We start from the raw sequence: 57671 nt of genomic DNA on the forward strand, positions 1-57671 counted from the left end.
GCCGCGATCCACGGCGTGCCGTCGCATGCGCTGGTGGGCCGCAAGGTGGCGGAGCTGATGCCCGGCGCCGGCCAAAGCATCCGCCGCGGCCTCAAGTTGCTGGAGGCTGGCCAGGATGTGCCCGCGCAGGAAATCGAGCATCACGGCAAGTACTACCAGATGCTCGCCAACCCTGTGCACAACTTGATGGGGCAGGTGATCGGCATCACCGCTGCGCTCACCGACATCACCGATCGCAAACAGGCCGAGCAGAAGCTCGCCGACATCAACCGCCAGCTCGAGTATTACGCCAACAACGATCATCTCACCGGCTTGCCCAATCGGCGCCGCGTGGATGAAGTGCTGGCCGATGAAGTGCGGCGTGCGATGCGCAACCAGCATCCGCTGTCGGTGCTGATGATCGACGTGGATTACTTCAAGAAGTACAACGATCACTACGGTCATCTGCGCGGCGACGATTGCCTGCGCATCGTCGCGGCGGAATTGCATAAATCGCTGCATCGTTATGGTGACGTGGTCGGCCGTTACGGCGGCGAGGAATTCATCGCCGTCCTGCCTGGCACCGATGCGATCGGCGCGCTGAAAGTTTCCGGTGCGATTCTGCACGCCATCGGCGCACTCGAAATGCCGCACGCGCAAAGCCGCTACGGCAAGCTCACGCTGAGCATCGGTGCGGCCAACCTGGGCCATGTACCGCATGGCCATGGCGTGGAAGAAATCTGCGATACCTTGCTGCAAGCGGCCGATCGCGCGCTGTATGCCGCGAAGTTGTCCGGACGCAATACGGTGCATGGCATGTCGACGGGGGAGTTGGACACGTCGCCCGATTTTGCGGATTAAATCGTAGGTTGGGGTGCAAACCCCAACGGCGTCATCTCCCATGTGCGCCGTCATGTTGGGGTTTGCACCCCAACCTACGTCGAATAGCCGGGCTTTACGGCGCATAAGCCAATAGGAAGGCAGACTTTGCAGTTTACCTTCCTATTGGCTAGACTGCGCCCCCATGGACCCATCCACCCCCGACACCGCCCTTGCCATGACCATTGCCGGCGAGCTGCGCGTGCAGTTGGGTAAGCTGAAACGCCGCCTGCGCGAGGAAACCGGATCGCGCGGCCTCAGCTGGTCGCAAGTCGCCGTGCTCGGCCACCTGGAGCGCGAAGGTTCCAAAACCGTGACCGAACTTGCCGAACTCGAAGGCGTGCGCCAGCAATCCATGGGCGCCACCGTGGCTTCGCTGGAAACGGCCGGGCTGTTGAAGGGAGTACCGCATCCGACGGATGGCCGCCGCACCATGCTTTCGCTCACGCCCAAGGCGCGCGCCTGGATCAAGGCCAGCCGCGCCGCGCGCGAAGACTGGTTGTTCCACACCATCCAGATACGGCTTTCGCCGACCGAGCAGAAAAAGCTCGCAGGAGCGGTCGAGCTGTTGAAACGGCTCGTCGAGCCTTGATGATTTTTCCCGTGCGCACTGACGACAGGTTGATGCGTACGGCGGCTACCTCACCCAAGCATCACGGAGTGCTCGTCATGCCATCGCCTCACTATGTGGCTTACTTCTTCGGCGGCGCGTTCCTCGCCAATGCGCTGCCGCATATCGTCAGCGGCAGCATGGGGCGAGCTTTTCAATCGCCGTTTGCCAAGCCGCCGGGGCAGGGGCTTTCATCCTCCACCGTCAACGTGTTGTGGGGTTTCTTGAACGCGGTATTGGGTTATCTCCTGCTCTGCCAGGTGGGAGACTTCGACACGCGCAGCGCGCCGGACATCATCGCGGCCGGACTCGGGGCATTGTTGCTGTCGCTATTCCTTGCCCGCAGTTTCGGGCGCTTCAACGGCGGCAATGTGTGAGCATGTTCCGCTCCTTGCGCGGCTACAACTACCGCGTATGGGCGGCAGGTGCCCTGGTATCCAACGTAGGCACGTGGATGCAGCGCATCGGCCAGGACTGGCTGGTACTCACGCAACTCACGCACAACAACGCCTCGGCAGTCGGCGTGGTGATGGCGCTGCAGTTCGGGCCGCAGATTCTGTTTCTGCCGCTGACCGGTTATGCGGCGGATCACTTCAATCGGCGCAAGCTGTTATTCATCACCCAGGCTTTGCTCGGATTGCTGGCACTGGGGTTGGGCCTGCTTACCGTTACCGGCTTGATCAAGCTGTGGCAGGTGTATGCCTTCGCGTTCGCCTTGGGTTCGATCACCGCTTTTGACGCACCGGTGCGGCAGACCTTCGTGTCGGAGCTGGTGACGGAGGATGATCTCTCCAACGCCGTGGCACTCAACTCCACCTCGTTCAACGCAGGGCGCATGATTGGCCCGGCCGTTGCGGGTTTAGTGATTGCCGCCGTGGGCACCGGCTGGGTGTTTGTGGTGAATGCGGCTTCGTTTGTTGCGGTGCTGTGCTCGCTGGGTTTGCTGCGACCCGAAGCGTTGCACGTGAAAGCCTGGGCGCAACGCACGCGTGGCGGCCTTACCGAAGGCTTTCGTTATGTGTGGCATCGGCCGGATTTGCGCGCGATATTGCTGATGCTGTTTCTGTTCGGCACCTTCGGGCTCAACTTTGCGATCTTCATTTCCACCATGTCGGTGAAGGTGTTCCATGCCGGCGCAGGACGTTACGGCCTGCTCACGTCCAGCATGGCGGTTGGCACCGTGATGGGCGCTTTGCTGGCGGCGCGACGGGCAAGGCCGAGCGTGTTGCTGCTGATAGCGGCTGCGGCGCTATTCGGCACCGGATTGGTGCTGGCAGCGTTATCACCCAACGATGGCGTGTTCGCCGTGATGCTGCTGGTGATCGGCGTTTCCGCACAAACCTTCACCACCTCCACCAACAGCTTGGTGCAACTTGCTACCGAGCCTGCGATGCGTGGCCGTGTCGTGGCGATTCTGCTTGCCATTGCGTTGGGCGGCACCCCGCTGGGCGCGCCGGTGGTCGGCTGGGTGGCGGACACGTTTGGCCCGCGATGGTCGTTAGGCGTGGGTGCTGCGGCGGGATTTGCTGCGGTGCTGGTGGGGATGCGTTATCTCGTGAAGCATCATGCGCTGCGGGTGTGGATCGATGCGGGGCGTTTGCGCTTCAGCATGCAGCCATCGGTTCCTTCTTCCGCGAGGGGAGAGGGGTAGCTTCTGAAGCTTCGTTTCGCCGTGAAAAAAAGTCAGTCTTGCCTCAACGTCATTCCGGCGAAGGCCGGAATCCATGCTTCGTACTGGCGATGGATGATTCGCTTCGCTCACCCCTTCGGGGCCGTCCTTCGGACGTTCTCTGCGCTTCGTGCTCCGTCCGGCCTTCGCCGGAATGACAACTCGCTTTGAAACGGTATCAACGCGAGCTTCGGTTCTTGTGACGGAAAAGTGGTAGCCCTTACCGCCAAGTCACACTCACCGCATCATGGATATCCTGCTGCGGTACTGTAACGATGGTCGTTGCATCCGTGTCATCCCAACGCCATTGCGTCGTCGCCTTTCCATTCACGCTCACCGATTGCGGCCTGCTTCCCCCGTGGATGCGCACGTCATAAGAACGCATAGCTGATTGGCCTTTGTAAGTACCCTTAGCTGCCGCCACCGTCAGCTCATACGAACCATCCGCCTTGGTCGCATAACTCATCGGCGTCACCGCATAACGGCCCTCCGCATAATCAAGCGACACACCATCATCCTCGTACAGATCGAAATGACCCTTGCCTGATCCGTACACGTTGACGATCAACGTATCCAGCGGCTTCGCATCCGAATAATCACTCGGCTCCTGCTCCGGAATGATCGACCCCTCACGCACGAACACCGGCATCTGGTCGGCATCGTAATGCGCCGTGAAAGACTTGCCGCCGCCGTAATGCTTGCCGCTGAAGAAATCGACCCACTCGCCGGGTGGTAGATAAACGGTGCAACTGCCGCTGGCATCGAGCACCGGCGCTACCAGCATCTCATAGCCGAAGAAGTATTCATGGGAATGCTGATAAGCCTCCGGCAACTGCGGATATTGGAGATACAACGGACGCAGCAGCGGCAGCGACAACGTGTGTGCCTGCCATGTGTAGGTGTAGATGTAGGGAATCAGCTGCGTGCGCAAGGTGAAGTATTTGCGCATCAAGGCAATGCCTTTGTCGCCATACAGCCAAGGCATGCGTGCATTGCCCTCGCGCGGATTCGCATGCGCACTATGCATGCGCAGGATGGGACTGAAGGCGCCGAATTCGATCCAGCGCGCATAAAGATCAAAATCAATCTTCGCGCCGTGGAAGCCGCCGATATCGTGGCTGATGTACGGCACCAGTACATTGCCGCCGCGTGCCGTGAGGGCAACCTCATACGCCAGCACCGGCCACTCCGAATAGGTGTCGCCGGTGAAAAAGCCGGGATAACGCTCGCTGCCCCAATCGCCATAGCGGCCAAGGATGAAAGCACGCTGGCCGGTGAACTGCTGCGTGAAATCGTAGAATACTTTGTTGGTCCAGAGTTGCGGATTGAGCCCCGGCATAGGGGTGGCGCCACCGCCACCGTCCACCCACCACGAACTCACGCCCGCCTGCATCAGCGGTCCATGCAAGTCGCGCATGAATACGTTGGCTTGCTGTTGGTTGGAAAGATCGAAATAGATGCGTGGCGGCGGTGTCACATCCTTGATTGCAACCGGTCCGCGGAAAATGCCGCCACCTTGTTCGCCCGATACCACGCGCAAGGCGATCTCGTTGGCTTGGCCAGGACGAACATAAGGCCTGATGTCGGCATACGTAAGGCGTCGCGGCCACTGTACGTGGGTATGCTCCACTTCCTTGCCGTTGACGAAGATACGGTACGTTTGCGCCACCTCGCCCAGATACAGGTACAAAGCATCCGGCAATTTGGCCGGCAGCGGCACCGAGGTGCGATACCAACCGATGCCTTGGTAATCCGGATAGCCTTGTTTATTCCACGATTGATCCGTGTGGATCGACTTCCACGCATGGTCGTTATGATCGACGGCAAACCAGTGCTGGCTCAATCCTTGATCCTGCGGATCGGGCATGAACTTCCAGCCGGCGGAAACATCCAGATCGAACGAGGGCTTCGGTGGCAGCGGCTGCTTCAGATCCGTCAGCACTTCCGACGCACGGCTATCGTCATGGGAAAGAATGCTTTCCTCCGTGCCCGCATAGCCCGGATGATCGTTGAGGCTGAGCTTGATGCCGCGGTCATGCAGCCATGACAGGAACTGCGTGGGTTGCGAAATCAGCGGACTCCAGTCGTAGCCACCCTGCCAACCGTAGTTGTGCCACGCGAAATCCAGCACCAGCGTGTCGAAGGGAATATGGTTGTCGCGCAGGCGCGATAGTTCGTCTTCGAGATACTGCTGGTTGTAGTGCTCGAATGCCGGCGTGTGCGCTTCTGCCGTATCCGGAAAATATTCAAAGTTGAAATCGGTGACCCAGTTGCCCAGCACGTAGCGCGGGATCATCGGAATGCCGCCGCAAAGCTGCGCGTATGCCTGCAGCACGCCCTGGTAGTCGCGTTCGTAGGTAAACAGATACCAATCCTGGCCGTAAGCTTGGGGGCGCGGCGTGATCCACGCCGTTTTCTCGTCCCACAACGGCGTCTGGCTGTCGTCGATAAAGGCGTAGCCACTGCGGCTGAGCAGGCCCGGCTTGGCCGGCAGCAAGGGAATGTCGATGCCGGGAATGATGTCGTTGACCGGGCTCTGGGTGTCGTCTTGGGTCAAGTTGCTGCCGCTGACGTGATCGAGCGAATAGGTGAGGCCACCAAGATTCTGCGTGTCCACCTGACCGGGATGCCAGGTATGCGATGCGCCGCTGGAATTGGCCCAGCGCACCTCAAGGTTGTCGGCCTTGAAAGGGCCGGAGTTCAATCGATAGCGCAAGCTCATACTGCTGGTGTGCACCACCAGCCAACCGTTTTCTTTGGAAGATTGAGCACTCACTGCCGGCCAATCGCGTTTCTGCACCACGGCGGTCGGTTCGTCCGCAAAGCGGCCATTTGGCGCGTATTCCATGCGCACCAGCGAAGCGGTGAGGAATTCGAAACGCGCATTGCCGGCAACGATCGTGGTTGTGTTCTGCGTCCTTGCATAAGAAACGAGCGGGGTCGATACGAATCCAACCAGCGCCATAAGGAGCATGCTGCGGAACACTTTCATGCGAGAGTCTCTTGCCGGGTCAAGGAAAGACCCCGCACTTATACTCGCCGAGCCAAGTCAAGCACAGCCTCGACGGTGTAGGTTGGGGTGTAAACCCCAACGTCGCGATGCGTGAGCAGCTCAATGTTGGGGTTTGCACCCCAACCTACAAAAAGAACGGAGGCCACGCATGACCTCCGTTCCACTGCCTTTCTACGACGCGCTTATTGTCCGTATTGCGACATGAAGCCCGAACCGATCATGCTGCCCCAGCCCGTCACCAGGTCATAGCCCTTCACAGCCGAATAGCTGCCGGACTTGCCGCTGGTGATGTCATGGAACGTCGCCGCATAGATGGTGGGACTGTTTATGTTGTTGCTGTAGATGGTGGGCAGGAAGAAGCCCAGGTTCGAGGCGCTATGGCTGGCCAGTGACTCGTCCACCAGGGCGATATAGCCCGCCCACATCGGCGCCGCAAAGCTGGTGCCGCCGTACTCGTTATAAGTACAGCTGCCGTTGCCGCACGCCATGAAGGTGAAGTTGGCATTGGCCGACACATCCGGTCCGTTGCGGTATGTCTTCGAGCCCTTGTTGCTGGTGTTGATCGCGCCCGTCTGCCAGGAAGGAATGGCGATCTTGTCCGGCGAGATGCCGCCTCCGCTATCCACCCACGCTGTTTCGGATGCCCAGGGACCGGCCGCGCCGCTGGTGGTCAGGTCGGTGCCGCCGACACCAATCACATAGGCCGCATCCGCCGGCCATGCTTCATTGCGCGACGACCAGGTCGAGCTATCACCCGATGCAGCGAAGAAGCTCTGGCCTTGAGCCGCCATCTTTTGCCAATAGGGATTGAGCGTCGACGGATCGGCCGGTGTCCAGCCCCACGAGCAACCGATGGTTGCCGGCGGTGCATAGCCATCTGTCGTGACGGTCATGGCGCTGATGATGGCCGTATCGGTGGCACCGACATACATCAGCACATTGCTCAGACCAGGCGCCATGCCTTGGGCTTGCGTCACGTCGAGCGTCTGCTCGATATCGGAGCAGCTACCGCTGCAGCCGGTCGAGGAGCCGTCCGTCGAGAGCACACGCAAGTTGTTGGGATTGGTCTGCCCTGCCGTCGAGTAGTAAAGCGACACGTCGGAGGTATTGATGCCGTAGAACTCCCATAGGCCGACGCTCTCCCCCGTGCCGGTCAGCGTGGCGCCGTGATAATAGGCCGCGCGCATATCGCTGCCCAAGAACGACGCACTGGGACCCGAGCCGGTGGTTGCATGGCTCACCACCGCGTCCGGACTGATGCCATGCGCCGCTGCATATTCGCTCTTCTTGACGTAAAGCGGATGCGGCAGTGAGTAATTGTCCAGGCCCGAAACATGCCACAGCGGAATCGCCAGCGACGTGGTGGGCTCGCGATCCGGGCTGTAGAAAGTGCGATTCTCGGTGGGATGCCGATACGTGCGCATCTTCACGTTGAACGCCGATTCGACGGCTGAAACCGGACCGACCACCTGGATGTCCATGCGATCGCGGCTGCCGCCCGCCACCACCAATCCATGCTGCTTGAGATACGACACGACGGTGTCATAGTCGTTTTGGGTCGGACCGAAGCGTGCGGTGAATTCCGCCGGCGTGACGTAGTTGTGATAACTCAAGCTCATCGGATCGGTGACTTGCGCCACGAATGCATCCAGGCCCGCCTGATCGCGGACCGGAAGCACTACGTCGATGCTCATGAGCTTGCCGGCGGGAAGACTTCCCACTTGCTGTGCCGTATTGCTGGTCACCACATCACGCACATGATGCGTGTACACCTGCCCGGCATTCGCCGCCGCACTTGCACCGAATGCCATCGCAATGGCCAGTGAAAGTGCGCAGGTTTTGCGTGTCGAAAACATTCTGCTTGTCTTGCGTGTTCCAATCGAATCTTGTCTGGTCATGAACCTACTCCTCAAAGTTAAGTAGTCAGTGACATCGAAAGAAAGAATCGAGGAAAACTAGAAGACGTACTGTTCCCTGTACTCCCCTCCCCAGGGGTGCCGAATGGCCGGCGGAGGGTAGGGGGGAATTTGTCGTTTTCGGGTGAATGAAGCGGCGTTCTTTACATATCTATACGCAGAGAGCGGCGATCTGACATGAATTTGTGCCCCAGATCACATAGTGCGCGGCCCGCGCCACGGTCGGGCACCTGTGCAGAGTCTTGCGAACCATTGATAACGGCTGCGCAAGATTCTGCAGGGTGGCCTAAAAAGACAAAAAATTAGAAGCCAAAATGACTTCTTTATCGATCTGCTTGAGCTGCTTGAGGTGATTTCGCCAGGCGCAGAAGCCTGATGCTCGATACGCCCGATGCCGCTCCGAGCAAATCGGCAAGCTATCGGAAATGAGTTTTCAGAGATCGCCAAAAGCGATATTCAAAGTCCGCATCACCGCCCACTGAGTTTCGAGAAACATCGCGGCATTTTTTGAAATGGATGCAGACGAGCACTATGCCTGGTTGTGATCTATAGTTGACATATTGATAACTATAGTTAACAATGCCGCCATGATAGAAATCGTCAAGAGCGAGACATTCGACACTTGGCTGCAGAGTCTGAAGGATCGCCAAGCACGCGTACGGATTCAATCACGCATCGATCGCCTGGGGCTCGGCAATCCTGGTCAATATCGTAACCTGACACACGGCATCAGTGAGATGAAGATCGATTACGGCCCCGGCTATCGGGTGTATTACACGATGCGTGGCGCCTTGCTGGTCGTCCTGCTTTGCGGCGGTGACAAGAACAGCCAGCAGGCGGACATTGCCAACGCTATCCGCATCGCAAGCGCTTGGGAGAACTGATATGGCAACCAAGAGGGAAACGTTCAGCCGCTATGATTCGGCTGATTACCTGAAAAGCGAAGAAGATATTGCCGCTTATCTGGAAGCATGTTCCGATGAAAACGATCCGGCCCTGATGGCGGTAGCGCTCGGTGCGGTGGCGCGTGCGCGCAACATGAGCCAACTGGCTCGCGACACGGGTCTCACTCGCGAGGGGCTCTACAAGGCGCTGTCAGCTGATGGCAATCCAAGCCTCGCAACGACAATGAAGGTTGCCAATGCGTTGGGCTACCAGCTTCGGTTAGTGCCTGCTGGCCGGTGACCGTTACGTCACAACCGTCGAGTTCACCAAGAGAAGATGCCAAATTTCGGAGAGGTGAGGGCAGGTAACCCTCACCTCTCGTCTATCGATTTGCCTTACGGCGAATTTGCCAACGTCGTAATGAGTCCAGCTTTCGGACTACCCCAGCCTGTCACCAGGTCATAGCCTTTCACCGCCGAATAGCTGCCCGAGGTGCCGCTGGTAATGTCGTGGAAGTCGGTGGTGTACGTGGTGGTCAGCTTGCCGCCGGACTCATTCTCCGGATAAACCGTCGCATTGAAACTGCCGACGCGCTTCTTGCCATCCGCCACGCGTTGCTGATTGATCAGCGCGACAAAACCGGCCCACATCGGCGCGGCGAAACTGGTGCCACCGTAGTTGTTGGCCGTGCAGGTGGTTTGATCAGCGCAGACGTAGAAGGTGAAGTTGGCATTGGCTGATACGTCGGGGCCGTTGCGATACTTCGTCGATCCCTTGTTGCTGGTATTGATCACGCCCGCAATCTTCTGCCACGAAGGAATGGCGATGCTGTCCGGCGAAATGCCGCCACCGCCATCCACCCAGGCTGTTTCCGATTTCCACGGGCCGGCCGCCTTGGTGGTCGTGAGATCAGTGCCGCCGACCGAGATCACATAGGCATCATCGGCCGGCCATGCTTCATTGCTTGCGGACCAGGTTGAACTGTCGCCCGATGCGGCGAAGAACGTTTGACCTTGTGCAGCCATCTTCTCGAAGTACGGATCGAGCGTGGTGGGATCGGCCGGCGTCCAGCCCCACGAACAGCCGATGGTGGTCGGCAGTGGGCTGTGCGTGGTCATCTTGCTGATGATGGCGGTATCGGTGGAGCCGACGTACATCACCAGACTGGCCAGGCCTGGCGCCATGCCGAGTGCCTGCGTCATATCGAGCGTCTGCTCGGTGTCGTCGCAACCGGACGAGGCCACACAGGCAGTGCTGGTGCCGTCCGTCGACAGCAAGGTGACCGGCACTTTGTTCGTTTGCTTCACGTTCTTGTAGTACGTATTCAAATCGGCGAGGTCGGTGCCGTAGTACTCCAGCAAGCCAAGGTTCTGGCCTTTGCCGTTGAGCGCCGTACCGCCGTAATACGCCGCGCGCATATCGCTGCCGAGGAACGACGCCGAAGGACCTGAGCCCGTCGTGGCGTGCGATACCACCTGATCCGGGCTGATGCCGTGCGCTGCGGCGTAATCGCTTTTCTTCACGTACAGCGGCTTGGGAATGGAATAGTTGTCCAGGCCGGAGATATGCCACAGCGGGATCGCCAATGACGTGGTCGGCTCGCGATCCGGACTGTAGAACGTGCGGTTTTCCGTGGGATGCCTATAGGTACGCATCGTCACGTTGAACGCCGCTTCCACGGCGGAAACCGGGCCGATCACCTGGATATCCATGCCGTCGCGGCTGCCGCCGGTGACGGTAAAGCCGTAGCGCTGAAGATACTGCACCACCGTGTCGTAGTCGTTTTGCGTGGGACCGAATTGCGCGGTGAATTGCTGCGGCGTCAAATAATTTTGATAGTTCAGGCTGTTCGGATTGGTGACGTCAGCGACGAATGCATCAAGTCCCGCCTTGTCGCGCAAAGGCAACACCACATCCAGGCTCATCAGCTTGGCGGCAGGCAAGCTGCCAACTTGCTGTGCAAGATTGCTATGCACCGTCTCACGCACGTGATGCGTTTCAACGTCGCCGGCATGGGCAACCGCACTTGCGCCGAATGCGAGCGCGATGGCCACTGAAAGGCCGCATGTTTTGCGCGCCAGGCCATTTGAAAAACGTGTTCCCGTCGAATCTGTGCTGGTCATCGGAATCTACTCCCGTAGCAGTCAGTGACAGTGACGAATCGAGGAACAGCGATCGTGTTCCTCTCCCCAACGTGCCGAATGGCTGGGCGAGCGTAGGGCGGTAATTGTCGTTTTCAAGTGAAACGATGGGTGGGTGATGCGTGTAAACGTTTTGCATTGCGGTGCACGACGAAAAAGGCTGCATGCAACGTTGGAGATCACCGTTTGCGCGAAAATGCGTCGACTCCATTTCGGAGCGAGTCGTCATTCCGGCGAAGGCCTATTGCTGTCCGGGGAAAATTCGTCGCGCTCCAGACAGGTATCTGCAACTCAACCGAAGCCTCCATGTTTGCCAGCCCATTCGACGCTAGCGAGTCGTCGCCCCGGCGAACGCCGGGGCCCAGTGTCTTTGACGATCTGCAAGTCGCTGGGTCCCGGCTTTCGCCGGGACGACGAGCCTTTTAGCCAAGTCGCTAGAACAAGCAAAACTTTCCCCGGGCAGCAGTGGGTCTTCGCCAGAATGACGTCGAGACACGGCTAATGATTCACGAAAAGCGCCGAAGCAGCGCCATGCCCGGCGCACAAGCCGATTCAAGGCGCGCCCGCTCCTCGTCGGGCAAGCTCACCCACTTCGGTGGATTCTTCCGTACACGCCCCGCCGCCTGTATAAGCCACGCAGGATTGTCGAGGCCAGGATCCATAAAGCGAACGATGCGCTGAAGTTCGGCATGCGGCGCTTCAAGCATCGACTCGTAGCGCACATGCAGGACGCGTTCGGCGGGCAGCTTTTCCAGCAGGCTCAAGCCCACGGCGATCATCTCGGACCACGCACTGCCGATCGGCTCGATCGGCAGTGCGAAGTTTTGAAATACCTCGACATCGAAGCTCTCGGGTACCAGCCCACGCCACTCTGGCGGCAGGTCTTCAGGCACTTCGTACGCCGGCGCGAGATAGGGAGCGGAACCGAACTTCCGCTTGAACATGGCGCTGATCATGCCCATCCGCATCAGCGGAAAACGGCTTGCCGAAACGGCGAACTCACGACCGTCGCGAAAAACATGGATGAACTTCGCATCCGGAAAGAAGTGTGACAAGGGATGGACCAGGCCGAGCGAAGCGCCCGAGCGCTCGCACCAGAATCGTCTGCCAAGCCGGGTGCATAGCCATTGAAAGACGCGCAGATATTGGCGATGGACCCGGTCTTGCGGCAATGACTGCACGAACATGCCCAGCTCGTCGTGCAACGCATCGGGATGGTCGGTGAGCGGTGGCAAGGTCATCGCCAGCAGCGGTGGAATGCCTGTATCCCGAAAACGCAGCGCGGAGGCGACGGGATAGCGAAACTCATCGATAACCAGGCCGCGCTCCATCAGGCGAAGCCAGGCCGTATGGCGTGGACGCGGCTCGCTCAGCACCGACCAGAAAGTCGGACCGTCAACGGGATCTTTCTGGAAGCCAAGCGGATGCAGCGCGTTGAACAGCTCGGAGAGACTCAGAATATCCGGATGCAGCGACAGCAGATCAGACAACATCGTTGAGCCGGAGCGGCCCGTGCTGACGATGAAGAGAGGCGTTTGAGGCGATGCTGTCACGATCACTACTCGCAAGACGCCCATCGCAGGCTGGGTTGGCGCAGCGTAACCCAACGGATTCCAGGGGTGCCATATTTTTGGGTTACGCTGCCTGCCTGCCGGAATGCAGGCTCAACGTGGATAAAGGCAATGACACATGTCGAATGAGGATGGCGCCAGGATCATTCACAGGAGAACGCTGGAATCCGCGGCCATGGTGGCAAACGTCAAACGGGCGATGGCGATCACCGCCGCACTTAATCGTTTGACATTCAACGATGCAGACGAAATCCGCGCCCTGTTCAGCGAACTCATCGGTAAAAAGGTAGACGAGAGCTTTTCGCTGATACCACCGTTCTATACGGCTGGCGGTGATGAAATCCGCGTCGGACGCAATGTCTTCGTCAATCAGAACTGCACGTTCTATGACCTTGGCGGCCTCGACATCGGGGACGATGTGATGATCGGGCCGAACGTGAGCATCATCACGGCCGGCCATCCGCTTGAACCGTCACGGCGCCACGCTCTTACCATCGGAAAACCCATCGTGATTGAGAGAAACGTCTGGATCGCGGCTGGCGCAACGATTATCGGTGGTGTGACGGTCGGCGAAAATTCGGTGGTGGCCGCGGGTTCGGTCGTCACCAAGGATGTTCCGCCGAATACCCTTGTCGGAGGAAATTCGGCGCGTGTTATTCGTTCGATTGGCGATGACTGAAGGGTGCGAACGGTGTAGGTTGGGGTGCAAACCCCAACATCTGGTGCGTACTTGTATCCCGACGTTGGGGTTTGCACCCCAACCTACTGTATGAGCGGCGATGTCGCAGCATCGAGCTCCACGCCTTGCACCTCGGCCTGACCGGCCAGCACACGCACGTATTGGCTGAGCGCACGCGCTTCGGCATCGCCGTGCAAATCGTCGGCAACGCGATCGTGCACGTGCTCGAAAGGCAACGACTTGCCAGGAACGCGCTGGTCGACGGCGACGATGTGGAAACCGAAGCGTGTCTTGACGAGTTGCGGCAATACCCCAAGCGCCGTGCCTTCGAACAGCGCCTGTTCGAATTCCGGTACGGTGGCGCCGCGTTGCAATTGCCCCAGCTCGCCGCCGAGCTCGCCGGAAGGGCAATTCGAATGGCGGCGTGCGCGTTCGGCAAATAACGCCGGCTGCGCGCGCAGTTCCGTCAACATGGCTTCTGCCATGGCGCGCACGGCAGCAACCGGCGCGCCTTGGGTGATCTGAAAAAGAATATGCCTGGCAAAGACCAGTTCATCGCTTTGGTAGCGCTGGGCATGCTGTGCGTAATAGCGCCTGCATGCGGCTTCGTCGACATCGGGTATGCGCACTTCTTCGGCCAGTACGCGCTCGATCGCTTCGTTGACGGCAGCAGGTTCCGCTTCGTGATCCAGCCAGCCCAATGCCACCGCGCGCTGGCGCAACAATTCGTGCACGGCGGCCATTTGCGGTGTGGGCCAGTCCTGATCGGTCACGGCTACGCCATTGACGAGGATGGTCATGTGCGTACCGTGCGCTTGCGCGTACGTACCAATTGATAGGGCCGGAACAGATAAGCCAGCGCGCCTGCGCCACTCCAGATGTGCACCATGCGCGTAAACGGCGAGATCAGGAAGATGGTGAAGCCGAGCAGGATGTGCAGGCGATAGACCCATGAAACCTGCAGCAGCAAGGCAGCCACACCGCTCTGGAAAGTGACGATGCCCTTGACGTACGCCGTAAGCAGCTCGAACTTCGCGCCGTCCATATGCTGGGCCGAAAGCGGCACGGTGATAAGGCCGAGCAGCAGTTGCAGCCACAGCATGATGACGACGGCGATATCCCATTTGCGGCTATTGCGGCGGATACGTGGATCGGCGAGGCGGCGATAGATCAGGATGCTCAATCCGATGATGGCCACCACGCCGGCGGTGCCGCCGCCCACCATCGCCAGCAACTGATGCTGCGCGGGGTCCAAGGCCCAGTCGATAGCCCAGTGCGGCGTCAGGAAGCCCAGAAAGTGTCCGATCACGACCACCAGGATGCCGTAGTGAAAGAGATTCGAGCCGAACTTCAACTGCCCTGCGCGCAGCATTTGCGAGGAGTCGCTCTTCCAGGTGTACGGCTCGCGGTCGAAACGTATCAGGCTGCCCAGCAGCAAGACCGACAGGCAGATATACGGGTAGATACCGAACAGGAACAGTTGCAGGTGGGTGGCGGCGTTCATGTCAGCCTCGTTTCACGAAATCAGCTGGACGGCAGGGCGGTGCCCTGTCGTTGGCGAAGGCGGGGCGCTCCTCCCACGTGAGGTCCAGATCTTCCGGCGCAGGAACGGGAGCATGCGGATCAAGTCCTTCCGCACGGGCGAGTTCCAGCAATGCCCGGAACACGGCGGCATAGCGGCTGCGGCGGTGGAGCAGGCGGTTGCCGATCGCTCTCAGAATATGCGCGCAATCGCGGAGGGTCTCACGCACCTCGGCTGCATCGCGGCAACTCAGGTATTCCAGCAGCATGGGAAGGTGGTCGGGCAACTCGTTGCCGCTGGGCTCGAGCCCGGCTTCGAGATAACGCTGGCGAAGATCGAGCATCGCCGGGCCGCGATCGCGCCCATCGCCGTGCACGTGCTCGAACAGATTCAGTGACGTACTGCGTCCGCGATCGAACAGGTCCACGAAGCGCGCCTCGATGTCGAGTGCATCGCCGCGTGCGAGTTGATCGATCAAGGCGAGAAGTTCTCCACGCGTTGCCGTTTCCATATCGCGTGCTTCGCGGATAACCGTGCCGATTTCCGGCAGCGCAGCGCGCAACGCCGCATCCGGATAAGAGAGCAGCGCAGCAAGCGCGCGAAGCAAGATGACGTGATCGGTTCGCATATCAGTGATCGTCGAGCAGGCGGATGGGAATGATCTTGCGGCGGCCCATGCGTCCGCCGAACAGGCTGGATTGGGTGTCGACGCCATCGCAGCCGTTGCCGAAGCTGAACCCGCAACCGCCGCGCAGCGCATACGCGTTTTCCGCCTCCTCGCGATGGGCGGTGGGAATCACGAAGCGATCCTCGTAGTTGGCGATCGCCAGATAACGGTGCATGGCCTCGATCGTCGTCACGTCCAGCTCGTTGTCTTTAAGCAGCGATGGATCGGGCTCGTCACCCAGTTGCAGGGCGCGGAACCAAGCCCGCATCGCGAGCATGCGCTTGAGCGCACGGGTCACCGGCACTTCGTTGCCGGCGGTGAGCAGATTGGCGAGGTAGCGCACCGGGATGCGCAGCGACTCCACATCGGGCAGGCCGCCTTTGCTTTCGATGGCGCCCGCGTTGGCGTGCGATTGAATCGGTGAGAGCGGTGGCACGTACCACACCATCGGCAGCGTGCGATATTCCGGATGCAGCGGAAACGCGATCTTCCACTCCACGGCCATCTTGTAGACCGGCGACTGCTTCGCCGCTTCCAGCCATGCCTCCGGCACGCCATCGGCCAACGCCTGGCGTTGCACCTGTGGATCATTGGGATCAAGGAACAGATCAAGCTGCGACTGATAAAGGTCATGCGGATTTTCGACGGCTGCCGCCTGCTCGATGCCGTCCGCATCGTAAAGCAGCACACCGAGGTAACGGATGCGGCCCACACAGGTTTCCGAGCACACGGTGGGCATGCCGGCTTCGATGCGCGGATAGCAGAAGGTGCATTTCTCCGCCTTGCCGCTGGTCCAGTTGTAATAGATTTTCTTGTACGGACAGCCGGAGACGCACATGCGCCAACCGCGGCACTTGTCCTGGTCGATCAGTACGATGCCGTCTTCCTCGCGCTTGTAGATCGAGCCGGACGGGCACGACGCCACGCAGGCCGGATTGAGGCAGTGCTCGCACAGGCGCGGCAGATACATCATGAAGGTGTTTTCGAACTGGCCGTAGATGTCTTTCTGCACCGCTTCGAAGTTGTAGTCGGCGCTGCGCTTGTCGAATTCGCCGCCTAGGATTTCCTCCCAGTTCGGACCCCATTCGACCTTGTCCATGGTGCGCCCGCTGACCAGTGAGATCGGCCGGGCGACGGGCGCGGTGGGCAGCTCCGGCGCGGTTTGCAGGTTCTCGTAGTCGAACGTAAAGGGCTCGTAGTAATCATCGATATCCGGCAAATGCGGATTGGCGAAGATTTTGGCCAGCACCGCCAGCCGGCCGCCTTGCTTGGGCTGCAGGCGGCCATTGGGCTTGCGCACCCAACCGCCGTGCCAACGTTCCTGGTTTTCCCAATCCTTCGGATAGCCGACGCCTGGTTTCGTCTCGACGTTGTTGAACCAGGCGTATTCCATGCCTTTGCGCGAGGTCCAGACGTTCTTGCAGGTGACCGAGCAAGTGTGGCAGCCGATGCACTTGTCCAGATTCAACACCATGGCGATTTGCGCGCGAATCTTCATATCGTTTCCCTCAGGCCGACGCACTCTGCTGCGGCGCTTCGCGCTGCACGCGATCCATCCAATCCACGTTCGCCATCTTGCGCACGATCACGAACTCGTCGCGGTTCGAGCCGACGGTGCCGTAATAGTTGAAGCCCCAGCTGAGCTGCGCATAGCCGCCGATCATGTGCGTGGGCTTGAGCACCGTGCGCGTCACCGAGTTATGGATGCCGCCACGCATGCCGGTGATCTCCGAACCTGGCACGTTCACGATCTTCTCCTGCGCGTGGTACATCATCACCATGCCTTCCTGCACGCGCTGGCTCACCACGGCGCGCGCCGTGATCGCGCCATTGATGTTGAACAGTTCGATCCAATCGTTGTCCACGATGCCGCCACGCTTCGCGTCCGCCTCGGACAGCCACACGATCGGGCCGCCGCGCGACAACGTGAGCATGATCAGGTTGTCGGTATAGGTGGAATGGATACCCCACTTCTGGTGCGGCGTGATGAAGTTGAGCGTCAGCTCGGTGTGCCCGTTGTCGCGCTTGCCATGCAGCGCGGCGACTGAACGCGTGTCGATCGGTGGGCGATACAACGCAAAGCCCTCGCCGAAATCGCGCAGCCATGCATGATCCTGATAGAACTGCTGGCGACCGCTAAGCGTGCGCCATGGGATCAGTTCGTTGACGTTGGTCCAGCCGGCGGTATAGCTGACGCGTTCGCTCTCGATACCCGACCACGTCGGCGAACTGATGATTTTGCGCGGCTGCGCCTGGATGTCGCGGAAGCGGATTTTCTCGTCCTCGCGTGCTTCGGCGAGGTGGTGATGGTCGCGGCCGGTGATGCGCGATAGCGCCTCCCACGCCTTGACCGCCACCTGGCCGTTCGTTTCCGGCGCGAGGTAAAGAATCGTTTCTGCCGCATCGATATCGCTGACGATGCGCGGCCGGCCTTTGGTCGGGCCATCTTCAACGAGATAGTTCAGTTCACCGAGGCCGCGCACTTCCTCTTGCGTGTTCCAGCCGATGCCCTTGCCGCCATTGCCGAGCTTGTCCATCAACGGACCCAGTGAGGTAAAGCGCGCGTAGGTGGCCGGGTAGTCACGCTCGACAACGCTGATATTCGGCGCCGTCACACCAGGGACGAACGCACACTCACCCTTCTTCCAATCACGCACCTCGAACGGCTGCGCCAACTCGCCGGCCGTGTCGTGCATGATCGGCGTCAGCACCACATCGCGTTCCACGCCCAGATGGCCTTGTGCAAGCTCGGAGAAACGCTTCGCCACGGCCTTGAAGATTTCCCAGTCGCTCCTCGACTCCCATACCGGATCGACCGCAGCCGACAGCGGATGGATAAAGGGGTGCATGTCGGAGGTATTGAGATCGTTCTTCTCATACCACGACGCGGTCGGCAGCACGATGTCGGAATACAGGCATGACGTGGACATACGAAAGTCCAGCGTCACCACCAGATCCAGCTTGCCCTCCGGCGCCTGCGTGTGCCACGCCACTTCTTCGGGCTTGTGGCCACCATCTTCGCCGAGGTCCTTGCCTTGCAGGCCATGGCGCGTACCCAGGAAATGACGCAGGAAATACTCGTGCCCCTTGCCGGACGAACCGAACAGGTTGGAGCGCCAGATAAACAGATTGCGCGGAAAATTGACGGGATCGTCCGGATCTTCACAGGCCATGCGCAACTTGCCGGTTTGCAATGCATCCGCCACGTAATCGCGTGGATTCATGCCGGATTGATCCGCCTCGCGGGCGATATTCAGAGGGTTGCACGCCAACTGCGGCGCGGACGGCAGCCAGCCCATGCGTTCCGCGCGCACGTTGCAATCGATCAGGCTATGTCCGTATTTGCCGCGTGGTGTCAGCGGCGAGAGCAGCTCGTCGACATCGAGCTTTTCGTAACGCCATTGATCCGAATGCGCATAGAAGAACGATGTGCCGTTCATCTGCCGCGGCGGCCGTGCCCAGTCCAGCCCGAATGCCAGTGCCGTCCAGCCGGTCTGCGGACGCAATTTCTCCTGCCCGACGTAATGCGCCCAACCGCCGCCCGATACGCCGATCGTGCCGCACAGCATCAGCATGTTGATGATGCTGCGGTAATTCATGTCCTGGTGGAACCAGTGGTTCATCCCTGCGCCGATGATGACCATCGAACGTCCGCGCGTTTTCGCGGCGTTCTCGGCGAAGGCGCGTGCCACGGCGATCGCGTGTTCTGCCGATACGCCGGTAATCGTCTGTTGCCATGCAGGCGTATAGGGAACGTTGTCGTCGTAGCGCTTCGCGCACGCGCCACCCAAGCCACGATCGAGTCCATAGTGGGCGCACAACAAGTCGAACACGGAAGCGACGATGCATTCGCCATCGCGCGTCGCGACGCGCCGTATGGGAACGCGGCGCAACAACACATCGCTCGCTTGCGCGTTATTCGGAAAGTGCGCGTGCTCAGTGCCGCCGAAATACGGAAAAGCCACTTCCAGCGTGTCGTCACACTGATCGATCTGGCTCAAGACCAGTTCGATCGACGTGCCATCGGATGCTTTCTGCTCGAGATTCCACTTGCCGTGGTCAGGACTATCCTGCCCCGGCCAACGGAACCCGATGGCGCCTTGCGGAATCACCAACTTGCCGCTCGCATCGAACCCCACGGTTTTCCACTCGGCATGCTCGGGACTGCCGAGTGCATCGTCGAAATCACTGGCGCGCAGATAGCGGTCGGGAACCCAGCGCTCGCCATCGCGACGTAGCGCGACCAGCAGCGGCAGATCCGTATAGCGCCGGCAATAGTTCTGAAAGTACTCGCACTGGCGGTCGAGAAAGAACTCGCGCAACACCACGTGCCCCATCGCCATCGCCAGGGCGGCATCCGTGCCCTGTTTGGGATGCAGCCACAGGTCGGAAAGCTTCGACACTTCCGCGTAGTCCGGCGTGATCGCTACCACGCGCGTGCCGTTGTAGCGTGCTTCGACAAAGAAGTGCGCATCGGGCGTGCGCGTCTGCGGCACATTCGAGCCCCAGGCGATGATGTAGCCCGCGTTGTACCAATCCGCCGATTCCGGCACGTCGGTTTGTTCGCCCCAGGTCTGCGGGCTCGACGGCGGCAGGTCGCAGTACCAGTCGTAGAACGACAGCAGGGTGCCGCCGATCAGGCTCAGATAACGCGCGCCCGCAGCGTACGAGACCATCGACATGGCGGGGATCGGCGAGAAGCCCACCACGCGATCCGGCCCGTGCTGTTTGATGGTGTGCACATTGGCGGCCGCGATGATGTCCAGCACCTCATCCCACGTCGTGCGCACGAAGCCGCCAAGGCCGCGCACCGGTTTGTAATCCGTGCCGTGCGGATCGGCCATCAACGCGGCCCACGCGTCCACCGGCGCCATCGTCTTGCGCGCTTCGCGCCAGCGCCGCAACAGGCGTCCGCGCACCATCGGGTACTTCAGGCGATTGGCGCTATACAGGTACCAGGAATACGACGCGCCGCGCGAACAGCCGCGCGGCTCATGGTTCGGCATGCCGGCACGCGTGCGCGGATAATCCGTCTGCTGCGTTTCCCAGGTCACCACGCCGCCTTTCACGTAGATCTTCCAACTGCACGAGCCCGTGCAATTCACGCCGTGCGTGGAGCGGACGATCTTGTCGTGCTGCCAGCGGTTGCGATAACCGTCCTCCCACTGGCGATTCTCTGCGCGTACCTCGCCGAGACCATTCGCAAACGGCTCGCGACGCTGCGAGAAATAGCGCAGGCGGTCGAGGAAATGACTCATGACTTTCTCCTGGTGACGCTGCTCAGGATGGCGACGTGGTGTTCTGCCCGCGGATATCGATGCGCCGCACTTCCGTGAAATAAATAAGGATCAGCGACACCCACACGACGCCGTACAAGAGCATGAAGGCGCTGGAACGAATACCGAGCAGATCCAGCAGGCCACCCCACAGGATCGGCAGCAGAAAACCGCCGAGACCGCCGGCAAGGCCGACGATGCCGGTCACGATGCCCAGCGTTTCCGAAAAATCGTCGCCCAGGTACTTGAAGGTGGAGGCCATGCCGAACGCGAGTGCGACACCCAGCACGAACAGCAAGGGCGTAAACGCCCATAGATTCAGCCCGATATGCAAGCTCGACGGCCCGTGGATGGTCTGTACGACCAACTGCGTTTGCGGATACGACAACAGGAACAGCGCGATCCACGCCAGCCACAGCACCCACCACGTCAAGGCATGTGCACCGAACCGATCGGATAGCGCACCACCCACGGCACGCAGCACACCTGCCGGCAACGAGAAGCAGGCGGCCAGGGCCGCAGCCGTGGCGATACCCAAGCCGTATTCGCCGCCGAAATACTGCGGCATCCACACCGACAAGCCGGTGAAGCCACCGAACGTGAGCGAGTAGTACTGGCAGTACTTCCATACGCGCGGATCGCGCAGCACCTGCAGTTGCTGCTTCAAGCTTGGTGGTTGTTTTCCGCCGACGCCCGGATCGGGTGCCGATAGCAACCAGAAGATCGCTGCCGTGGCGAGCAGCGCCACCGCGTAGATGCGCGGCACCGCACGCCAGCCCAGCGAATCCACGATGGCCGGCGCCACGAACATGTTGAGCGCCGCGCCGCTGGTGCCGGCACCGAAAAAGCCCATGGCAAAGCCACGGCGGTTGGCCGGAAAGAAACGCGCAACGTAAGGCGTGCCTACCGCGAACGACGCACCCACGGCGCCAAGGCACAGGCCGATGGCGAGGAATTGCCACAACACCGTGGCATAGGTGACCAGCCACACCGGTATCGCCGCCACGAGCAGAAGTAGGGTCATGACGCTGCGTCCGCCGAAGCGGTCAGTCCAGATACCCAAGGGAAGCCGCAACAATGCGCCGCTGAGGATGGGCGTTGCCGTCAACAGACCGAATTCCGTGGCATTGAGGTTGAGTTCCTGGCGTATCGGGATGCCGATCACCCCGAACGCCATCCACACGGCGAAGCAGACGACAAACGCAAACGTACTGACGAACAACACCCTGTATGCGACGCCCATGCTCCCGTTTCCTTGTCCAGGCAGGAATCCGTACTTCGACTGGCGTGTGTTTACCGCTCCCCGCACATCGAACTCGCAAACCGCTTCGTCAAAGGTAACGGAGCGCCGGAGCTGCGATCTTGATCCTTATCAAGTTACCGCCGAATAAAACCTCGGCGGGCCATACCATCGTCTTGCACAAGTTAAGGATGAGTGACGAACCTGTGAACGAGCGGTCGGCCAGAAAACGAAACAGGCGGTGTGCTTTTCGCATGGTCGTGCATCATGGTGACGGTCCGGATTAAGCGTGATGCAGCGCTAAGAACGCGTCGTCACCAATCCAAGCTCTTGGGCTGCGGGTGCCCACAGCATCCAATCGGCCAGCACGCGCTCCTTCGGCATGTCGCGGGTTGCCACGCGTTGTGATGCCTGGTGCACATCGCATCCCTGGCGTAGTGCATCCAGCATGCTGTATTGCCAATCGGCCAGCGGATGAGCCGATACGCGGTAATGCATGCGGCTGATGGCAACGAGGCTGTTCTCTGGCTGCGGGCAAGCTGCTATGTCGTCACTGGTCACCATCACCTGCCAGAACGGAATCAGGGGAAGCTTCAAATCCAGCAGCCGTACGCAGGGAGGAATTTCCCAATGCGTCGCACTCACCGATGTCCATGGTGATGCCGTCAGCGCTTGATGCTGCACACGTTCCGGTCCGTGATCGCGCATGGCTTCCAGCCAGGCTCGCTCGAAACGCGCCAATTCGGCAGGAAGCAGCCATGTGCCGTCGGTCGCGTCGGTTTGCGGTGGACGATGTTGGGAGAGGAAGGCGGGAAACCCTTCGCCGAGATCGTAGAGCGTGGGAGAGTGCGAAGGGCACTCCCACAGGTAGGCGCGCGCAAAGAAGCCGAATACTTCCTCGCCCATCACGCGTCGAAGCATGGGATAGTCGGTGGCCAGGCAATCGTAGAGCCGCAGCAAATAGCCATCGGCATAGACGCCCAATCGCCGCATCGGATCGGCAATGCGGCTGGCGTGAATCATGCCAGCCACCGTGAGCCCGTTGGTTTGGCGCGCCAGCATGGCACCGCGCTCGGCGCCACCAGGGGTGGTCATGACGGTGAGCAGCCAATGTTGAACGTCATGGAGCGACGGCATGTTCTTCCTTCAGTTGAAACGCGATCGGCGTGGAGTAGCCGGAAGACATGGCTGTGGCATTTGCATCGATCGCTGGCGCGACGATGTCGCCGTGCAGCGCTTGGCGAGCCTTGTCCAGTTCGGCCAGCAGTTCCGGATAGCTGGGAATGTTGGCATCCCATTCGAGCAAAGTGGACACCGCGCCGTTGCTGGACGCATCGGCACCGCAGCGCTGTTGTGCCAACACATAGAGTTGCCAGACACGCGCGGGTACCGGTTGGTCATGCGTATCGATCAGCAGATCGCCGGTATCGCTGGGTCCGGCAAGATGGATCTGCACGATGTGCTCGGGCGGCAACTGCCGAATATAGTGTTCGGGGTCGAAGCCATGGTTGTGGCTGGACACGTAGACGTTGTTGACGTCGAGCAACAGGCCGCAACCGGTTTCCCGTGCGAGGCGCGCGAGGAAATCGCATTCGGCCATGGGTGAGCAGGCGAATTGCAGATAGCTGCTCGGGTTTTCCAATACCAAGGGCCGCTGCAGCAGTTCCTGCACGGCTTCCACCCGCTGCCGTACGTGCTGGTAAGTGGGTTCGTCCAGGGGCAGCGGCAACAGATCGTGCGCGTTGATGCCTGCCACGCCCGTCCAGCACAAGTGGTCGGAGATCCAGACGGGCTCGATGTCCTCAGCAAGTTGCTTGAGCTTGGCCAGGTACGTGCGGTCCAACGGATCAGCACTGCCGATCGACATGGAAACACCATGCATCACGACAGGAACCTGTGCACGAATGCGGTCCAATGCATGGCGCGCGTAACCGTGATGACCGATGAAGTTCTCGCTGATGATTTCGAACCAGTCGACGCCGGGACCGTGGCGCAGGATGTGATCGAGATGCGCATTTCTCAGGCCAACGCCGAATCCGAGATTGGGCAGGCCGAGCCGGGGAGCGGTCATGATGTACCTTCGATGCGGGAAGGATGGTTGGATCTCGCCCTCGATGACGAGAGCGAGATCCACGTTCCTTGTTCTCAAGTAGAAGGAGGCAAGGCGATGCGCAGGTCGGTCGCCTTGGGCGGCGTGCCGACCGGTTTGCCGCGCTGGCTCATCACTTTCTGATAAGCCTCCCAGGCCTTCTGGTACACGGAGTCACCCAAGGCAAACGTCATCGTGCCGATTTGCTTGGACTGATGACGCGGACCGACGAAGTCGTACAGCACCATCGTGCCGCCTTCGGGATACAGCTGCGAGGCGGAGATGGGAACCGCACAGCCACCAAACGTGGCGCACTTGTTGTCACTGGGTGAACTGTAATTGCCCGTGGATGGTGGCGGTCCGCCGCACAGATTGCCTTCCGCGACGTCGTTGTGGCTCTTGCGTCCGCGCAGCATGTAGGGTGCATGGCCTTCCGGCACGCTGGCCGTCATGCCACAACCGCCGCTGTGACCGCATGATCCGCCGCCGCTGTCGAGTTGCGCGAAGCCGCAACCGCCTTGTGCTTTGCAAGTGTTGGAACCGCGGCAGGTGTGATAGACCTCGATGGCGGCGCAACTGCCGTCGCTGCCTTCCCACGCCATGCCCTGGCATGCGTGATAGAGCTTGTTGGGATTGACGTCACCGATGCCCAGCGCGAGGTTGGGTGCTCTCCCGAACACCGCCCAGCAAAGCGACACGCGGTCGCCGGAACCAGCCATCGACGGATAAGGGAACGTGGTGCTGGCATTTTGCCAATAGTCGTTGAGCACCGTCGTGACACCTTTGATGGCACCCACGGCCACCTTGCTCAATACGGCATGTTCGGCCGGGCCTTGTGCTTTCAGCCGGTTCAGCGCGTCGGCAATGTCCTGCGGTGGTGGAATGGGAGACGTTGCGGGTGCACTGTATTCGTTGGTAGTCAGCATCGCCGCGGTCCAATGATTCTTTCGGTCGGCGTGCCACTTCTCCCAGGTCATGATCTTGTCCAGCTTGCCGTGCAGCGACTCGAATCGCTCGAAGTGAGTCTCGGGCGCGTAGCGTGCGCGAGCTTCGGCATCGGCCGAAGGGGCTGGCCCACCGTTGGCGTTGTAGGATAGGTAATCCACCTCCAGCGCGGACCTGTCTTCGCGATATTTCTCCTTCACGTCGGTCAGCGGTGCGGGGGAGAACCGGTAACGCAGCAGCGATTCACCGATGGAGATCAGGCTGCCTTCGCCCTGGTCGGTAATCGCCGACATCATGGTGATGGCCTTGTCGAAGGCGGCCCTGGGGTTGGCCAGGTCCTGCGCATTGAGCTTGGTTTCGAAGCCGGGGAATTCGCGCCTGGGGTGTCCTTTTTCCGTGACGTTGAAGAGATCCTGCTGCACGCAATCGGCCGTGAACAATTTCTCCCACAGCGTTTGGCCGTCCTCGTAACGCAGACGCAGGTATTTGGCGTAGCACTCGTACATATCACCGATGGAACCGAACATCGGCAGCGGCTTGCCCGGGTCCCAGTCCGGGAACGGCACCTGCGGAAAATAGTTGTGCTTCGGATTGAGCACCATGCCTTCGCGAGCATCTTTCGTGGATTGCTCGATGGCGCAGAAGAGATCGAGGGTGTTTTTGTCGAGCGAACCGAGCGCGACCTTGGTGTCGTGATAGCGCTTGGTGTCCGTGAGGTCCACGATGTAAGGGATGGTTGTTTTCTCCGGACCGTAGCAATGCCAGCCATGATCCTTCGTCTGCAAGGCGGGGCTGGTGAACGTCGGTGCCAGGCCGATGGCGGTGCTGATATTGGCGGCCATCTCCAGATGCAGCATTTCCTGGATGAAGACGCTGAAGATCAGATTGAAGGTCTTGCGCTCCTCGGTGTCCGGATTGGCGGTGGGCGCCATGCCCGGCCAACAGCGTCCCTTGTAGTAGTCGATGTTCTTGGCGTTGATTTCGTGCGTGCCGTAGATGGAATACATCGCTGTCATGTAAAGCGGTATCGTGAACAGCTCGACGTCGATGGCGGCTTGTGCGATGCCCCATACCGCGGCCTTGTCCGTTTCGAAATACTTGAGGCTTCGCTCGACGCAAATGCCGAGCTCACTTTCCAATCGCGTTGCCGTTGCCGTGTCATTCATGGGCTTTCTCTCCTTGCTGGCTATGGATAGGAAGGAACGGAAAACAGCGCGACGAACCCTCGTTGGTGGAGGTCATGATCGAGTCGGAATCTTTGCATGCACCTTCAGGCCTCCGGATAGCCGGAAGCTTGGATGCATAAGAAGCCAAACGTTGATACCTGGGCCCCAGAAGCTTTTGAGGGCGCGTCCCTGTAGTAAAAAAGCACCCGCAGCGAACAAGTGAAAAACTTCACTTGCTGCTTCATCTCCAGTGGATCTACCCGGTGATCGAATGGCTTGGCGGGCAGTGCTGCGCCTGGCCGCCTTACATGTGGCAGAGGAATTGCCACGATGGTGTTTGCCTTCCCTAGCCATTCCAAGTCCCCCAACCCGGATCACGCGAGCATACGCCGTGATCAAGTGTTGATTATGTGAATGGCTGTCCGTTGTGTAACGGGATCGCGGCTCAAGATATTTTTGCGAAGCGTAAAAATTTGCTGCCTAACGGCATCCAACCGGTGCGTGACAGCGTTCATTGCTGCGGTGCGTCCGAATAAGCGGGCTCGGTGCGTCGCCATCGCCTCGCCCGGGCGGTACTCCTGGACAGTGAGGAAAGTACTGAAGGTCTACCACTGCTGTCCGTGGGAAAATCGTTCCATTCACCGTAACGCTTGATAGATCGTCGTCCCGGCGAAAGCCGGGACCTAGCGACTTGCATGTCGCCCAAGACACTGGGCCCCGGCTTTCGCCGGGGCGACGATTTTCGGCGACGTTGAATGTACGGAAAAAATTTTCGCCGTCGGGCCACGTGTATTACGCGAGCCTTTGGGTGACAAGGTCCACGACGGCCTGGGTATTTTCTCGATGAGGAACGTGGCCGCAGGCTTCCATCACCTTCAATGTCATGCGCCCTGCCGTGAAACGATCGATGCGCTCTGGCTGGCGAAGCGAGCTGTACTCGTCTTGGTCGCCGTAGATCGCCAGGATGGGACAGCGAATGTGGCGCAGTTCGGTATCAAGGTTCCAGTCTGTGAAGTCGGAGGCGAGCCAGGTGTCCATCCAGGCGCTGAGCACCCAGGCTGCCTTGTCGCCATGGTATTTCTTCAAGCGTTCCAGCTGGCCCGGTTGCTGGAAGAGTCGTTTCGCCTGGCGAATACCATCGAGCGTATGAGGCTCGACGAACACCTGGGCCGATTCCACGATCAAGCCATCGCAAAAGTCTGCGTCACTTGCCGCGCAGACGATGGCCATGCCGCCACCGACGCTGTGACCGAAGGCGATGAAATGTTTTATCTGCAGTTGCTCGCGTACGGCGCGAAAGCTGGCACGTGCCTCATCGTGCACGAAGCGGTTGGTCAAACTCCCCGGGTGCGGATCGGATCGGCCAAAGCCAAGACGGTCATAGGCCACCACATCCCTTCCGGTCGCAAGTGCGAGACGCTCTGGGACATCGCGCCATAGCGCTACGCATCCGAGCGAGTCATGAAAGAGCACAATGGATGCATGGTCGTGTGATCGACTTGTCGCCGGTGACCAGCGCCTGGCGTAGAGCCGACCGAGTTCGGTGTTGATCCAACTATCTTGAGTCAAAGTGGAAAGCATGCGGATACATCAGGGAAGAAGATGGCGAAGCACGCCTGCCGCAACGACACCGATGATGACCGTGGCAAGCATGGGCAGGCGTATCGCGGCGACTAGCGTGATGAGCAGCGCGAGGATATCGGCCAGTGAGTTGGAAACGAAACGTGGTGCAATCACGGCGATGAGCACGCACCCCGGTGCTGCTTCCAGCACGGTGATGGCGCGTGTGCCCAGTGTGCGGTGACGCAGCACGAGATAGCCGGCGATCCGTGTCAGATACGTCATGGATGCCATCAGCACGATGGCCAGAACGGTTGCAGGATGGATCATGGCTGGTCTGCCCAAACGTACGCGGCAAGCAGCCCCGATGCTGCGCCGGCCGCCACGTACCATGCTCCAGGTATCCATACATGCGTTGCTGCGGCCATGATCAAGCTCACCAGCCATGGGCGTGCAGCGCGTGCACTTTTCCACATGCCGCGCAGCAAGACGAGAAACACCGCGGGAAAAGCCATATCGAAACCGTAGGCATCGATATTTCCGATCATCGGGCCGACGATCGCGCCGATGGTGGTGAACGTTATCCAGGTCAGGTAAAGCCCGGCCGACAGTCCCAGGTAGTAGCGCAAGCTGAAAGATGGCGATGTGCTCGCGCGCTGCCGAGCATCGGCCAGGCCCATGGCCCAACTTTCGTCGCACATGAAAAACAGTGCAGGCAATGCTTTGCGCAGCGGCAGGTGTCGAATGAAACGCGCCAGCGTTGCACCCATCAGAAGGTGGCGGCTGTTGACGAGAAATGCGATCGCGACGATCAGCCCGATATGCGGCGGTGAGGTCCACAACCTGATGGCCGCAAACTCCGAACCACCGCCGAAATTGAGTCCCGTCATCAGCGGCACCTCGATGGGGCTGAGCCCTTTCTGGGCAGCTTGCGCGCCAAGCACGAGTGCAAAAGGGACAAAGCCGAGCATGACCGGCAGTGCAGCGACGAAGCCGCGCCGAGCTTCGTGGTGGTCGTGCGCGGGAGCGGCAAGCGTTGGGGACTGAAAGGCGCGCATATCGAATCTCAGTTGGGAGGTGAAAGCATAGGTTTCCCGTCGTGGGATCGGGTTGCGTTTATGCTCGAGATGGGAGGATATTTGGTACATAAATCTCCAATTTATGTAAATCGAGCAATCCCATGCCAATCAAACTGGACAAGATCGATCGCCGCATCCTGGCGGTGCTGCAGCAGGACGGACGCATTCAGAACGTGGAGCTGGCCAGCCGCGTCGGGCTTTCGCCATCGCCTTGCCTGAGGCGTGTTCGATTGCTGGAAGAAGAAGGCGTGATCGAGCAATACGTAGCGCTGCTCAACCCGGCCAAGATAGGTGCCGGTTTTACGGTCTTTGCACGTGTATGGCTGACGGGACAGGACGAAGACACCGTCAATCATTTCATCGATGCAATCAAAGAGCTGCCGCAAGTCATGGAATGCCAATTGATGGCGGGCGATTGCGATTTTCTTCTGCGCATCGCCGTCGCCGATCTTGATGCTTACCGTCGATTCCAGATCGAACATTTGAATCGCATCAAAGGGATTCAGAGCGTCAAGACGGAAATCCCCATGCAGAAGATCAAGCTGACGTCGCAGTTACCTTTGGGCTAACGGTGTAAACAGTGTGAAGGCACTGCGTAACAGCGGATAGCACTGATGGTAATAACGACCACAAACCAAGGAAGGGGAATGCAGCGAAATATCTTGCCGCGAGTGCGCCACCCCGAGCCCCTGCGGCTTCTTACCGAAGACTGCACCGCCAACGTCTCGCCGAGATTGGCGTCTCCAATTATTCGCTTGTTGGATGGGTTGCTCTCAGGACAAGAGTGCGACGATTTGATTGCGCTAGCGGTGCCACGCCTGCAACGTCATTTTTTTGATGCTCTTAGGGATAGCCTGAAAAAAAATCCATCACAGCCTTTTCAGCCTGCGCTGCGTCCGGTATCCAAAGGAGCAATTGGATGAAGCCATACAAAAATCTATTTTATCTCTCCCTAAGTTGAGTGAGGCCGGAATTCTTGAGTCAGCAAATTAACGGTATTCTTTTGAGCGAAGTGGTCGACAAAAACGAGCCGTGAGCGATGGTATGACATCCAGATTTTGGTGGCAGGTTATTTTCACTATTTTTGTTTTTTTTCGACTCGCCGTTGTGCATGCGGCGGATACGACAAGTGTTTACGTTCACTACAGGTCCCCAAATCTCGTCTATATTGATGTAAAAGCGCCAGCTGGCACTGAAGTAATAAAGTTCTCGCCTGTAAATGGCGTGACACGTGATGCTATTTGGAAAGTGACTAGTGGCGGCATGTTAGATGGAGACACATTGAATCTCCAGGGTGGTTCGTCTGCGGTCCTTGTGATGGACGTTGCTCGACGGCCCCAAGTTCAGGACAGACATTATGCGCCGTTCTTTAACGCCTCAAATGATGGTGCGATTGTTTTAAATAGCCTTTTCACAACCTTGTCGAAAACCAACGTCGCGTATGAAAAGTTGGCATCCACGAGTTGCAGCTCATTGGATATTCGACCGAATTGGGCAGTTTCAGCTGATGGGTCAGGTTACGCAGTTCTTGGCAATTTAAAGTGTTTGAAAATTCGCGCCGGAGTAATCGTCTATGATCCAACGGCTTCGCATGAATTAATTAAGAAAATACATTCCTCGGCAGACCAGATAGTCAGCTACTACAACACAATGCTGAGAACGCAAAAACGTATTAACGTCCTTGCATACGTAACGAATGACAGTGGCGAATATTTTCATGGTGATGATTTGGGTGATGGATTAGTTGTTGGATTCTCAAAGAGCCTAAGCCTCGACACATGGAATACTTATAGTGAATTTGGCCTTACTCAATTTATCGCCCACGAAATCTTTCATCAATGGAATGCAGAAGTTTCCTACAGGGAAAACAGTGGAGTTCTCTTGAACGAGGGCGGCGCGGAGGATGCAGCTTATTTTTACAGCGCTTCTCATGGCCTCCCGGGAACTCCGGCTCTAGCAGAATTCATACTGGGTAGGTCCAATCAATGCATTCTTGAGGTCGGCATCAATATGACGATCAGAGGGATATTGGGAAGCGGTAATTTGAATCGAGTTCCTTACGACTGTGGTGCAGTTTATACGCTGGCTCGAATGCCATCTAATGGAGCGCTAATCAGTACTGAATATTTCGATGCCTGGAGAGCCGTACTCCGGCTGGCGAATACATCCAAATCATTGGTTTCTGTGAACGAATTTGGCTTAGGTGCCGATACCGATGAATTGCTTTCGACGTACAACGTGGCCGGTGCTATCGCACAGCGTTTTGAGTTAAACAACCTCCACTTTAGCGTGACGAAAGATGCCTCATCTGACGAAAACCACAGCTTATTTCTCGACGTTGCAAAATTCTTAATGAACATGGATTGCAATGGTAACGTGGGGTTCTGGGATGGACCTAATAGCTTAACGATAGACCCACAGGTCAAGACGTGTAAGGCGCTATCACATTTGACTTCTATATCGAAGATCGCGGGTTACGGCATGAACGACAATGCTGTCCACCTTGTTGCGGATATGAATCATCTCTGCGAACGAGGTGAGCAAGTGCGCATTACAGGAAATGACGGAAAGGAAGCGAATCTACCGTGTCGTGCCGAAATTCATTTATTTGAGGGCTTCTTGAAATCGGAATAGTGATCTTGCCCCTCTTCCACAGACACCCGGTTAAGCGATTCAATTCGCTATCCGAGGTGAGTGATGAAGCAGAAAGCAAACGTGAAACAGAGCCGGCAGCGCTACAGCGACGAGTTCAAGGAGCAGGCTCTGCACCGAGCTGAGCAGGAAGCCATGGCAGCACATGACGGCTTTCCACATCCACCGAAAACCTCACCGACCAGCCATTCGGCAGCCTGATTTCCACGCTCGCCTCCATGGAGGGCTTCGCCACGACCAGGGGCACGGCCCTCGTTGATGAGGTGGACTCGGTTCGTCGATGCAGCCAATTGCCGAAACTCGACAGCGACAGATCCTGTTGTTTGCAGTAAGCCGCCTGACTCAAGCCGCTTTGGCGCCACGCATCCATATGCGCCGTCCAATACGTCTGTTTGCTTGCCATCGATTCACTCCCGTTGAAAGTCGATGGCGATATCAAACAAGATGCATGCGATCGTCGCGAGATGAGGTGGGGTGACGCTTACTATCCTCCGGTGCCTACCGCTTCAGAAATCATGCCGCTGACATCAAAAAGGAGAAACCGGACCCAACCTCAACCCTGATCTGAGCTAACCTGCAGCACTATACGGGTGGCTCACTTTTCGATGAAAAATTCGGCTCAGTTTTCCGCGGAAATCAACAGCCTTTGTAAGCCACCTGCTTAGCAGTGAGTTTGAGTCTTGCTCCCTGCGAAGCCGCGATTCGGTGTCTTTGGCCCTTAAGTCGCTGGGCCCCGGCTTTCGCCGGGGCGAGGGGCAAGCAAGAAGGATACGGCATGCGCTTGACGTGTAACGATCGTTACATGTAACGTCTGTTACATGCAAATCCGCAAAGAAGAACTCACCGCAGCGCTTATCGATTACCTGCTGACGCATGGCCTGTCGGAGTTGTCATTGCGGCCACTGGCGGCCGAGTTGGGTACCAGCGCCCGCCTGCTGATCTACCACTTCGATTCCAAGGAAGGCTTGCTGGCCGCAGCGATGGACGCCATGCACACGCATCTGCGCCATTCGCTGCAGGCACTGGCGGAAGCCGAGGCGCCGAAGGGCATCAAGCCGTTGCGCCGGTTCTGGGATTGGGCCATCGCCGCGGAGAATTTGCCGTACATGAAGCTGCTTTACGAACTGCAGATGCTGGCGGTGCGCAATCCCGAAACCTACGGGCCTTTCTTGCAGAACAGCGCAGCGGGCTGGCTTGCACTGGTCAAACGCATCATGCCGGATGACGAGCGCGATGCAGCGATGACCAGTTTGCCGATCGCCGTGTTCGACGGCCTGTTTTTGGAACTGATGAGCACCGGCGACCGCCGCCGCACCACGCGAGCGCTCGATCGCTTTATCGAACTGGTAGAACAGGCGCGTCTCCATCGTGCGCAGGCTGTTCGCAAGCCGCGCAAGGCAGCCACACGCAAACGAGGGGCATGACATGGTTGCTTCCATAGCTGATGTGCCTGCACGCAGCAGATCTACCGTACGAACGCTGGGCGGGTTGTTGCTGGCGCTGGGAGGTATCAGCCTGCCATTTGGCAGCTGGCTTGACTCGTTTGCCGGGCTCGGTCATCTAATCGGCAATGAGCTGATCTACTGGGGATTGGTTGCCGCGCTGCTCTTTTACGTGGTGAAGGTGGAACGACGGCCGCTGGCATCGGTTGGATTCCGGCGGCCGGGCTGGATGGAGTGGCTGCTGGCGTTTGGTACAGGCGTGCTGATACTCGCCTGTCTTGGACTGATCTACTACGTGGTATTCCCGGCCTTGCACTGGAGCGAAAACCAGCAGCTGGCCAAGGTGTCTACGATTCCCTACTGGCTGAATTGCTTGATCGTGATACGTGCGGCGGTATCTGAGGAATTGCTGTTCCGCGGCTACGCTGTCGAGCGATTGCAGGAGCTGACCGGCAGCCGCTTGCTCGCCGGTGCGCTCAGCTGCACGGTGTTTACGCTGGACCACGTCAGCTACTGGGGCTGGCATCACGTGCTGATAGCTGGAACTGCCGGGGTCATCCTCACCGTGTTTTATCTGTGGCGGCGCAACCTATGGGCAAGCATGCTGGCGCATTTCATCGTCGATGCGGCTGCTTTTCTGTTGGGTTGAGTTGTTAGTTAGATCGCAAAACCTTCAATGCTCTTGCGAAACATCGGCTGGCACCACCGCCATGACGCGTGCCGGAAAACCATCGCCGTTCTTGACCTTGGGCCACATCGCGATGAGTACGGCGCCCGTTGCAGGCACTTGATCGAGATGGGCCATGGCCTCGATCTGGTAATGGCCGTGCTGCAGCAGCCAGGTTTCCGAATCCATCCGTGGCGTCGTATCGGTATCGAGCGATTCGTGGCCGATCGCCACGACGCCGCGCTGTTCGATCAAGAATTGCACGGCTGCCAGCGACCAGGCGGGGAAGGGTGAGCGTTTGAATCGCGCCGGGTTGGTATCCCAATCCCTGGACATGTCGGTTCGCAGTGCGGCGAACGATCCGGATGGAACGCGGCCGTGCACTTTTTCCCAAGCCAGGATGTCGTTGACGCTCAACGCATGATTGGGGTCCTTGTGCAGTAAGCCGGTGCTGTCGAAAACCACCAAGGGCAAGATCATCTGGTTCAACGGAATAGAGTCGACAGTTGCGCCGTGGGCATCGAAGTGTGCCGGCGGATCGACGTGCGTTCCGTACTGGCCAACCATCGAGAAGTAGTTCGCTCTGAAGCCGTTCTTTTCGATGGTGTACGGCTGGCCGGTTTTTGGATCTTTCGCAGGCGTGATGCTGGCTTGGCCAAAGCCGCTCCAGACTGGCGTGCTTGCACTGAACGAATGCGTCAGGTCAACCAGCTTGCTGGCATGGACGATGGCCAGAAGCTCGGTGGTCTGGTTGTCATGAGCGTCGCTTGCGTTTGCCTGAGCAATAACGCCCATGCTTATGAAAGAAAGCGCCATGACGGCAATCATGCGATGGATCACGTTTGGACCTCCGTAGCAGTGTTGCCTAGTGATGGATACATGGCATCGAGGGTGGGTGCGTTTAAGAAGCGTGGCGCTTACTTAAGCACGCATCTGGAACCGCGCGAAAGACCATTCCGTCCCGGAGAGCCGGATGGGGTGCGAGCGAAGCGAGCGGCGGGGGCAGATGCAGTCTGCACCAACTGCAAACATCAGGTGTCGAGCAGAACGACGCAGTCGATGCCGGCCCTGGCCATTTTCGAGTAGGGACAGATGCGCTCGGTATCGCGCACCAACTGCTCGGCAACCGCTCGCTCGACACCTGGCAAGCGGATGCGAACCTCCGCGGCAAGCGTGAACAAGCCGTCGACCGGGTCGCGGCCAAAGGTCACCGAGGCGATCACCTCGGCGTCCGGGATCGCGACATTCGCCCGTGTCGCCAGCAAGCTCAGGGCACCGTGGAAGCAAGCGGCGTAGCTGGCGGCGAACAGCTGCTCCGGATTGGTGCCGCCGCCCGGTCCGCCCAATGGTTGAGGCATCCGCAATGGCAGCTTAAGGACGCCATCGTCGGACCGTGCGATGCCCGAAGCGCGGCCATGCCCGGCTTCACCGCCGTTGACGCACACGGTTGCGGTGTAAAGCGGAAGGAAATCCGTTCCTATGTACTTGTCGAGCAGAGAGGTGGCCGGTGGTCGCAGCTGGCTCATGATGGCTTTCATCACCATGTTGTACGGCACGCCGATTCGACGAGCATGAGGTGTACGGCCAACGAATCGATGCGCTGCAGATAGCAGAGCCTCACGCCCCCGCTCCGTGGCTGGCGAAGGCCGAGTGAGCGAACCAGGTCTGGAAATCCTGTGCGCCCAGCCACGCACCATCGCCCGGCAGCAGCGTATCCGGCTCCAGCACGGCACCAAAGTAAGGTGCCTTGGCATCCGCGATAACTTTGCGCGGGTCGCCGATGGCGGTGAGGAAGCGCTGCACGAATGCCGCGAGCGGTGCCTTCTCGGGGCCGGCAATTTCCACGATGCCGTTGATGGCCGGGCCGAGCGCGGCATCGGCGACGGCATCGGCGACATCGTCCGAGGCGATCGGTTGCATCAGTCCGCTTGAAAGGTGGATTTCCTGGTCGGCGCCACCATTGCCGGCTATGCCGTTGAGGAATTCAAAGAATTGGGTGGCATGAACGATGGTGTACGGAATGCCGGCGCTGCGCACCAGCTGTTCCTGCGCCATCTTGGCGCGGATGTATCCGCTCGCTGCAAAAGCAGGGCGTCCGGTGCCCACTACCGACAGCGCCAGGTGATGCTTCACGCCGGCCTTCTTTTCCGCGGCGGCCAGGTTGCGTCCCGACTTTTCGAAGAAATCCAGCGCCGCCTGATCTTCGAACGAGGGCGAATTGGCGACGTCGATGACGACGTCTGCGTCGGCCATGGCCTGGTCCAGACCTTCCCCGGTGACGGTATTGACGCCTGATGAAGGCGCGGCCGGAACGGCCGCGTGTCCGTGCTTACGCAGGCGTTCAACGACTTTTCTGCCGATGAGTCCGGTACCACCGATGATGACGATTTTCATGGGAGACCTCGCATGGATGTTGATGCTGCAGACGCGTGGTGAATGCATGCTAGGCGCGGCCATGAGCAGCCGGTAGCACCACCGATGGGCTCATGGTGTTGCCTGCCGCGCACCAATCATGGCCTTGGCGATGTCACGCCATGCTCACCGCCGCTATCGGGCTCGCCTTGTCTGCAGGCAGGGATAAAGTGGAAACGAGCCCCAGGTCCAAGGCGCGTATGCCAGCGGTCATGAAGTCGATGAACACGCGTATCCGCGCCGGCAGCTGCTGCCGGCTCAGGTAACAGAGGTAATGCCCGCGATCGTCCGGCGCGTATTGCGCCAGGCATGCCATCAGTCGACCGGCACGCAAGTGCCCGCTGATCTGATAGCCGGCCATCTGCGCGATGCCCTGGCCGTCAAGCACGGCTTGCAGCACCAGTTCCTCGTCGTTGAAGGTGGAGGTGGACGATGGCAGGAACTTCTGGATCCGCGCGCCAATCTTGAACTCCCATTCGAAGATCCGGCCGGACGCCGTGCGGAGATTGATGCAGCGATGTGCGGCCAGGTCTTCCACCTGACGTGGCAAGCCATGCGCGCGCCGATAAGCCGGCGACGAGCAGACCAGCAGCGGCATCGGAATCAATTGTCTGGCGATGACTTGGCTGTCTTCCATGCGCCCGTTGCGAAAAGCGACGTCCACCCGGTCCGCGCTGAAGTCCGTCGTGCGATCGTCCAGCAACAGATCGACCGCGATATCCGGGTAGCGCGCGCGAAAGCCGTTGAGCAATGGCGCCACGATGCGACGCCCGAATCCCACGGTGGCGCTGATCCGCAGTTGCCCGCGCGGCGGACCTTCGCGCAGATCGCGCATATCTTCCAGCGCTTGAACGATGCGCTCCACACCTGGATGGCAGTTGCGATAGAACAGCTCGCCTTCGCGTGTCAGCGTGGTGCTGCGCGTGGTACGCAAGAACAGTCGCGTGCCCAGCTGTGTTTCGAGCTTCTGCACGCTACGGCTGACGGCCGAGCGGCCAATGCCGAGTCGATCACCGGCGCGAGCAAAACTGCCTTCGGTTGCGACAGCGATAAACGCAACGACACCGGCGTAACTCGCGGAAAAACTCGACGCGAGTGCGTCACTGTTTGCGCAGTGAGGTCGATCTGGTGAATCGGTCGTCATCTTCGTGTTCCCGCCAGGCTTCGCGCTTGTCGCCGCGCATCACATCCAACACCGGCAGCGGCCGGCTCTCTATCTGATAGACGTTTTGGCGGCGACAGGTGTGACAGCACTGGCCGGATTGTTTCCTGAGGGACAACACCAAGAGCCCGTCGCCGGATCTACCGGGTGTATCAGACCGGTTTTACGCTGTGTGCCGCTGGACCGATACCTTGCCAACGCAGCCTCGCTAGGTGCCGCGGCCGCGGATCATTTACGAGGACATATCCATGCGCACGTTCCTGTCATTCGGGTTGTTGTTCCTGCTCGCCGTCGGCGTAGCCGAAGCCCAATCAACCGGAGAATCCGCCACGGCATCGACACCGCCGCGGGCTCAGGTCTCCGAATTGATGACCAAGGCCCTCAAGGACTATCCCGGTAAAGAAGGCACGATGATCCTCGTTACCTACCCGCCTGGTGCGGTCGATCCGGTCCATCGCCACTACGCGGATGCTTTTGTCTATGTGCTCGAAGGTTCCATCGTGATGGGACTGAATGGCGGCAAGAACGTAACGCTAGGTCCGGGACAGACTTTCTACGAAGGTCCGGACGACGTGCACACGGTGGGCCGCAATGCGAGCCGCACCAAGCCAGCCAAGTTCGTGGTGTTTCTGCTCAAGGATCAGAACAAGCCGGTGCTGGTACCGGTGCACTGACTGAGATGAGGTGCCTGAGGTATCCCCATTTTTTCCGGTACCTCGGCAAGAACCGAAGTTCACGTCAATACTGTTTCAGAGCGAGTCGTCATTCCGGCGAAGGCCCACTGCTGTCCGGGGAAAATTCGCCGCGCTCTAGACAGGCATCTGCAACTCAACCGAAGCCTGTATTTTTGCCAGTCAATTCAACGCTAGCGATTCGTCGCCCCGGCGAACGCCGGGGCCCAGTGTCTTTGACGATCTGCAAGTCGCTGGGTCCCGGCTTTCGCCGGGACGACGAGCCTTTTAGCCATGTCGCTAGAACAAGCAAAACTTTCCCCGGACAGCAGCGGGCGAAGGCCGGAATGACGAGCAAAAGCGCCTGGCAGTTGCTGCAACTGCCTTTCTGATTTGCCGATGATCTTTGGCAGCAAAACGTGGGAATACCTCAGGGGCTTTCTGCTTTCACGATTTGGCGTAAACGTTTGTGATGTGATGCGCAAATACACGCATTCATGACAATCAACTCATTATGATTGCTACTGTTGCTTGGTTGTGAAATTGGAAAGACAGGTATGTGTGCGGCGTTATTTGCCGCGTGAAGATCTATGAGAAAACGTCGTGCCGCCGTGCATGCATGCGAGGCGGCTCCATGGATGCGCTCAATGTCATATCACGTATTGATCCTGGCGTTGTGTTCGACGGAGACGGCACCGTTCGGTTGCTTTCATGTTTCATTGGCGCAGCAAGTCCATCGAGCCAGTGCGCTCAGGGCTGAGCTGCTGAGTCATGCCATCAGGGATGATGGATTACGGTCTGCTTTCGAATATCACGCGCCTATTCGCGTCCTTTCCGCCTGCGTTGTTGACGTCCACGCTGGACGCTGGCGCCCACCCACTGCGCTGCGACGGCGGCACTGATTTGACGGCGTTATCCAAAGAGGCAGTTATCAGCAGCTTCTGATTCGGATGGTTCGGGAGGGCGGAATGCATAGCTCAGAGGCGACTGGTCGCCGGGCGGCTTCGGTAGTCGGAGCTATTCGCCGTGCCGGTAACAAGCCACGTCATGTCGCGCCGGTAACCGTGGTGGTTCCATGCTTTCGTTGCGCGCATACGATCGAGCAGGCGGTGATCTCTGTGGCCAATCAGAGTCTGCGCCCGGCGGAGGTGCTGCTGGTTGATGACCGTAGCGGCGACGACACACTGGCGAATTTGATGCATGTGGCGCGGGCTTATCCGCCAGGCTGGGTCAAAGTGCTGGCCATGCCTGAAAACCGGGGGCCGTCGGCGGCGCGCAACTGCGGGTGGGCGCACGCTTCTCAACCTTGGATTGCCTTCCTGGACGCCGATGACAGCTGGCACCCCCACAAGCTTTGGCTGCAAATGCAGACCTTGCAGGATGATCCACACATCGATCTGATCGCGCATGACATGAATGTGCAGCCGCGCGGCACGCCTGCGCTGGCACTGCGTTATCCCGTTCGATGCCGTATTTCCCCCAGACGTCTTTCGTTGTTCCGCTCGTCCTTTCCCACCGCCTCGGTGGTATTGCGCCGGGACTTGCCCTTTCGCTTTGACGAAAGCAGAAGGCGAGCCGAGGACTTTCTGCTCTGGGCACAAATTCTGTTGTCAGGTTATCGATGCGCCCGTCTCAATCAGGTATTGGCTTCCTGGCACAAGCCGCCGTACGGCGCTGGTGGCTTGAGCGGTGATCTCAAAGCGATGTACCAGGCTGCGGTGGAGGTGCGTGGTGTATTGCACCAGCAAGGTTTGTTGAGCACGGGACAGCTGTACGCCGCGCACACGATAGGGTTTGCGCGTTATCTACGCCGCTGCGTGCTCACGTCGGTCCGCTACGGCATCGCAGCGGCGCAGGCCGATTCACGTTAAGGCGATGGCCGTGGAAACCGTCGCCCCACCTGTCAGCATGGAACCCTCGCCGCCACTGGCGCTGCGCGCTCGCAACGATACACGCGATATCGATTTTTCCGCACTGGATGCGCTACCCAAAGGCAGCATGGAACTTGATCCGGTGTCGATTGCCGATCTATTGCGCAATGCCTTTGTTTATCCACCGCACTCTGTTTACCGCCACGCCAAGCTGGTCTTGCCGGGCGACCCTTCCGGATCAAAGCGCCAAGACGAAGATCCCGTATTGCATGCAACACTCGCCTCATGGGCGGCAAGCTTTCGGCAGACGCCGAGCCTTCCCGGCAGCCAGGCGTTGGTCGAGCACTATCATCAGTTGCTGTGTGCGGCGGTGGAGCGCACCACGGCATCAATGCAGCGTCCCTGGTTTCTTCAAAGCGGTGGCAAAGATTCCACGTCCATGGCCATTGCCACGTCCGAGGTGCGTCCAGACGTCACCTGCATCACCTATCTGGGTGGGCGTGAGGAAAACGAGCTGGCATCGGCGAAATGGGTGGCACACCAACTCGGCTTGTGCCATGAAACGCTGGTTTGCAACCCTGGACGGGCCTACGACCGGTATTTGGCGTGCGTGCCGCAAATGCCCTTGTTGACCGCGGATTTCGCCATGTTGTCGTACGTGGATCTGGTCACGGAAATCCGCGCGAATGATGGCGATGGGGTGATCGATGCGCTCGGATCGGATGTGTATTTCGGCATGCCGGCCCGCTGGCGTCACCTGGTCATTCGCGTTCTGGCGCAGCGGTTTCCGTTGCCCACGGTTTTGTTCAAGCTGTGGGGGATCCGGCACAGCTTCCACCTTTGCTACGCCCTCAGCATCTTGCAGATGAGTGCATTCGAGCGCTTCTATCCAGGCTCGCGCTTCAGCGATCAAGAGGTGGATGCGCTCGTTGGCGAGCCCATCGCTGCGCAGTCACGACAGCGCTTGAATGTATTCTTGCCCGCCATCCACGCCGCCGGCTCGATCGCGGAGCGTCGGCGCCTGGCTGCCGCCATCGTGGAAGCGGCCAGCTTCGGTAAAGGGCTCTATACCGCCAACGCATTGCAGCTGCCACTGGCCTACCCCTATTGCGATGCGCGGCTTGCGGAATGGCTCATGCACGACGTGCCTGACGATCAGCTCGTGGCGCCCGATGGCACCAGCAAGGTTCTGGTTCGAAAGCACATTGCGCGATCATTCGAGAATCTTCCCTACGTCAAGAAAAAGGGTTGTTTCCGATTTGACGTGTGCGGACTTGCACGCCTGCGTTTCGATTGTGTTCGCCAGTTTGCCCTCGACGCCAAGACCCAGGGGTTCCTCCCGGGTGCCGCCGCGTGGTTGGACGCCCATCGCATGCACCTGGGCAACAAGTATTTTGCGTCCAAGTTCTACCTTCTGGCGGTAGTGTTGCCGTGGTTGCTGAGCCGTACGCAGCCGCCTGTTTTGCACGTGACGCATGGACTTCAGCGTGAGCGCCGTGTCTGAATCACCGTCACGCTGGATCCAAATCAATTATGCAGAAACCTACAGTCGCTGTTTGCTCATGAAATTCAGGATAAGCGCCGCGATTTCGTCAACTTTTTCGTCCCATGGAAAATGGCCGGCGTCCAGCAGATGGATCTCGGCATCCGGCAGGTCATGTTTATAAGCTTCCCCGCCTGCGGCGATAAACGACGGATCATTTTTGCCCCAGAGCACCAGGGTTGGAGGCTTGTGTTCTCGAAGCCATGCTTGCCAGGCCGGATAAGCGGCGACGTTGGTGCGATAGTCGTAAAGCAGATCGCCTTGGATCTCGCGCTGTCCGGGGCGTGACAGGTGCGCGTATTCGTCCGTCCAGGTGTCCGGGTTATAGCGCTCCGGATGGGCAGTTCCAAGCGTGTGGCGTTTTTCGGTAGCTTCGAACGAGATGAAGGCATCGAGGACTTCCGGATGCGCTTTCGGGTCGGCCCAATAGTGCGCGATCACGCTCCACTTCTTGCCGAGGCCTTCCTGATACGCGTTGGCATTGGAGATGATCAAGGCCTGCACCCGTTGCGGATGCGCAAGCATGATCCGAAAACCGACCGGGCCGCCGTAATCGTGCATGTAAAGCGTGTATCGATTCACGCCGAGTTGCTCGAGCAAATCGTTGGTCGTTTTCGCCAGATGATCGAATGTATAGGTGTACGCAGATGGAGCCGGGGTGTCGCTTTGACCGAAGCTCGGATAATCCGGTGCGATCAGATGGAAGCGCGCAGCAAGCAGCGGAATGAGGGCATCGAATTGCCGCGACGATGACGGAAAACCGTGCAATAGCACGATGGTTGGCGCGTCCTTGGGACCCGCCTCACGATAGAAGATGCCAACGCCGTCGACTGTTGCGCGATGGTAGGTGGTCGTGGCGGAGGTCGAAGTGAGAGAGGTTGCATGCGCCGAGGCTCCCAGCAACATGCTTGCAGCCAAGAGGGAAAGATTTTTCATCTGCGTTCTCCAGCGTCATCAGCAAGTGTGCGCCCAGTCCGGACCTGATGCATCGGCGCCGTCCGTCGAGTGCATCACGCCATCAAGCCGGAACGTACGTCAACCTGATCACGTCCTCGCCGATTAAATCGCTGGCCACGAAGCGGAGCGGCGGTCGAGGGCCCATGAAGAATGGCTTGCCACGACCAAGCACGACAGGGCGGAAGTAGAGTTGATACTCATCGATGAGACCAAGGTCGCTCAGGCTTCGCGCCAGGTCTGGTCCGGCAACGTCGATCTCCCCGGCGAGCCTGGCCTTCAGTCCCCGTATTGCCGCCTCGATGTCATCGGCGACAAGGGTGGCATTCGGGCCGACTGACGCCAGCGAGCGCGACACGACCCACTTTGGTTTGCTCCGCCATACCGCCGCAAAGTTGCGGTCGTCCGCGTCCCAATCCGGCAGGTCTTCGTCCCAATAACGCATGATCTCGTACATGCGGCGGCCGTACAGCATGCCCGCCAGGTTGCGCACGTGTTCTACGAAATAACGAGCGACCAACGGAGCAGGGGGGCCTAGTTCCTGGTGGTCGACATAGCCATCGAGGGACTGCATCAATCCGAACACGAACTTTGCCATGGGAAACCTCCGCTCGAGAGTCTTCAGGACAGTATGTGGTGCGAGTGCCTTGGAACCGGTCTATTCACTACGACGACGAATGGCGAAACCAGAACTCTACAAGGTGCCCGGAAAAAATGGCTTCTTTCATAGGGAGCATGGGTCGGCTCAAACGGCGATAGCTAACGTGGCATCTATCCGGCAGAGGACGGGGCTGCATGAACCATGGCAGCCTTGCGTATCCGGTGTAACGCGAGCAATCGGAACGCCGCCGGCAAAACAACCATCGACAGAAGAGGCGCCGTCAGCATGCCGCCGATCATCGGCGCTGCGATGCGCTGCATAACCTCTGAACCCGCGCCGTGTCCAAGTAGGATCGGGAACAAGCCCGCCAGGATGACGGCGACCGTCATGGCCTTGGGGCGCACACGTTGCACCGCACCTTCGCGAATCGCCATGTCTAGTTCGGTAACACCGGCATGCGGGTTTTGCTCAAGCTGCCGGTCCCACGTATGGCGAAGATATAACAGCATCACGACACCGAATTCAGCCGCCACGCCACTGAGTGCAATGAAACCGATCATGGTCGCCACGGATACCGCATGGCCAAGCAGCCAGATAAGCCACAGGCCACCTACCAATGCGAGCGGCACACTTGCCATGATCAAAGCGGCTTCACTGGAGCGGCGAAAGACAACAAAGATCAGCCCGAAAATGATCGCAAGCGCGACAGGTACGACGAGCTTCAGGCGTTGCATGGCGCTCTCCAAATACTCGAATTGTCCCGACCAGGCGATGGTCACGCCGGATGGCAGCGAAACGTGTTCCGCCACGGCGCGCTGCAAGCGGCTCACGACCGTCCCCAGGTCGCTGCCGGACGTATCGACGTAAACGTACGTCGCCAACTGGCCATTCTCGCTTTTCAGATCGGATGGCCCCGCATCCAGGCTAACGTCGGCGATTTGAGCGAGCGTGAGCTGTGTCCCGTTGGCAAGCAAAGGCAACGCCCGCAACGCTTCGACCGAATCACGCACGAGTCGCGGGTAGCGCACGACGATGGGATAGCGCTCCCGCCCTTCAACGGTCTGCCCAATGGGATCGCCACCCACTACCGTGGCGATGAGCTGCTGCACCTGATCCTGCGTCAGCCCATAGCGCGCGGCGGCATCCCGCCGCACGTGCACGTCGATGTAACGGCCACTGGTGGGACGTTCCGCAATGGCGGAGCTCACGCCCGGCACGGTCCGGGCCACGATCTCGATGCGATCCGCCGCGGTTTGCAGGGTCATCAAATCGGTACCCAGTACCTTGATGCCGATCGGACTCTTAATGCCGGTGGACAGCATGTCGATCCGGTTGCGAATCGGCGGCACAAAGAGATTGGTCAAGCCGGGTACGCGCACGGCCTTGTCCAGCTCCGCCTCGATCCTGGCCATGGTCATCCCGGGGCGCCATTGATCCTTGGGCTTGAAGGTGATCGTGGTCTCGAACATCTCCAGCGGTGCCGGATCGGTTGCGCTTTGGGCGCGTCCAGCCTTGCCGAAAACATGATCGACTTCCGGAACGGTCTTGATCATGCGGTCGGTGAGCTGCAGCAACTGCGCGGCCTTGTCGGCGGAAAGTCCGGTCAGCGCCGTCGGCATGTACAACAAGGTGCCTTCATCCATGGGCGGCATGAACTCGCCGCCTAACTGGCTCATGGGTATCGCTGCACTCAGCAACAGCGCGCCGGCCAGCGCGAGCGTTGTTTTTGGATAGCGCAGCACTGCGTCCAGAATCGGCCGATACAGAGCCATCAGGCCGCGATTGAGTGGGTTGTCGTTCTCATGATGAATACGGCCCCGCACGAGATAACCCATCAACACCGGTACCAAGGTAATGGCCAATCCCGCCGCCGCGGCCATCGCGTACGTCTTGGTGAAAGCAAGCGGCTTGAAGAGCTTGCCTTCCTGTCCTTGAAGCGCAAACACCGGTACGAATGACAGCGCGATGATGAGAAGACTGATGAACAGCGCCGGCCCCACTTCGGCCGCCGATTGCGCCACCAGCTCCCAGCGAGCCGCCGCTTGCGGCTCTTTTCCATCATGGGCATCGCGCCAATGTTCCAGATGCTTGTGCGTGTTCTCGATCATCACGATGGCAGCGTCCACCATCGCGCCGATGGCGATCGCAATGCCGCCCAGTGACATCAAGTTGGCCGACACGCCTTGCACGTTCATCACGATGAAAGCGGCCAGCACGCCCAACGGCAGTGTGATGACCGCAACGAAAGCCGATCGCAGATGACCAAGGAACAAGGCACACACCAATGCGACAACCAGGAACTCCTCCAGCAACTTGCCCCAGACGTTCTCGACGGCCGCGTCGATCAGCTGCGACCGGTCGTAGGTCGGCACAATCTCCACGCCTGCCGGCAGGCTGCGCCGGAGTTCGGCCAGTTTGGCCTTGACGGCGGCAATCGCGGTCCGTGCATTCTTCCCCGATCGCAGCACGATCACACCGCCGGCCACCTCGCCCTGGCCATCCAGTTCTGCGATACCGCGTCGAAAGGTGGGGCCGCGCCGTACGGTTGCGACATCGCGCAACAGCACCGGTATACCGACGTTGTTGGTGACGACAGGAACGTTTTCGAAGTCGCTGCGCGTTTTCAAATAACCTTCGCTGCGCACCATCAGTTCGGCCTCGCCTTGCTCAATGACCGAACCGCCATTCGCGCCATTGGCAGCGCGAACGGCGTCAATCAGTTGGGTGACGGTCATGCCGCGAGCAGCAAGTGCCTGAGGATCAGGAACGATCTGCCAGGCGCGCTCCATGCCTCCGATGCTGGCTACTTCCGCAACATCGGGCACCGTCTTCAGCTGGTAGCGAAGAAACCAGTCCTGCATCGCCCGCAGCTGACCCAGGTCGTGTTGCCCGGTGCGATCGACCAGTGCGTACTCGTAGATCCATCCAAGTCCCGTTGCATCGGGTCCCAAGGCGGGATTTACGCCGGCTGGAAGACTGCTGCGAACCTGACTCAGATACTCCAGTACGCGTGATCGCGCCCAATAGAGATCCGTGTTGTCGTCAAACAGCACGTAGACATAGGAGTCACCGAAAAACGAATAGCCGCGCACGACCTTGGCTCCGGGTACGGACAGCATGGTCGTGGCGAGGGGATAGGTAACTTGATCCTCTACCACTTGCGGCGACTGACCCGGCCAGGTCGTACGGATGATCACCTGCGTGTCGGAAAGATCGGGTAACGCATCAATCGGCGTATGCGTGGTGGCATACACCCCGATGACGGCCAGAACCATCGCAGCCAGTAACACGAACACGCGATGCGCGATGGCGGCACGAATCAGCGCGGCAATCATGGCTGATCTCCCATGGGCATCGCTGACGTCGACGTGCTCGTTGCCGAGGCGGGTTGAGCGGCATGGGTATCGAGCCGATCGAGCGCACCGGACAAGCTTGCTTCCGAATCAATCAGGAATTGACCGGACACCACGACTTTTTCGTTGCCCTGCAGACCGGCGAGAATTTCCGTGTATCCCTGTGAGGAGCGGCCCGTGCGTACGGCGACGGGGCGGAAGTGTCCGTTTCCCTCGACGACGATCAAGCGTGCTTCAGGACCTGACGTGATGAGTGCATCGCTTGGTACAGCCACTACCGCTTCGCCATTTGCCGGTGCGACGCGCACCGAGGCAAACATGCCCGGACTCAGCGCGCCATCCGCGTTATCGAGCACGATGCGCGCACGCTGCGTGCGTGTCATGGCGTCGATATCGGGCAGCAAGGTTTCCACGCTGCCGTGGAACTCGCGTCCGGGCAGCGCATCCGCCGTAACCGTCACGGGTGTGCCACGACGTACTGTTCCAGCAATGGCTTGAGGAAGTGCGGCTTCGACCCACACCGTGGACAGGCCATTGACGGTCATCAGGGTCTGGCCGGCAGTAACGCGTTGCCCTTCGCGTACATCCAGCGCAGTCACGACACCGCTCGCAGGTGCATGCAGTGTTATGCCGCCGTTCGGACCACGACGTGCGCTTTGGATATCAGCGTCGGTCAGGCCCAGAACATCCAGGCGCTGCCGTGCAGCCGCTCGCAATGCCTTGGCGTCGACCGATTGTGCTTGCTGAAGCGCGCTGTACTCGGCCAGCGCCGAATCCCATTCGGGCGCCAACAGGGTTGCCAACGGCTCGCCCGCCACAATGGCGGTGTACGGAGCGCGTACGTAGAGTTGGCTGATGACACCGTCGACGCGAGCGCTGATCGTCGTGGCTTGCCGCAGATCCCAGGTCACGGTGCCGGGAACCTGGCTTACCGAAGCTAGCACCCGATGCTCCACTGGGGCGGTTCGTATGCCCAGATTTTGCACGGTAGCCGGATCAATCCGGACGATGTTCGGGTCAGCGCCTTCATCGGCGTACTTGGGCACCATTTGCATGCCCATGGGCGACAAACCCGGGTGATCGAAATGCTGATTCGGCACCATGGTGTCGTACCAATACAGAATGTTCTTGGTCTGCGTTCCGGGTGTCGCGGTGACCGGTGGCATGGATGACGACGAGAGATGTCGACCACCGAGGTAGCCAACAGCAAGCAATAGCGCTGCGATGAAGACAGCAGCAAAAGCGATCAGCGCACGCTTCATGGCATGGCCTCCGACGTCGGTAACAGATAAGACAGCGATGCCCACAACCGTGCGCGCGACGTCAGTGCGTCGACGTAGGCCAGGCGCAGTTCGATTTCGTCGCGACGAGCATCCAGCCAGGGTTGCAATGGACCACCCCCACGGTAGGCAGCCAATGCCGTTTGCGTGCGATCACGATCAAGCGGAAGCATCGTGTCTTGGTATCGCTGGATCTGACGCGCCAAGCCCTGCCAGCTCGCCACCGTGCGTGCGATGACGGCGCGTTGCTCGCGGCGTGCGTCCTCATGCGCATCCTGTGCGGCTTCCCATTGCTCTTCTTTCGCACTGATGGCTCGGTCCTGCCGATTGCGTGTGAACAACGGCAGACTCACGCCGAATTCCACCATCACCATGTCCGACAGCGGCCCCGCGCGTTGGCCGTAAAGAAAACTCACGCTCCAGTCGGGATGTTTCGTCGCACGTGCACGATCCAGCGCGGCCTGCGCAACCTGCTCGCGGGACGCCCAGACTTGCATCGGCGCTTGCTGATCGACGGCTTGCTCCAGATGTTCTGGTGCGACCGGCAACTTTCCGAAGTCGGGCGCATCGCCAAGATCCGTCATGGTCTGTCCCAGCCAGCGCTGCAAACCCGCTTGAGCCCCCGCAATGTCCGCATCGGCCGCTTCCAGGCGATTGTCGAGTGCAGCCGCCTCGGCGCGAACGGTCAACGCATCCGTGGCGCTGCCGCCGCCACCTTTCAATCGCGCCTGCGCAATGTGCACGGCCAGCGCATTTTCAGCGTGAAGCTCGGAAAGTAGCGCACGCTTTTGCCGGGCTGCCCACAGGTCAATCCAGGCATCCGCGATGCGTTCCTGCACCGACGCCATGGTGTCGGCGCCCTCCGCATCGGCCGCCTTGACGTCTGCATCCGCCACTTCGCGATCAGCCGATCGTGCGGCCCGGGAGGGAAGCGCCTGTGTGACGCCAATGACGCGCATCGTCATGGGATCAGAGCGAATGCTGAAAGCGCCTGGTGCGGTGATAGGAAAATTCTGGACACCAACATTCAATGTGGGATCAGGCAAGCGACCGGCGCGAACGGCTTCTTCGTGCATCGATGCAACGTGTGCGTGATGCGCCATGAGCACGGGTGCCTGGGCCATACCTTTTTGAACGGCGGCTTCCAGCGTCAACGGCGGATCTGCCGCATGTGCCGTGGAGGCCAACGCCCCGCCCAGGACGACAGCCAATCCCGATGCCATCGCGCATCGGGTGAATCGAGAGAACAACATGATGGGTACTCCCAGCAGCTGATGACCATCGCACCCAGACGGGCACGACGACGCTTCAACGCGAAGCGCAACTGGCTAAATCAACAGGGAGCAGAACAGGAGGTTTGTCGGTGGTGGCGTTCGAAGACGGTCACGTTGTCGCCGGTGGGGCGTCATCGGCGACGACAGCGCGACAGCCATCGGCAACGAGGGAGGCAGGGCCACCAGAACGCTGGGTGGTACAGACAGTGAATGAATCGCAGTGGGAGCAGACGCATCGGATGCACAGTGCCTGGCACATAGCGCCCGGTCCGCTGCGGTGTGTTTCATCTGCGGGCAGGTTGACGCCATGGCCGCGTCGGCTCGCGAGGTGCCCATCGCCATCGTCGGACTCATTGCGCCATCCGGCATGTTGCAGACATAAGCGGCGAGTGCCGACTGCAGTCCCACCATGAACAGCAGTCCCCCGAGCAGCAGCCAACGCGTCAGCCGCGCGCGACGAATATCGCGTAAACGCCAACGGGTAGGACCCAGCTTGGGGATCGACAGGTGCATCATGGGAGATGGATTGTACTCTCGCCCAACGGAAGCGTTGCTCTTCCCTAAGTTCGCCGACGAGCGCGAATGGTTACATGCGCCCAGGATGACCTGATCTATTCCACGCATCCGGCGTGACGCGCTATGCCCGAAGCACAGTCGAGAAACTCAAACAGTATCTTGAAACGGACCCAGCAACGCAGGGGTGTCTTAGTCTTAGGTCGCGCGTCGGCGCGTTCGCGATGTGGTGGCAGTGCGAGGCTTGGATGTCCGCGTCGCCGGGCGTGCGCAGCTCTGCCCTTGGCAGCAGTTTTCCGTCAGGTAGCCAACGAGATCGTTCATCGCCTCGATGACAGGGGCGTAGTAGACGAAGCGCCCGCTTTGTCGGCTCGTCACGAGGCCAGCGTACAGCAGCTCTTTGAGATGAAACGACAGCGTGGCATTGGGGATGCCCAGCGTTTCCCCAATCGTTCCCACCGGCAAACCTTCAGGGCCTTGCTCGACCAGCAAACGAAAAATCGCCAGACGCGATTCCTGCGCGAGTGCGGAGAGCATTTTGACAGTCTGTGCGATCTGCATGGTTGGGAATGATGGTGTGAAGCTTCAAGGGGTTAGTGTAGCGGACCGGCCGTCCCTGGGTGGCTCAGCGCGTTCTTTCGTTTAAACGCATAAAAAAGTGCTGCCCATAGCATCAGGATGGGATTGATGAACGTAATTGAAAACATCGCATCGTGAGATTTTCCTCATTCGCCAAATATGCATCTGCGTTACGCGCGTGCCTCGTACCAGTGACGCGAGCGATTCACGACACTGACCACGGAAAGCATGACTGGCACCTCGATCAGCACGCCAACCACGGTGGCGAGCGCCGCACCGGAGTGCACGCCAAAAAGGCCCACCGCCGTGGCCACGGCAAGCTCGAAGAAATTGCTCGCACCAATCAGCGACGAAGGGCCGGCCACGCAGTGAGGCACCTTGAGCTGACGGTTGAGCAGATACGCGAGGCCCGAGTTGAAGTAAACCTGGATCAGGATCGGTACCGCGAGCATGGCAATAACCAGCGGTTGTTCGAGAATCTGCTGGCCCTGGAAGCCAAACAACAACACGAGCGTTGCCAGGAGTGCCACTAGCGAGACGGGGCCAAGGCGGTGCAGCAGTGACTGCAGTATCGGCTGGCCACCGCGCGCCAGAATCATGTGGCGCAAGACAACACTGATGAGTACCGGTACGACGATATAAAGAATCACCGACAAGATCAGTGTGTTCCAGGGCACCGTAATGGACGAGATGCCAAGCAAGAGCGCGACGATCGGTGTGAACGCCACCACCATGATGGCGTCGTTCAAGGCGACCTGGCTCAACGTGAAGTGCGGCTCACCGCGGCAGAGGTTGCTCCACACGAACACCATTGCCGTGCACGGCGCGGCCGCGAGCAAAATCAGACCGGCCACATAGGAATCCAGCTGCTCGGCCGGCAGGTACGCTGCAAACACATGGCGCACGAAGAACCATCCGAGCAGTGCCATCGAGAAGGGCTTCACCGCCCAATTGATGAACAACGTGACGCCAATGCCTTTCCATTGTTTCCGCACGTCGGCCAGCGCGCTGAAGTCGATCTTCAGCAACATGGGGATGATCATCAGCCAGATCAGTACAGCCACCGGGAGGTTGACCTGCGCGGCGTGCATGTGACTGATCGCTTCAAATGTTGCGGGTAGTCGATGACCCAGCAACGTGCCAGCGACGATGCACAGGAGTACCCAGACCGTCAGGTAGCGCTCAAAGAAGCCGATGCGTGCTGGTGCAGGCGGCGTGTCTGCCAATGCGTCCGCGTGCACCTGCGTCATACGTGCTCCTCCTCATCATCCATGATCGTCCCGATGCGATCGAGCGCCTGCTGCAGCGCTTCCTTGGAAAGGGTTTCCACCGGCAGGTTTAACAGCGCCAGGAGCCGGGTCGTAATGAGCGCATGGGCATGCTCGAACGCGGCAGCGATCGTCGCCGGATCGCCTTTGACGGCCGCAGGATCGGGCAGGCCCCAATGCGAACGTACGAAGTCACCAAAAAGCACCGGGCACGGTTCGCTGGCTGCGCTGTCGCACACCGTGATGACGATATCGAGCGCTGGCGCACCGTCTCCGACAAAGCGGTCCCACGACTTGCTGGATAGGTTATCGATCGGTATGCCGGCAGCCTTCAATTGATCGATGGCGTGGGGATTGACCTTGCCGGTGGGCTGGCTGCCCGCGCTATACGCCTCAAAGCGACCTTTTCCCAGACGATTGAGTGTGGCTTCCGACAGAATGCTTCGCGCGGAGTTACCTGTGCAGATGAATAAGACGCGGCAAGGGTGCATGGTGGTCTCCAGGCAATGGATGACGAGGTAGCGGAAGATGCTGAATCGGCTGTCCTGGGCCAAACCGGCAAGCGAGCGAACGGCGGCCTTGGTTTCCACATTTCCATATTGATAGAATTATGGAATACAAGCAACAGGATGTGGCGCACTCGTGGCCCCTGAAGACCTTCCCAACATTGTCAGCGATGTCTTGGACATGCCCAATCACGAAAAGCTGATGCTGCCGGCGGCTTCGGCGCATCCACCGCGGATATTGATTTTGTACGGCTCGCTGCGGCCGCAGTCCTTCAGCCGCAAACTGGCGCTGGAGGCCGGGCGCATACTGCGTCAGTTCGGCGCCGAAACACGTGTGTTCGATCCCCACGACTTGCCGATGCTCGATAGTGTTCCGGCCACCCACTCCAAAGTGCAGGAGCTGCGCTCTCTCTCGCTATGGTCCGAGGGCCAGGTGTGGGTCAGTCCGGAGCGGCATGGTGCCGTGACTGGTGTCTTCAAAAACCAGATCGACTGGTTGCCGCTGGAGGAGGGCAGTGTGCGCCCGACTCAAGGCCGGACGCTGGCCGTCATGCAAGTTTGCGGTGGGTCGCAGTCGTTCAACGTGGTCAACACGCTACGTGTACTCGGTCGTTGGATGCGCATGGTGACGATCCCCAATCAATCGTCGGTGCCCAAAGCTTGGCAGGAATTCGATGACCAGGGCCGCATGAAACCGTCTGCGTACTACGATCGCGTTGTTGACGTCATGGAAGAACTCGTCAAGTTCACCTTGATGGTGCGTGACCGCTCGGACTACCTGGTCAGCCGCTATAGCGAGCGCAAAGGCGCGGCGGAAGCCGTGGCACTGTCGTCGTCGGCTGGCGTAACCGAGAACTCTGCGGTCGCCACCGCCATGCCAAGTATTCCGCAGCCCCAAACGGCATGCTGCGGCACCAACACAAGAGCCTGTTCATGACGACACACGACACGTTTCCCGTCACGATCTATCACAACCCCGATTGCGGCACGTCACGCAATACGTTGGCGCTGATTCGTCACGCAGGTATTGAGCCGACCATCATCGAGTACCTGAAAACGCCGCCGACGCGGGAGGTGCTGGTTCGTCTGATCGCCGAAGCCATGTTGCATCCGCGCGAGGCGGTACGTGAGAAGGGAACGCCATTTGCGGAACTAGGCTTGGGCGAACCGGGGATTACCGATGAGATGTTGATGGATGCCATGCTCGCGCATCCCATTCTCATCAATCGACCGTTCGTGGTGACACCCCATGGAACGCGGCTATGTCGCCCTTCAGAGGTCGTGCTGGATATCTTGCCGCCAGTAACCGCGCCCTTCACGAAAGAAGACGGTGAAGTCGTCATCGACAACCAAGGGCGCCGGGTGCGCTAAGCGTTAGGCACTTCGGCGCTGAGCATGCTGTTGGCTGATTTTGCCCGTGCTATGTCGCGATGCCGTACTGGTTCAGATCATGGAAGTTGATTTGATCCCGCGTTCGACTTCGCAAGGCCGTACATCGGTCACTGCCCTTTCTTGAACAGATCCTGGAAGATCAGGGGCCCCCAGATCCCGTCCCGCGCCTGCACGAGCAGACCACCTTCCGCGATCTTGCCGAGATTGACCGGCGCATAGCCAAGCTGCTCGACCAGGGCGGCGACCGTTGCGGCTGCGCTTTCATCATCGCTCGACAGGAATACAACCCGTCGCCCGCCGTTGATGGCGGGGTCCTCCGCGAGAACGCGGGCAGGCAGATGGTTAAACGCCTTGACCAGTTGAGCGCCGGGCAGGGTCTGGGCTATGACCGAAGAGGAAGGAACGCCGCCCAGATCTTCGAGACTGTTCGTCACGTCAATCACGATCTTGTCCTTCCAACTTGCTCGCGCCTTCGCAACCTCTCGGTGCTGCCAGTAAGGGACAGCCAGCATGACGATGTCGGCGTCGAGCGCCTCCTTCAAGGTCTTGGGAACGACCATCGGGCCTATCGCGTTTGCCTGCGGCGCGAGCGCTTCAGGCGGATGCCTGCTCGCTACCGTCACGTCGATACCCTTGCGGGCGAACATGCGGGCCAGCGCCTGGCCGACCGCGCCGAAACCTACAATTGCGTAGCTCATGTTGCTTTTCCGATCGGTGTTGAAGTGGGTTGCCCAGCATGCTCCAGGTGTGACAAGCGTCTTCCCGGAATGCCAGGCATCCACACGCTTTTCAGCGTGATGTCAGATAGCCGAGAAGCCGCCATCGACAGACAACTCCACCCCGTTCACGAAACTCGAATCGTCTGAAGCAAGAAACAGCGCGGCCGTCGCAATTTCCTCAGGACGCCCCATCTTTCCCCGCGGGATCAGGGATTCGAACATCTGCTTCGCCTCCTCGGTGAGAACTTGGTCCTGCATCGGTGTGGCGATCGGTCCAGGGCTCAGCACGTTTACCCGGATATTCCGGCCCTTCAGTTCGTTGAGCCAGGTGCGTGCGAATGAGCGCAACGCCGCCTTGCTCGCCGCATACACGCCGTAACCGGGAAAGCCTTTCACCGAAGCTACCGATCCGGTCATGAAGATCGATCCGCCATCGTTGAACAGCGGTAATGCCTTTTGAACCGTAAACAGCGTGCCTCGCGCATTCAGATCGAAGGTCGCATCGAAATGCTGCTCGGTGATCTCGCCCAGTGGGACGGCTTCGCCTATGCCGGCGCTCGCGTACAGGACGTCGATCTTGCCCTTTTCCTGCTTGACCGTATCGAACAGACGGTCGAGATCGTCGAGATTGGCCGCGTCGCCGCGCACACCGGTCACGTTGCGGCCGATCAGCTTGACGGCCTCATCGAGCGCCTCCTGCCTTCGGCCCGTGATGAAAACGTAGGCACCTTCTTCAACGAACCGCTTGGCGCTCGCCAGCGCCATGCCGCTCGATCCGCCTGTGATGACGGCAACCTTACCCTCAAGCTTTCCCATGACTTTTCACCTTTCGTCGCGTCGGACAGCGTCTTGAGTTCCTATTGGTACAAGGGCGCTGTATCTTGTGGATCACCGATCCACATCCTGATTCAGGACAAGCGGATCACTGATCCAAATATATGGATCAGTGATCCGCTTGTCAAGGCACCCCATGCGAGCCGACGCCAGAAAAAATTACAGCCATCTACTTGCCGTCGCGCGTGATGTCGTCACCGAGGATGGTGTCGATGCGTCCATGCGCGATATCGCCCGCCGCGCCGATGTCGGGCTGGCCACACTGCTTCGTCATTTCCCGACGCGAGAAGCCTTGTTCGAGGCGTTGTTGCGTACGGGGCTGGACGCACTGACGAAGAAGGCGGGCGAGCTCGAAACGTCGACGCCACCTGACGAAGCGCTCGTGTCCTGGTTTCACGGAGGGGTGGCATTCGTCCACAGCTATCGCGGCGTTGTCGACTTGATGGCGAGCGCCCACGTGGACCCGGACTCTGCGCTTTATGCTTCATGCGCAGCGATGCACTCCGTGGGCGCGCGACTACTGCTTCGTGCGCAGACCGAAGGAACGGCGCGTGCCGATATGAATGGGGACGACCTGTTCGCCCTGATGTCGGCACTCGGCTGGCTCGCCGGCCAACCCGCATTCGCGCCGCGGGCCGATCATCTCTTTCAGGTTATCGCGAGCGCCATCCTGACAAGCCCGTCGAGCAAGGATGACAAGAAGGCAGCGTGTTGAATCCAATCGGCGATTGGATGCTCGATGTTTTCTTTCGGCGCATGGTGAGTGCGATGTCAGCCTGGATAGGCGCCACATTGTTGTCCGACAAGTGGTAATGGATAAATGGATTGCCGTCGCTGCAAATGGCTATCTCTGGCGCGCATACCACTCAGGCCAATGAACTGACCAGCTTTGCCATTCATCTGACAGTGGGCAGTTCACCGCCCAAGGCCAGTCCTCGCTACGAAAAGCGGACCACTACAGTAACTACAATGAGAGCCGAGAAGATCAGCGCCGGGGCGAGATGCGCGAACGGTTCCCGGTTTCTTAGCAACGTGACGAGCGCGCCGATCATGATCGCGCCGGCCAGCGTTAGGCCCAAGACTCTGGTTTGCTGCTCAAGAAGAAGTGCTGCACTGAGCAGTTCGAGAGCACCACAGAGCAACTGAAACCACGCCGGATAACCCCAGCGTGCGAAGTCTCGCTTCGGCGCGCCGCGTCTGGCGAGATTGACTACCCCGGCAACCGCGAACAGAGCTGCTACGATCACCGCAAGAATTGATTCGAACGACGCACTGTTCCACGCCATCATCATGTTCCCTTGATGTGCTGAAAGTGGTTTTGCGCAGAGAGGTCCGCAATCAGGCCGGGGCCATGGGGTTCCCACGCAAGCACTCGCCGGGCATGCTGGCCGCTTACTGTCTGGTCGAGCGCCAGCGCATCAGCGAACGGTCCCAGCGATTGGCGAGCATCGTCGAGTGGCCAGGGTTCGACGCGGTCGGCGCCAATCGAGGCCCGAATTGCTTCACCCATATCGGCGACGGCAACGGCATCTTCCGCGACCACATTGAAGATCTGTCCTGTCACTTGACCGTCCCCGCTTACTGCCCGCTCCATCGCGCTCAGGTAAGCCGTCGCGAGATCATCGACGTGCACGGCAGGCCAGTGATTGCGACCATCGCCGACGACTCGCACGCTGCCGGTTTGACGCGCCATGCCGGCAAGCATGCCGAAGACGCCGCCGCCGTAGCCGTGCACCATCGCCGGCCTGAGGATCACGGTGGCTATCGAACGGCTTGTTGCTAACGCCAGCACCTGCTGCTCCACCGCGGGCCGCCAGGCGATGAGCGGCGTCGGATTCAGCGGCGATGTTTCCGTGGCGGGCCTTCCCTGCGTATTGCCATAGACCCAGGTGCCGGACGTGTAGACAAACGCCGCGCCCGGACGCAAATGCGAAAGCATCGCTACCGCCGCCGCCTCATCAGCCGCAGCGGCGGAAGCGTCGGCGGTCGACGCGGTGTGCACCACGCCATCCGCGGCACCGGCCGTCGCAGCGAAAGACTGTGGCTCCCGCAGGTCGCCGGCATGCAGTTTCACGCCGAGACGTGCCAGCTCGCTGGCGGCCGCCGACCCGTCCTGGCGCACCAGCGCCGTTACCTGATGGCCGAGACTGATGGCCTTGCGCGCAACCGCGTGCCCGATGTAGCCGGTACCACCTGTCATGAATAGTTTCAAAGCGTTCTCCCAGCGATGGCTCGCGAAATAGATTGGCCGAAACGAGACCAATAAGTCTCGTTTCGGCCAATCTAAACGAGACTGGTAAGTCTTGTCAACCATGCAGCGATCTGTTAATTACCCCCTATGGACGCTTCCTTTCCCCTCGGTCTGAGCCCGCTGCAACGCCGCAAGCGGTCTGCCATCCTCGACGGCGCGAAAACGGTTTTCTTACGCCAGAGTTTTGCTCTGGCGAGGATGGACGATGTCGCTGCCGCCGCTGGCGTCGGCAAACAAACGGTCTACCGCCACTTCAAATCGAAGGAGGCGCTCTTCGTGGGTCTGGTGATGTCGATGTGCGCTGAGGTGGGCGCGCTTCTTGCTAACCCTCAGCGCGAGCCATCCGATGACTCACCGGAGGCCGAGTTGCACGCATTGGGATCGTTGCTGGCGCAAATCCTTATTGCGCCGGATGTCCTGCGGCTTTACCGAGCCATCGTTGCTGAGGCCGAGCGTCTGCCGGAACTCGGCCAGGTGTTTTATGAAAATGGCGCAAAGGTCGTGCGTGCCATCGCCGCCAACATTCTGCGAAAGCGCTTTGACGAATCGACGGCTGCCTTGCGGGCAGCGACATTCATCAATCTGGTGCTGGGCGATGCGTATCTGGAACTGTCCATTGGCTATGCGGTGCCTGATGTTGAAGCGCGCTTTGCGCTGCAGATTGATGAGGCCGTGGCGGCGGCACTTCGCTAAGGAGCGCCTGGCATGCCGTTCATTCGTCCCAGGCATTCGGAGAATGGAACTGCTGTCTGGCGACAGGATTGTCTGTTCGCGACAGCGTTAAGCATTCCCGATAACAGACTGGACAGAACTCCATAGTCTGTACCCCCCTGGAACAGGC

General features: G+C 59.5%; 53 protein-coding genes (2 of these 53 running past the window's edge). 19 read left to right on the plus strand and 34 right to left on the minus strand.

Going from position 1 to position 57671, the window contains the following annotated elements:
- The 4 genes from IEX75_RS10705 to IEX75_RS10720 form a co-directional block, all read left to right on the plus strand.
- Positions 1-840, plus strand: the 3' portion of a protein-coding gene (locus IEX75_RS10705) for a sensor domain-containing diguanylate cyclase (protein ID WP_188794188.1). It extends 477 nt beyond the left edge of the window; 840 of the gene's 1317 nt are visible here — the last part of the coding sequence; its start codon lies off the left edge, out of view; it ends in the stop codon at positions 838-840.
- A gap of 163 nt (positions 841-1003) precedes the next feature.
- Positions 1004-1450, plus strand: coding sequence for a MarR family winged helix-turn-helix transcriptional regulator (locus IEX75_RS10710; RefSeq protein ID WP_188794189.1), 447 nt, complete (start codon positions 1004-1006; stop codon positions 1448-1450).
- 77 nt (positions 1451-1527) lie between these two features.
- Complete coding sequence (locus tag IEX75_RS10715) at positions 1528-1845, plus strand: hypothetical protein (protein WP_188794190.1); 318 nt, start codon at positions 1528-1530, stop codon at positions 1843-1845.
- A gap of 2 nt (positions 1846-1847) precedes the next feature.
- Positions 1848-3119: an MFS transporter gene (locus tag IEX75_RS10720; RefSeq protein WP_188794191.1), complete on the plus strand. Its 1272-nt coding sequence runs from the start codon at positions 1848-1850 to the stop codon at positions 3117-3119.
- A gap of 238 nt (positions 3120-3357) precedes the next feature.
- On the opposite strand, the gene IEX75_RS10725 is transcribed toward IEX75_RS10720, so the two are convergent.
- Both IEX75_RS10725 and IEX75_RS10730 read right to left on the minus strand, forming a co-directional pair.
- A complete protein-coding gene (locus tag IEX75_RS10725) occupies positions 3358-6129 on the minus strand; it encodes a TIM-barrel domain-containing protein (RefSeq protein ID WP_188794192.1) in 2772 nt (923 codons plus the stop codon).
- 203 nt (positions 6130-6332) lie between these two features.
- Positions 6333-8048: a S53 family peptidase gene (locus IEX75_RS10730; RefSeq protein WP_188794193.1), complete on the minus strand. Its 1716-nt coding sequence runs from the start codon at positions 8046-8048 to the stop codon at positions 6333-6335.
- A 605-nt stretch (positions 8049-8653) separates the two neighbouring features.
- On the opposite strand from IEX75_RS10730, the gene IEX75_RS10735 reads away from it, so the two are divergent.
- Both IEX75_RS10735 and IEX75_RS10740 read left to right on the plus strand, forming a co-directional pair.
- Positions 8654-8950: a type II toxin-antitoxin system RelE/ParE family toxin gene (locus IEX75_RS10735; RefSeq protein WP_188794194.1), complete on the plus strand. Its 297-nt coding sequence runs from the start codon at positions 8654-8656 to the stop codon at positions 8948-8950.
- 1 nt (position 8951) lies between these two features.
- Positions 8952-9251: an addiction module antidote protein gene (locus IEX75_RS10740; protein ID WP_188794195.1), complete on the plus strand. Its 300-nt coding sequence runs from the start codon at positions 8952-8954 to the stop codon at positions 9249-9251.
- Positions 9252-9346: 95 nt separating this feature from the next.
- Here the strand turns inward: IEX75_RS10740 and IEX75_RS10745 are convergent, their stop codons facing one another.
- Both IEX75_RS10745 and IEX75_RS10750 read right to left on the minus strand, forming a co-directional pair.
- Entirely contained in the window at positions 9347-11074 is a 1728-nt protein-coding gene (locus tag IEX75_RS10745; RefSeq protein ID WP_188794196.1) for a S53 family peptidase, read from the minus strand.
- A gap of 524 nt (positions 11075-11598) precedes the next feature.
- Positions 11599-12645, minus strand: coding sequence for a sulfotransferase (locus IEX75_RS10750; protein WP_188794197.1), 1047 nt, complete (start codon positions 12643-12645; stop codon positions 11599-11601).
- Between the two features lie 136 nt (positions 12646-12781).
- On the opposite strand from IEX75_RS10750, the gene IEX75_RS10755 reads away from it, so the two are divergent.
- Positions 12782-13342 (plus strand): sugar O-acetyltransferase, encoded by a 561-nt coding sequence (locus tag IEX75_RS10755; protein WP_188794198.1) that lies wholly within the window; start codon positions 12782-12784, stop codon positions 13340-13342.
- Positions 13343-13425: 83 nt separating this feature from the next.
- On the opposite strand, the gene IEX75_RS10760 is transcribed toward IEX75_RS10755, so the two are convergent.
- The 12 genes from IEX75_RS10760 to IEX75_RS10815 form a co-directional block, all read right to left on the minus strand.
- Entirely contained in the window at positions 13426-14142 is a 717-nt protein-coding gene (locus tag IEX75_RS10760; RefSeq protein ID WP_188794199.1) for a peptidylprolyl isomerase, read from the minus strand.
- A complete protein-coding gene (narI, locus tag IEX75_RS10765) occupies positions 14139-14846 on the minus strand; it encodes a respiratory nitrate reductase subunit gamma (RefSeq protein WP_188794200.1) in 708 nt (235 codons plus the stop codon). The genes IEX75_RS10760 and narI overlap by 4 nt, the downstream gene beginning before the upstream one ends.
- 1 nt (position 14847) lies before the next feature.
- Positions 14848-15492 carry a nitrate reductase molybdenum cofactor assembly chaperone gene (gene narJ / locus IEX75_RS10770; RefSeq protein WP_188794201.1) on the minus strand — a complete coding sequence of 215 codons (645 nt, stop codon included), beginning with the start codon at positions 15490-15492 and terminating at the stop codon, positions 14848-14850.
- Between the two features lies 1 nt (position 15493).
- Positions 15494-17029, minus strand: a complete 1536-nt coding sequence (gene narH / locus IEX75_RS10775) for a nitrate reductase subunit beta (protein ID WP_188794202.1) — start codon at positions 17027-17029, stop codon at positions 15494-15496.
- A 10-nt stretch (positions 17030-17039) separates the two neighbouring features.
- Positions 17040-20789 carry a nitrate reductase subunit alpha gene (locus tag IEX75_RS10780; protein ID WP_188794203.1) on the minus strand — a complete coding sequence of 1250 codons (3750 nt, stop codon included), beginning with the start codon at positions 20787-20789 and terminating at the stop codon, positions 17040-17042.
- A 22-nt stretch (positions 20790-20811) separates the two neighbouring features.
- The gene (locus IEX75_RS10785; RefSeq protein ID WP_188794204.1) at positions 20812-22050 is read right to left on the minus strand and encodes an MFS transporter; all 1239 of its coding nucleotides are present in this window, start codon (positions 22048-22050) and stop codon (positions 20812-20814) included.
- 297 nt (positions 22051-22347) lie between these two features.
- Positions 22348-23184, minus strand: coding sequence for an HvfC/BufC N-terminal domain-containing protein (locus IEX75_RS10790; RefSeq protein WP_188794205.1), 837 nt, complete (start codon positions 23182-23184; stop codon positions 22348-22350).
- Entirely contained in the window at positions 23168-24118 is a 951-nt protein-coding gene (gene bufB / locus IEX75_RS10795) for an MNIO family bufferin maturase (protein ID WP_188794206.1), read from the minus strand. The genes IEX75_RS10790 and bufB overlap by 17 nt, the downstream gene beginning before the upstream one ends.
- Positions 24119-24192: 74 nt before the next feature.
- Complete coding sequence (locus tag IEX75_RS10800) at positions 24193-26247, minus strand: ferritin-like domain-containing protein (RefSeq protein WP_188794207.1); 2055 nt, start codon at positions 26245-26247, stop codon at positions 24193-24195.
- 792 nt (positions 26248-27039) lie between these two features.
- Entirely contained in the window at positions 27040-27828 is a 789-nt protein-coding gene (locus IEX75_RS10805; protein ID WP_188794208.1) for an alpha/beta fold hydrolase, read from the minus strand.
- A 9-nt stretch (positions 27829-27837) separates the two neighbouring features.
- The gene (locus IEX75_RS10810; RefSeq protein WP_188794209.1) at positions 27838-28137 is read right to left on the minus strand and encodes an AzlD family protein; all 300 of its coding nucleotides are present in this window, start codon (positions 28135-28137) and stop codon (positions 27838-27840) included.
- Positions 28134-28865, minus strand: a complete 732-nt coding sequence (locus IEX75_RS10815; RefSeq protein WP_188794210.1) for an AzlC family ABC transporter permease — start codon at positions 28863-28865, stop codon at positions 28134-28136. Before IEX75_RS10815 ends, IEX75_RS10810 begins: the two co-directional genes overlap by 4 nt.
- Positions 28866-28987: 122 nt before the next feature.
- Between IEX75_RS10815 and IEX75_RS10820 the strand changes: the two genes are divergently transcribed.
- The 3 genes from IEX75_RS10820 (at position 28988) to IEX75_RS10830 (ending at position 31520) form a co-directional block, all read left to right on the plus strand.
- Positions 28988-29455 (plus strand): Lrp/AsnC family transcriptional regulator, encoded by a 468-nt coding sequence (locus IEX75_RS10820; protein ID WP_229720737.1) that lies wholly within the window; start codon positions 28988-28990, stop codon positions 29453-29455.
- Positions 29456-29533: 78 nt separating this feature from the next.
- Entirely contained in the window at positions 29534-29809 is a 276-nt protein-coding gene (locus tag IEX75_RS10825; protein ID WP_188794211.1) for a hypothetical protein, read from the plus strand.
- A gap of 109 nt (positions 29810-29918) precedes the next feature.
- A complete protein-coding gene (locus IEX75_RS10830) occupies positions 29919-31520 on the plus strand; it encodes a hypothetical protein (RefSeq protein ID WP_188794212.1) in 1602 nt (533 codons plus the stop codon).
- A gap of 115 nt (positions 31521-31635) precedes the next feature.
- Here IEX75_RS10830 and tnpA read toward each other — a convergent pair whose 3' ends face one another.
- Positions 31636-31941: an IS66 family insertion sequence element accessory protein TnpA gene (gene tnpA / locus IEX75_RS10835; protein WP_188794213.1), complete on the minus strand. Its 306-nt coding sequence runs from the start codon at positions 31939-31941 to the stop codon at positions 31636-31638.
- A gap of 415 nt (positions 31942-32356) precedes the next feature.
- Between tnpA and IEX75_RS10840 the strand changes: the two genes are divergently transcribed.
- Complete coding sequence (locus IEX75_RS10840; RefSeq protein WP_188794214.1) at positions 32357-32962, plus strand: TetR family transcriptional regulator; 606 nt, start codon at positions 32357-32359, stop codon at positions 32960-32962.
- 1 nt (position 32963) lies between these two features.
- Positions 32964-33629 carry a CPBP family intramembrane glutamic endopeptidase gene (locus tag IEX75_RS10845; RefSeq protein WP_188794215.1) on the plus strand — a complete coding sequence of 222 codons (666 nt, stop codon included), beginning with the start codon at positions 32964-32966 and terminating at the stop codon, positions 33627-33629.
- Positions 33630-33653: 24 nt separating this feature from the next.
- Here IEX75_RS10845 and IEX75_RS10850 read toward each other — a convergent pair whose 3' ends face one another.
- From IEX75_RS10850 to IEX75_RS10865, 4 genes are all read right to left on the minus strand, one after another.
- Positions 33654-34487: a cyclase family protein gene (locus tag IEX75_RS10850; RefSeq protein WP_229720738.1), complete on the minus strand. Its 834-nt coding sequence runs from the start codon at positions 34485-34487 to the stop codon at positions 33654-33656.
- A 191-nt stretch (positions 34488-34678) separates the two neighbouring features.
- Positions 34679-35173: an Ohr family peroxiredoxin gene (locus IEX75_RS10855; RefSeq protein WP_188794216.1), complete on the minus strand. Its 495-nt coding sequence runs from the start codon at positions 35171-35173 to the stop codon at positions 34679-34681.
- A gap of 91 nt (positions 35174-35264) precedes the next feature.
- Positions 35265-36041, minus strand: a complete 777-nt coding sequence (locus IEX75_RS10860) for an SDR family oxidoreductase (RefSeq protein WP_188794217.1) — start codon at positions 36039-36041, stop codon at positions 35265-35267.
- 133 nt (positions 36042-36174) lie between these two features.
- Complete coding sequence (locus IEX75_RS10865) at positions 36175-37203, minus strand: LysR family transcriptional regulator (protein ID WP_188794218.1); 1029 nt, start codon at positions 37201-37203, stop codon at positions 36175-36177.
- Positions 37204-37469: 266 nt separating this feature from the next.
- Between IEX75_RS10865 and IEX75_RS10870 the strand changes: the two genes are divergently transcribed.
- From IEX75_RS10870 to IEX75_RS10880, 3 genes are all read left to right on the plus strand, one after another.
- Positions 37470-37895: a cupin domain-containing protein gene (locus IEX75_RS10870; protein ID WP_188794219.1), complete on the plus strand. Its 426-nt coding sequence runs from the start codon at positions 37470-37472 to the stop codon at positions 37893-37895.
- 965 nt (positions 37896-38860) lie between these two features.
- Positions 38861-39763, plus strand: a complete 903-nt coding sequence (locus IEX75_RS10875; protein WP_188794220.1) for a glycosyltransferase family 2 protein — start codon at positions 38861-38863, stop codon at positions 39761-39763.
- Positions 39764-39773: 10 nt separating this feature from the next.
- Positions 39774-41267: an asparagine synthase-related protein gene (locus IEX75_RS10880; protein ID WP_188794221.1), complete on the plus strand. Its 1494-nt coding sequence runs from the start codon at positions 39774-39776 to the stop codon at positions 41265-41267.
- Positions 41268-41306: 39 nt separating this feature from the next.
- Here the strand turns inward: IEX75_RS10880 and IEX75_RS10885 are convergent, their stop codons facing one another.
- The 8 genes from IEX75_RS10885 to IEX75_RS10920 all read right to left on the minus strand — a co-directional run bounded on the left by IEX75_RS10885 (position 41307) and on the right by IEX75_RS10920 (position 51619).
- A complete protein-coding gene (locus IEX75_RS10885) occupies positions 41307-42242 on the minus strand; it encodes an alpha/beta fold hydrolase (RefSeq protein WP_188794222.1) in 936 nt (311 codons plus the stop codon).
- Positions 42243-42324: 82 nt separating this feature from the next.
- Positions 42325-42858, minus strand: coding sequence for a dihydrofolate reductase family protein (locus IEX75_RS10890; RefSeq protein WP_188794223.1), 534 nt, complete (start codon positions 42856-42858; stop codon positions 42325-42327).
- 173 nt (positions 42859-43031) lie between these two features.
- On the minus strand, positions 43032-46196 hold the full coding sequence (locus IEX75_RS10895) for an efflux RND transporter permease subunit (RefSeq protein ID WP_188794224.1): 3165 nt from the start codon (positions 46194-46196) through the stop codon (positions 43032-43034).
- Entirely contained in the window at positions 46193-47476 is a 1284-nt protein-coding gene (locus tag IEX75_RS10900) for an efflux RND transporter periplasmic adaptor subunit (protein WP_188794225.1), read from the minus strand. The genes IEX75_RS10895 and IEX75_RS10900 overlap by 4 nt, the downstream gene beginning before the upstream one ends.
- On the minus strand, positions 47473-48747 hold the full coding sequence (locus IEX75_RS10905; protein ID WP_188794226.1) for a TolC family protein: 1275 nt from the start codon (positions 48745-48747) through the stop codon (positions 47473-47475). Before IEX75_RS10905 ends, IEX75_RS10900 begins: the two co-directional genes overlap by 4 nt.
- A 732-nt stretch (positions 48748-49479) precedes the next feature.
- On the minus strand, positions 49480-49842 hold the full coding sequence (locus IEX75_RS10910; RefSeq protein ID WP_188794227.1) for an ArsR/SmtB family transcription factor: 363 nt from the start codon (positions 49840-49842) through the stop codon (positions 49480-49482).
- Positions 49843-50030: 188 nt separating this feature from the next.
- Positions 50031-51110 (minus strand): ACR3 family arsenite efflux transporter, encoded by a 1080-nt coding sequence (gene arsB, locus IEX75_RS10915; RefSeq protein ID WP_188794228.1) that lies wholly within the window; start codon positions 51108-51110, stop codon positions 50031-50033.
- The gene (locus tag IEX75_RS10920; protein WP_188794420.1) at positions 51107-51619 is read right to left on the minus strand and encodes an arsenate reductase ArsC; all 513 of its coding nucleotides are present in this window, start codon (positions 51617-51619) and stop codon (positions 51107-51109) included. The genes arsB and IEX75_RS10920 overlap by 4 nt, the downstream gene beginning before the upstream one ends.
- A gap of 196 nt (positions 51620-51815) precedes the next feature.
- Here IEX75_RS10920 and arsH point away from each other — a divergent pair, with 196 nt between their 5' ends.
- Positions 51816-52571, plus strand: a complete 756-nt coding sequence (arsH, locus tag IEX75_RS10925; RefSeq protein WP_229720739.1) for an arsenical resistance protein ArsH — start codon at positions 51816-51818, stop codon at positions 52569-52571.
- Complete coding sequence (arsC, locus tag IEX75_RS10930) at positions 52568-53005, plus strand: arsenate reductase (glutaredoxin) (RefSeq protein WP_188794230.1); 438 nt, start codon at positions 52568-52570, stop codon at positions 53003-53005. Before arsH ends, arsC begins: the two co-directional genes overlap by 4 nt.
- A 128-nt stretch (positions 53006-53133) precedes the next feature.
- Here the strand turns inward: arsC and IEX75_RS10935 are convergent, their stop codons facing one another.
- Together IEX75_RS10935 and IEX75_RS10940 are read right to left on the minus strand one after the other, a co-directional pair.
- A complete protein-coding gene (locus IEX75_RS10935; RefSeq protein WP_268236469.1) occupies positions 53134-53808 on the minus strand; it encodes an NADPH-dependent F420 reductase in 675 nt (224 codons plus the stop codon).
- Positions 53809-53826: 18 nt separating this feature from the next.
- Positions 53827-54561 (minus strand): SDR family NAD(P)-dependent oxidoreductase, encoded by a 735-nt coding sequence (locus tag IEX75_RS10940; RefSeq protein WP_188794232.1) that lies wholly within the window; start codon positions 54559-54561, stop codon positions 53827-53829.
- A 154-nt stretch (positions 54562-54715) separates the two neighbouring features.
- Between IEX75_RS10940 and IEX75_RS10945 the strand changes: the two genes are divergently transcribed.
- Positions 54716-55294 carry a TetR/AcrR family transcriptional regulator gene (locus IEX75_RS10945; protein WP_188794233.1) on the plus strand — a complete coding sequence of 193 codons (579 nt, stop codon included), beginning with the start codon at positions 54716-54718 and terminating at the stop codon, positions 55292-55294.
- Positions 55295-55517: 223 nt separating this feature from the next.
- Here IEX75_RS10945 and IEX75_RS10950 read toward each other — a convergent pair whose 3' ends face one another.
- Entirely contained in the window at positions 55518-55871 is a 354-nt protein-coding gene (locus IEX75_RS10950; protein ID WP_229720740.1) for a DoxX family protein, read from the minus strand.
- On the minus strand, positions 55868-56779 hold the full coding sequence (locus IEX75_RS10955) for an NAD-dependent epimerase/dehydratase family protein (protein WP_229720741.1): 912 nt from the start codon (positions 56777-56779) through the stop codon (positions 55868-55870). Before IEX75_RS10955 ends, IEX75_RS10950 begins: the two co-directional genes overlap by 4 nt.
- A gap of 138 nt (positions 56780-56917) precedes the next feature.
- Between IEX75_RS10955 and IEX75_RS10960 the strand changes: the two genes are divergently transcribed.
- Positions 56918-57523 (plus strand): TetR/AcrR family transcriptional regulator, encoded by a 606-nt coding sequence (locus IEX75_RS10960; protein ID WP_188794235.1) that lies wholly within the window; start codon positions 56918-56920, stop codon positions 57521-57523.
- Here the strand turns inward: IEX75_RS10960 and IEX75_RS10965 are convergent.
- On the minus strand, positions 57520-57671 hold the 3' end of the coding sequence (locus IEX75_RS10965; protein ID WP_188794236.1) for a hypothetical protein. It continues 178 nt past the right edge of the window; the window shows 152 of its 330 coding nt (coding positions 179-330); its start codon lies off the right edge, out of view — the gene reads right to left on this strand; it ends in the stop codon at positions 57520-57522. The two genes, IEX75_RS10960 and IEX75_RS10965, sit on opposite strands and share 4 nt — an antisense overlap.

This window comes from Dyella nitratireducens (genome assembly GCF_014642835.1).
Classification (GTDB): domain Bacteria; phylum Pseudomonadota; class Gammaproteobacteria; order Xanthomonadales; family Rhodanobacteraceae; genus Dyella_B; species Dyella_B nitratireducens.

Bases quoted from the DNA above. Each gene is read 5' to 3' on its own strand.
- tnpA (WP_188794213.1), bottom strand. From the start codon at position 31,941: ATGGCAAGCAAACAGACGTATTGGACGGCGCATATGGATGCGTGGCGC.
- IEX75_RS10840 (WP_188794214.1), top strand. From the start codon at position 32,357: ATGCAAATCCGCAAAGAAGAACTCACCGCAGCGCTTATCGATTACCTG.
- IEX75_RS10755 (WP_188794198.1), top strand. From the start codon at position 12,782: ATGTCGAATGAGGATGGCGCCAGGATCATTCACAGGAGAACGCTGGAA.
- IEX75_RS10720 (WP_188794191.1), top strand. From the start codon at position 1,848: ATGTTCCGCTCCTTGCGCGGCTACAACTACCGCGTATGGGCGGCAGGT.
- IEX75_RS10785 (WP_188794204.1), bottom strand. From the start codon at position 22,050: ATGGGCGTCGCATACAGGGTGTTGTTCGTCAGTACGTTTGCGTTTGTC.
- IEX75_RS10760 (WP_188794199.1), bottom strand. From the start codon at position 14,142: ATGACCATCCTCGTCAATGGCGTAGCCGTGACCGATCAGGACTGGCCC.
- IEX75_RS10865 (WP_188794218.1), bottom strand. From the start codon at position 37,203: ATGACGACCGATTCACCAGATCGACCTCACTGCGCAAACAGTGACGCA.
- narJ (WP_188794201.1), bottom strand. From the start codon at position 15,492: ATGCGAACCGATCACGTCATCTTGCTTCGCGCGCTTGCTGCGCTGCTC.
- arsH (WP_229720739.1), top strand. From the start codon at position 51,816: ATGCCCAATCACGAAAAGCTGATGCTGCCGGCGGCTTCGGCGCATCCA.
- IEX75_RS10780 (WP_188794203.1), bottom strand. From the start codon at position 20,789: ATGAGTCATTTCCTCGACCGCCTGCGCTATTTCTCGCAGCGTCGCGAG.
- narH (WP_188794202.1), bottom strand. From the start codon at position 17,029: ATGAAGATTCGCGCGCAAATCGCCATGGTGTTGAATCTGGACAAGTGC.
- IEX75_RS10855 (WP_188794216.1), bottom strand. From the start codon at position 35,173: ATGAGCCAGCTGCGACCACCGGCCACCTCTCTGCTCGACAAGTACATA.
- IEX75_RS10920 (WP_188794420.1), bottom strand. From the start codon at position 51,619: ATGCACCCTTGCCGCGTCTTATTCATCTGCACAGGTAACTCCGCGCGA.
- arsB (WP_188794228.1), bottom strand. From the start codon at position 51,110: ATGACGCAGGTGCACGCGGACGCATTGGCAGACACGCCGCCTGCACCA.
- IEX75_RS10745 (WP_188794196.1), bottom strand. From the start codon at position 11,074: ATGACCAGCACAGATTCGACGGGAACACGTTTTTCAAATGGCCTGGCG.
- IEX75_RS10725 (WP_188794192.1), bottom strand. From the start codon at position 6,129: ATGAAAGTGTTCCGCAGCATGCTCCTTATGGCGCTGGTTGGATTCGTA.
- IEX75_RS10875 (WP_188794220.1), top strand. From the start codon at position 38,861: ATGCATAGCTCAGAGGCGACTGGTCGCCGGGCGGCTTCGGTAGTCGGA.
- IEX75_RS10740 (WP_188794195.1), top strand. From the start codon at position 8,952: ATGGCAACCAAGAGGGAAACGTTCAGCCGCTATGATTCGGCTGATTAC.
- IEX75_RS10845 (WP_188794215.1), top strand. From the start codon at position 32,964: ATGGTTGCTTCCATAGCTGATGTGCCTGCACGCAGCAGATCTACCGTA.
- IEX75_RS10810 (WP_188794209.1), bottom strand. From the start codon at position 28,137: ATGATCCATCCTGCAACCGTTCTGGCCATCGTGCTGATGGCATCCATG.
- IEX75_RS10790 (WP_188794205.1), bottom strand. From the start codon at position 23,184: ATGCCGTCGCTCCATGACGTTCAACATTGGCTGCTCACCGTCATGACC.
- IEX75_RS10895 (WP_188794224.1), bottom strand. From the start codon at position 46,196: ATGATTGCCGCGCTGATTCGTGCCGCCATCGCGCATCGCGTGTTCGTG.
- bufB (WP_188794206.1), bottom strand. From the start codon at position 24,118: ATGACCGCTCCCCGGCTCGGCCTGCCCAATCTCGGATTCGGCGTTGGC.
- IEX75_RS10800 (WP_188794207.1), bottom strand. From the start codon at position 26,247: ATGAATGACACGGCAACGGCAACGCGATTGGAAAGTGAGCTCGGCATT.
- IEX75_RS10885 (WP_188794222.1), bottom strand. From the start codon at position 42,242: ATGAAAAATCTTTCCCTCTTGGCTGCAAGCATGTTGCTGGGAGCCTCG.
- IEX75_RS10860 (WP_188794217.1), bottom strand. From the start codon at position 36,041: ATGAAAATCGTCATCATCGGTGGTACCGGACTCATCGGCAGAAAAGTC.
- IEX75_RS10950 (WP_229720740.1), bottom strand. From the start codon at position 55,871: ATGATGATGGCGTGGAACAGTGCGTCGTTCGAATCAATTCTTGCGGTG.
- IEX75_RS10905 (WP_188794226.1), bottom strand. From the start codon at position 48,747: ATGTTGTTCTCTCGATTCACCCGATGCGCGATGGCATCGGGATTGGCT.
- IEX75_RS10900 (WP_188794225.1), bottom strand. From the start codon at position 47,476: ATGAAGCGTGCGCTGATCGCTTTTGCTGCTGTCTTCATCGCAGCGCTA.
- IEX75_RS10820 (WP_229720737.1), top strand. From the start codon at position 28,988: ATGCCAATCAAACTGGACAAGATCGATCGCCGCATCCTGGCGGTGCTG.
- IEX75_RS10940 (WP_188794232.1), bottom strand. From the start codon at position 54,561: ATGGGAAAGCTTGAGGGTAAGGTTGCCGTCATCACAGGCGGATCGAGC.
- IEX75_RS10730 (WP_188794193.1), bottom strand. From the start codon at position 8,048: ATGACCAGACAAGATTCGATTGGAACACGCAAGACAAGCAGAATGTTT.
- narI (WP_188794200.1), bottom strand. From the start codon at position 14,846: ATGAACGCCGCCACCCACCTGCAACTGTTCCTGTTCGGTATCTACCCG.
- IEX75_RS10960 (WP_188794235.1), top strand. From the start codon at position 56,918: ATGGACGCTTCCTTTCCCCTCGGTCTGAGCCCGCTGCAACGCCGCAAG.
- IEX75_RS10945 (WP_188794233.1), top strand. From the start codon at position 54,716: ATGCGAGCCGACGCCAGAAAAAATTACAGCCATCTACTTGCCGTCGCG.
- IEX75_RS10890 (WP_188794223.1), bottom strand. From the start codon at position 42,858: ATGGCAAAGTTCGTGTTCGGATTGATGCAGTCCCTCGATGGCTATGTC.
- IEX75_RS10910 (WP_188794227.1), bottom strand. From the start codon at position 49,842: ATGCAGATCGCACAGACTGTCAAAATGCTCTCCGCACTCGCGCAGGAA.
- IEX75_RS10825 (WP_188794211.1), top strand. From the start codon at position 29,534: ATGCAGCGAAATATCTTGCCGCGAGTGCGCCACCCCGAGCCCCTGCGG.
- IEX75_RS10735 (WP_188794194.1), top strand. From the start codon at position 8,654: ATGATAGAAATCGTCAAGAGCGAGACATTCGACACTTGGCTGCAGAGT.
- IEX75_RS10710 (WP_188794189.1), top strand. From the start codon at position 1,004: ATGGACCCATCCACCCCCGACACCGCCCTTGCCATGACCATTGCCGGC.
- IEX75_RS10715 (WP_188794190.1), top strand. From the start codon at position 1,528: ATGCCATCGCCTCACTATGTGGCTTACTTCTTCGGCGGCGCGTTCCTC.
- IEX75_RS10805 (WP_188794208.1), bottom strand. From the start codon at position 27,828: ATGCTTTCCACTTTGACTCAAGATAGTTGGATCAACACCGAACTCGGT.
- arsC (WP_188794230.1), top strand. From the start codon at position 52,568: ATGACGACACACGACACGTTTCCCGTCACGATCTATCACAACCCCGAT.
- IEX75_RS10815 (WP_188794210.1), bottom strand. From the start codon at position 28,865: ATGCGCGCCTTTCAGTCCCCAACGCTTGCCGCTCCCGCGCACGACCAC.
- IEX75_RS10955 (WP_229720741.1), bottom strand. From the start codon at position 56,779: ATGACAGGTGGTACCGGCTACATCGGGCACGCGGTTGCGCGCAAGGCC.
- IEX75_RS10870 (WP_188794219.1), top strand. From the start codon at position 37,470: ATGCGCACGTTCCTGTCATTCGGGTTGTTGTTCCTGCTCGCCGTCGGC.